Here is a 41668-nt window from a genome sequence, read left to right on the forward strand (position 1 = left end):
ATTCATATTGAGCTTTACGAGGCTATTGTAGCGTTTGACAAGACGCTGATCTAAGCCTTTGATGTTAAATTGAAGAGCATGCTCTTCAATTTAACCTAAAGCATAGGAATTATGTAGATACCTATGCCCTAAAAAGAGGTGGTTTCCACGGAGAGGTTCGATGAAACTGGCCGATGCTGCCGAGGGCTATCGTATTTTTGATCAACGCGAACAGGATTGCCGCAAAATCATTCTCACGCCCTAATCCGTAGTGCCAACAAAAAAGCGCCCGCAGGCGCTTTTTTTAAATAATGCCCTTAGGCATCAATATCGGCATTCAGGGCATTCTCTTCAATAAAGGCACGACGTGGTTCCACATCATCACCCATTAAACATGAGAACATCCGGTCTGCTTCAATCGCATCTTCAATGGTCACCTGCAGCATATGACGGTTTTCCGGGTCCATGGTGGTTTCCCAAAGCTGCTCGGCATTCATTTCACCCAGACCTTTATAGCGCTGGATCATCATGCCGCGACGTGAGTCCTGCAGAATATGCTGCCAGACCTGATGGAAGCTGTTAACCTGAATCTTGCGCTCGCCTTTTTGCAAGTACGCGCCCTCTTCAATCAGGCTAAACCAGCTCTTCGAGTTCTTCAGCAAACGTGCGTACTCACCTGAACCAAGTAAACCGGCATCCAGCAAATAGGCATGTGGCAGGTTATGCACATAAATGGTAATACGTGGCCAGTAAATCGCAGACTTCTGTCCTTCTGCATCTTCTTTGTCAAAGGTTTCGATGCTGAGTTCAGGACGTAAACTGCTTTGAGTGGCCGCGATATAGGCACACAGCTGCTCACCCCAGGCCTGTACATAATCCAGATCATGTGCCTGATCCAGCTTGAACGCTTCTTGTGCTAACAAACCATCTAACAGACTGGCTGGATAACGCAAGGTTAAACGGCTCAGGCTCTTTTGCGAGGTCTGATAATCGGCAATCACCGAAGCCAGTGCTTCACCACGAATCGCCGGTGCATCTGCGCTGACATGCAGGGCCAGTTCATCAATGGCATTGGAAATCAGATAGGTTTCCAGTGCTTCATTGTCTTTAATGTACTGTTCCTGCTTGCCTTTTTTCAGCTTGTACAGCGGTGGCTGGGCAATATAGATATGACCACGTTCCACCAGCTCCGGCATTTGACGGAAGAAGAACGTCAGCAGCAAGGTACGGATGTGCGAACCATCGACGTCGGCATCGGTCATGATGATGATTTTGTGATAACGCAGCTTGTCCGGGTTATATTCTTCACGGCCAATTCCGCAGCCCAGTGCAGTAATCAAGGTGCCGACTTCTGCCGATGAAATCATCTTGTCAAAACGGGCACGTTCCACGTTCAGGATTTTACCTTTTAGCGGTAAAATCGCCTGCATTTTACGGTTACGGCCTTGCTTGGCTGAACCACCCGCAGAGTCACCCTCGACCAGATACAGTTCAGATAAAGCCGGATCTTTTTCCTGACAATCGGCCAGTTTACCCGGTAAACCGGCAATATCCAGCGCGCTCTTACGACGAGTCATTTCACGTGCTTTACGCGCTGCATCACGGGCACGCGCTGCATCAATAATCTTGCCGGCAATCGATTTGGCCGCTTGCGGATTTTCCAGTAAATATTCCGAGAAAGATTTATTCATGGCCTGCTCAACCGCAGGTTTCACTTCACTCGACACCAGTTTTTCTTTGGTCTGTGAAGAGAATTTTGGATCAGGCACTTTCACCGAAATAATTGCAGTCAAACCTTCACGTGCGTCATCCCCGGAAACCACCACCTTCTCTTTTTTGAGCAGGTTTTCGTTTTCCATGTAGCTGTTTAAACCACGGGTCAACGCGGCACGGAAACCGGCTAAATGGGTACCGCCATCTTTTTGCGGAATATTGTTGGTAAAGCAGCGCACATTTTCCTGATAAGAATCATTCCATTGCAACGCAACTTCAACCCCAATGCCATTTTCTGCCTGCACGGTAAAATGGAAAATATCATTCAGATGGTTTTTGCCTTCGTTAATGTATTTCACAAACTCAGACAGACCACCTTCATAGTCATAGATATGTTCCAGGTTAATACGTTCATCTTTCAGGACAATGCGTACACCGGCATTCAGGAACGACAGTTCACGTAAACGGCGCGCCAGAATATCGACATTAAAAATGGTCTGGCTAAAGGTTTCAGCACTTGGCCAGAAACGGATCATGGTTCCGGTCTCTTCTGTTTCACCAACCACGGTTAATGGATATTGCGGATCACCATGACGGTATTCCTGCTGATGAATCTGACCGGCACGTTTAATGGTCAGTTCCAGTTTGCTCGACAGGGCGTTTACCACTGATACCCCGACCCCGTGCAGACCGCCCGACACTTTATAACTGTTGTCGTCGAACTTACCGCCGGCGTGCAGGATGGTCAGAATCACCTCGGCAGCCGATACGCCTTCTTCCGGGTGAATGTCGGTTGGAATACCACGACCATTATCGGCCACAGATACCGATTCATCTTCGTGAATAGTAACTAGAATCTCGTCACAGTGGCCGGCCAGCGCTTCGTCAATCGCGTTATCGACCACCTCGAACACCATGTGGTGCAAACCGGTACCATCATCTGTATCACCGATATACATGCCCGGGCGTTTACGAACAGCATCTAGGCCACGTAATACTTTGATACTAGAGGAATCATAAGCCTTTTCATTGGTTTGTTCTGTTTGAGTGGCAGATTGATCTTCTGAACTCATGGTTTCTCCCTAGTAAAAACTGGTCTATCCAAAGATAAAAAACTATTGCACAACAACTTGAACAGTACCGTTTTCAACATTGAATAATTGATAGGAAATAGACAAATCATGTAAGTGATTCTGCACTGATTCATGGTCTAAGGTGGTAATAAAAACTTGACTACCAAGTTGGCTCAATCGCTCAATTAAACGTCGTTGTGCGGTTAAATCTAATTCTGCTGTCAGATCATCTAATAATACCACAGTTTCCTTATTGCACGCATGCAGCATTGCAATCTGTGACAGTTTTAAAGCCATGATCAATAACTTTTTTTGTCCGCGTGACAGCACTACATCGGCATCGCCCGTCGCTGTTTTTAAACGTAAATCTGCGCGATGCGGTCCATATTCGGTATAACGGCGCTCCACATCTTTCTGATGATGATTGACCAAATCGCTCATTAAACCCGGTTCCGGATGAAATCCAGGATGGTATTCCAGGCGAATATTTAAATCGGGCAACAACTGCTGTAAATCCTGCTGAAAATAGTGCTGCCACTGCTCGATAATACTGTAGCGTTGCAGATGCAGCATTTCACCATACTGGCTCAGCATCTGGTTCCACGGTTCTAGTTCTGCCAGGCTTAAATGACGCCGGGTTTTTAGTAAGCTGTTACGCTGTTTTAAGGCCCGCGAATAGTATTGCCAGGCATGATAAAATTCTGGTTCCACGTGGAACATCATCCAGTCCAGCAACTGCCGGCGCGGTTTGGCGCCGTGGTCGATAATATCAGTACTTTGCGGATCAATCAGTTGTAGCGGCAGCAGTTTGGCCAGCTGCCCCTGGGTGGCAATATGATCACCATTGACCTTAATCAGTTGTTCCCCAGACAGCAGTTTTTGCATGCCGATTTTTTCGGTGGGCGACTGGGCAAATACAATCGCATCTTGGGCATCATGCTGAATATAGTTTTTGGGGATATGGGTACGGAAGGAACGACCGGTGGCTAGTAAATGAATGGCTTCCAGAATCGAGGTTTTACCGGAGCCATTGGCACCATAAAAGACATTAAACGGCTGCAACCCGACGAGTGCAACCGCTTTTAAGTTTCGAACACGTTCTATATTTAAACGCGTAATATGCATAATCGTGTCAGATCACATACAAGCTTAGACACGCATCGGCATCACAACATAGGTTTGATCTTGCTGCGCTGGGTCTTGCACCAGTACCGACTGGTTGGCTTCGGTCATGGTCATCGCCACATCATCACCATCCAGTGCACCTAATACATCCAGCAAATATTGAGCATTGAACGACATTTCCAGCGGTGCATTGTTGTATTGCACAGCCAGGTCTTCAATCGCTTCATCCTGCTCCGGGTTGTTGGCGCGTAATTGTAGTGAATCTGCATTAAAGTTCAGGAATACGCCGCGTAATTTTTCATTACTTAAAATCGCCACACGCTGTAACGACTGCTTGAACACGTCATGTGCAATCATCACCACCTTATCACCACCACGTGGAATCACACGGCGGTAGTCCGGGAATTTACCATCAATTAACTTGGTGGTGAAACGCACGGTAATATCACCCTGCTCTTTGTCACGACTCGGCACGGAAATGGTTACATTTAACAATTCACGACCAATTAACAGGGACAGTTGCTCATCTTCAATACTGAGTAAACGCTGTAATTCGCCCACGGCTTTACGTGGCACAATTGCCTGAATCGGTTGTGTCGCATTTGAAGAGGCACCCGTTTCACATAATGCCAAACGGTGGCCATCGGTAGTCACAGCGCGCAGCTGGTTTTCATCAATTTCCAGCAAGGTGCCGGTCAAATAGAAACGTACATCCTGCACCGCCATGGCAAAGGCAGTTTTTTCAAATAAACGTTTTAATTCACGCTGAGTCACCGCTACCTGTGTGCCTTGAGTATTTTCAGTGGCCAATAACGGATAATCTTCGGCTGGTAAAGTGCCCAACACGAAACGGCTGTTGCCTGATTTTAAAATACAGCGCTGATCTTCAGTAATCTGCAGGTCAATTAAAGCCGCAGTCGGCAAAGATTTACAGATATCCATCAGTTTACGTGCCGGCACTGTGGTCTCACCCGCCTGTAAACATGCACCTTCAGCCAGAACCGTACTGGCCACCAGCTCAACTTCCAGATCGGAACCGGTAATGGTCAGCGCCTGTTCGGTCACCTGAACTTTCACGTTAGATAAAATGTTTAACGTATGGCGACGTTCAACCGCTCCTACAACATGTGATAGAACATTGAGTAAGCTTTCTTTGGCGATTTTTAAACGCACGGTACATTCCTCTAACAACTGAAGATGATGAAGATAAAAATTAATTTTTTAGCAGTGTACTATGCGGCAGAATATGCCGCATTGCAAGAACAGAATTTGACCAAACCGGCCTAACTTTGCAACAGGCGTTGCAGGTTTTTATAGTCCTCGTTGAAGATTGGATCTTCTTCGCGCAGGCTTTGTACTTTCTCGCAGGCATGCATCACGGTACTGTGGTCACGACCACCAAAAGCCATGCCAATTTCAGGGAAACTGTCCCCGGTCAGTTCACGGGCCAGCCCCATCGCCAGCTGCCGCGGACGGGCATAAATCCGGGTACGTTTTGGCCCGACCAATTCTTTGAGTGGGATACGGAAATATTCACTGACCACACGCTGAATATTTTCGGTACTGATGGTACGCGCACGAATCGCCAGCACATCTTTTAGAGATTCACGCACCACATCCAGATCAATCGCGGTGCCTTTAAAACGGGAAATTGCGACCACCTTGTTTAAGGCGCCTTCCAGTTCACGCACGTTGGCGACCACCTGCTGGGCAATAAACAAGGCACAGTTGCGCGGTAAATCGACGCCACTGCTTTCGGCTTTCTTTAATAGAATTTCAATCCGGGTTTCAATATCGGGCGGTTCTACCCCAACTGACAAGCCCCAGGAAAAACGTGACACCAGACGCGGGTCCAGTTCGGTCAGTTCTTTTGGATAACGGTCCGACGTCAGAATAATCTGCTTGGATTCATCCAATAAGGCATTAAAGGTATAGAAAAACTCCACCAGACTGGCTTCTTTACCGGCCAGCAAATGAATGTCATCAACCAAGAGCAGATCAAGTGAACGGCAATTTTTCTTGAATTCTTCAACCTTGCCCTGCTGTAGCGAGCTGACAAAGTCATGTACAAAGCTTTCAGCAGTCATATACATGACCCGGGCATTCGGCTTGGCCTGTAACAAGGCATTCCCCACTGCCTGCATCAAGTGGGTTTTACCCAGACCGGTCGGGCCATATAAAAATAGCGGGTTATGTTGTGAAGCGCCCAGATGGGTCAATACTTTACGGCAGGTTTCTGCCGCCATCTGGTTAGAACGGCCTTCTACAAATAAAGAAAAGGTAAATAAAGGGTTTAACTGACGCTTGCGGCTGTTTTTGCTGCCACTCTCTTCTTTGTCCTTTTTTGGACGGCTGACCGGTGCCGGTGCTGACTCTAAAGCAGCGGTGGTGGTCGCTGGCTGTTCACTGGCCGATAAAATGGCGCCCGGACGGGAATCGACCAGGATTTCAACTTTACGTACCCGTCCTTCAGACAGTTGTTCGGCCAGAATCGTGATCAACTCAAGATGATGTTCCTGAATATAGCGGGTCCAATACGGGTTCGGTGCATATAAACGTAAAGTATCTTCTGATTCTTCTGCAACTAATGGGCGAATCCACATCGTAAAGACATTCCCAGAGAGCTCTTGTCGCAAGCGATTTAAGCAGTCCGTCCAAAGCATGTGAAAACCCCTATTTATTCCATTTTAAATTTAAAACGCATTCGTCCGCTGCAAGCGGGTCGCCATTCTAACCAAGTTATCCACATCTGTCATGAGAAATTGAGCGAATTTAGCCAAAAAACAAACATAAAGATCTAAATTTAAATTTAAAAGCTGGTGTGGATAAGTTTATCCGCAAGCTGTGGATAAAATATAGCATAAAGTTATCCACAATGTATTAAAAATATAAAAACACAGTTATCCACATGCAAAGTCTATGTTTTTTAAATTTAAAAATTGCTTTTCCACATAAAAAAGCCACTCTAATAAGAATAAATTTAAATTTATAAATTTGAATTTATATATTAGAGCATGCTCGGATGTGGATAAACTGAAAATAAATTTAAATTCGAATTTAAACCTGCAGAGAATAAATTTATTCACATGGTCTTGTGGATAATTATGTGAATAATATTGTTTATAACTTATTTTGTATTTTTTAACAATAGGATAGCTTGTGAATAAGCCAGAATATGTACAATTGCCTATTCCTGGATAAACTTAAGGCCTTTTATAAAAATCAGGCTTATTTAAAGGAAAACCGTGTTTTTGATTGACAGCTCAAGCAATGAGCACTAAAATCGCGGACCTTTATAGAAAGATCATTTTTGGAGTTTCGACATGAAACGTACATTCCAACCATCTGAATTAAAGCGTAAACGCGTTCATGGTTTCCGTGCTCGTATGGCTACTAAAGCTGGTCGTCAAGTATTAGCTCGCCGTCGTGCAAAAGGTCGTCACAGCTTAACTGTTTAATCAGTCACGCTGCATCGACTTGGGTGTTATGACATCACTTTATGGCTTCAGCACAGAGCTTCGTATACGCTGTGCTGCCGATTATAAAGATGTGTTTGATGGTGCGCTTTTTAAAGTGCATCAACCCCATTTCTTATTTCTGGCAAAACCGTCCGAACTGCTGAACAGCCGTTTGGGTATTGTTGTTGCCAAGAAAAAAGTGCGTCGTGCACACGAAAGAAATCGAGTAAAACGACTTGCTCGCGAAAGTTTTCGCCTGCATCAACAGCAATTGGCTGTACTGGATATTGTGGTGATGCCCAAAATGGGGATTGAAACAGTGCCAAATGCAGAGTTACATCAGCAATTACAATTTGCTTGGCAGAAATTGCACCGCCTTGCCAAAAAGCATTCTAAAATAGCTCCCTCCCCACATCAGTAGAGATGACCAATGGTACGTTTACTGCATTGGTTGATTCGTTTCTATCAGATTGCGATTAGTCCGCTTCTTGGACCACGTTGTCGCTATATTCCAACCTGTTCTCAATATGCCCTGGAAGCAGTCCAGATCCATGGGGCCGGACGTGGTGTGTGGCTGGCGACTAGACGTATCTGTCGTTGTCATCCGTGGGGTGGTTCGGGCTATGACCCTGTACCGGCCAAAGCAATTCGTTTTATTTCATTTCAGCAAATAGATTCTCAAACGGGTCACATTGCTGTACCCTTTCGTGAACGTTTATTGAACCAAAATCACTCTAACCACTTGGGGTAATAGATATGCAACAATGGGCCAGGATTGCAATTCTCGGGGCCATGTTTGTTGTCGCTTATTTGCTCATTTTGGCTTGGCAAAAAGATTATGGAAATGCTGAAACCCAACCACAGCAACAGGCTGCGGTGGTTTCACATGAAGTGTCTGCAGATTTGCCAAATGGCCAAACCGCTACAGCAGCTTCTGATGTACCGCAGGCAAATATTTCAGCGCAGCAGACTCAAACCACAGATGCCACTGCACCTGTAAGTCAGCAGCTTATTTCAGTACAAACTGACCTTTATCATCTTTGGATCAATCCAAAAGGTGGTGATATTGTTCGTGTTGAATTACTCAATCATGACAAAAATAAAGACAGTGATGCACCGTTTGTAATGCTTGAAAGCGATGACAAACGTACCTATGTCGCTCAGTCAGGCCTGATTGGTCTGAATGGACCAGACAGCAGCCGTAATGGTCGTCCAAACTATGAAGTTGAAAAATTAAGCTATAGCCTGGAAGATGCCAAAGCCGTTCAGAATCAGGACGGTGAAGCGGTGAAAGTGTTAAATGTACCAATGGTGTACAAAACTGCTGACGGTGTAGAAATTATCAAGACCTTCAGCTTCAAGCAAGGCGAATATCCGATTGTGGTCAACCACAAAGTGGTAAACCGCAGTGGCCAGAACTGGCAAGGTCAAATGTTTGGTCAGATCAAACGCGATAACTCGGATGATCCGGGTAAATCGGACCAGGGCATTTTCACTTTGGGTACCTTCCTGGGCGGCGCCTGGGGGACACCGGATGAACACTACAACAAGCTGAAATTCGACAACTTCACTGAAGAAAAACTGAATGTTGAAGCGACTGGCGGCTGGGTTGCGGTGGTACAGCACTACTTCGTGAGTGCATGGGTGCCGGGTAACCTGAAACTGACCCAGGCCGATGGCCAACCGTATAGCGCCAAGCTGGAATCGCGTAAATCAGGCGATAATATGAATATTATCGGCTTTACTTCGCCAACCATTAATGTACCGGCGGGTACAGTGGCAGAAGTCGATGCGACCTTCTATAGCGGTCCAAAAATCCAGTCAGAGCTGAAAGATCTGGCCACTGGTCTGAATCAGACTGTGGATTATGGCTGGTTATGGCCAATTGCCAAACTGCTGTTTGTAGGCTTGGAATTCTTCCACGGCTTAGTGGGTAACTGGGGCTGGGCAATTATTCTGTTGACCATTCTGGTGAAGCTGATTCTGTGGCCATTATCGTCGAAGAGCTACCGTTCTATGGCGAAAATGCGTGTGATTGCACCTGAAATGCAGCGCATGAAAGAAGAGTTCGGTGAAGACCGGATGCGCTTCTCGCAAGAGATGATGGCCCTGTACAAACGTGAACAGGTCAATCCGCTGGCCGGCTGTTTACCGCTGTTACTGCAAATGCCAATCTTCCTGGCCCTGTACTGGGTACTGATGGAATCTGTAGAGCTGCGTCATGCGCCATGGTTACTCTGGATTCAGGATTTATCGGCAATGGACCCTTGGTTTATCTTGCCGCTGATCATGGGTGCGACCATGTATATCCAGCAAATGCTGAACCCGCAGCCGACCGATCCTATGCAGGCTAAAGTCTTCCGCATTATGCCAGTGATCTTTACTGTGTTCCTGCTGTTCTTCCCGGCGGGTCTGGTGTTGTACTGGATTGTCAACAACCTGATCACCATCTTGCAGCAAGGCCTGATCAACAAATCTGTTGAGAAAGACCGTGCCAAACGTGATGAAGCGACCCCAGTCAACTAAGTTGTACTGACGAGCTGAATAAATCCGCTTAAGATGATACTCTTAGGCGGATTTTTTTTGGCCCGACTTTAAGCATTGCGACAGGTGAATTTATGCTGACCCAAACCACAACAATTGCTGCGATTGCCACTCCACCCGGGCGTGGCGGTGTGGGGGTAATTCGCCTGTCTGGTCCCAAATCCTATGCTATTGCTGAAGCCTTAACCCAAAAGCAGCTGCCGAAAGCCCGTTTTGCCGGCTTCCGTCAGTTTTATGAGGCTAGCGGTGAAGTGATGGATGAAGGTTTGGTGATTTGTTTCCCCAATCCGAACTCCTTTACCGGTGAAGATGTGGTGGAACTGCAAGGTCATGGTGGCCCGGTCATTCAAAATGCCCTGCTGGCACGTTTACTGGAACTCGGCGCGACCGCAGCCAAAGCGGGTGAATTTTCCATGCGCGCCTTTGAAAATGGTAAGCTTGATCTGGTACAGGCCGAAGCGATTGCCGACCTGATTGACGCGACCTCGCAGGCTGCAGCACGTTCAGCGGTACGCTCCCTGCAAGGCGCATTTTCAACCAAGGTCAATACGGTTTTAGAAAAACTGATTCATCTGCGTTTGCATGTGGAAGCAGCGATTGATTTTCCGGAAGAAGAAATTGATTTTCTGGCCGATGGTAAAATTCTGGCCCTACTGGATGATGTTGCCAGCTCAGTCACCGCGGTACAGCAATCGGCACGTCAGGGACAATTATTGCGCGAAGGCTTGCAGGTGGTGATTGCCGGTAAACCGAATGCCGGAAAATCATCTTTACTGAATGCTTTAGCCGGGATTGAACGGGCGATTGTGACCGATATTGCTGGTACCACCCGTGATGTGCTGCATGAAAAAATCACCTTAAATGGCTTGCCGATTACCCTGACCGATACCGCCGGTTTACGGGAAACCGGTGATGTGGTGGAAAAAGAAGGCATCCGCCGCGCGATTAAAGAAATTGAACAGGCCGATTTATTGCTGCTGGTGTATGACCTGAGTCAGGGTGAAGATCCGCTGCAATTGGCCCAGGAATATTTTGCCGATCATCTGGAACCCAAACGTCTGATGCTGATTGGTAATAAAGCAGATTTGACTGGTGCTGAAGCCGTTATTGGTGATTATCAGGGTTTTCGTCATATTACCGTGTCGGCCAAGCAGGAAACCGGTGTTCAATCGCTCATAGATGCGATTACAGCCCATGCAGGCTTCCAGCCGGAAGAAGATACCTTCATTGCCCGAACTCGTCATTTAGACGCAATGAAGCGCACCCAGTACTATCTGGCCGAAGCGCGCGAGCAGCTGGTAGATTATCATGCCGGTGAGCTGGTGGCTGAATCCCTGCGTCTGGCGCAAAATGCCCTAGGTGAAATTACCGGAGATTTTAGTGCCGATGATCTGTTGGGTAAAATTTTCGGTTCTTTCTGTATTGGAAAGTAATTTCAGATGGCTTTGTTGCATAAATATGTAAGCATCTGATTTACATAAATTTAATTTTGGATCAAAAAAATCAAAATTTTTAAAATCATATAGTTATGAAATCTTTGTGCAACAAAGCCTTCCAAATTTAAAAAATGATTTCATAGCGTATAAGTAGTGAAGCTTATAAAAAATTCTAAACTTACCTATCATTATGGGCTTTAAAAAAAATTAGAAGAGACTAGAGAAAGTGGACGTTATAAGGAAAATAGTAAGAGAGAATTATTCATTGAATGCTAAAACTTAATACAAATATCTTTTATCTAAATTGTAATCTAAATAATCGTTTGATAATTCTAAAATTAGTATATATTTTACACAGGTGGACTATTGCTATAAATAGGAATTTTTATCTTGAGTAGTATTGAATTGTTTGTAGAGAAAGAACTTGGGAAAAAGGTACTTTCAAACTTAAAGAAAATTCATATTGGGGGAACCAATAATAAAAAAGGGAGAGATTATGAAAATTTCTTTCAATTGTTTAAAGCATTTGAGTTAGCCTCTCAAGACATCGACCATCAAAAACATTTGTTGAGCTGTCAAGAGTTAGCTTTTATTGATGATATTTGTTATTGGGATTTAGAAAATTCAATTAAACATAATTTTCAAGCCAAAAATTCTTCTGGTTCGGCTGCTGATTGGAGTAGTGAAATAACGACCAGATGCAAAAGACAAACTATTTTAGACACTAAATTTCATAATATTGGTGAATCGCGAAATTATTTATTAGTATCTTGTGAGAAGAAAAAAACTAATAATTTAAAAAAAGTGCCAGTAAGATTAAGAAAATTAAATACATGTATTTTCTTTCCTTATTGTAAAACCTTGGTTGAACTTTTAGATCAGACAAAATTAAAGACATATATTGCTGAGTTAATCGAAACTGATGAGCCCTCGCAAGTTGATTACGCTGCAAAGTTGATTTTAGGGGTTTTGCAAGGTACGAGTGCACAGGATATTAAAAGTATATTTGAACAAGCTTGTTCAAATGCATCACCGAATCCATTTGTAAAGTTTCGAAAGACAGATAATTTTCATCGGGAAATACCTGATTGGATTAAACAAATTGTAACAGCATCTTCTAATAAACTAACTTATAGATTACAATCTAATAGGATATATTTATATGCAGCATCAGGCATTGAAGTCTCTGCTTCGTTAGATTTAATCCTACAAGTTTCTGAATCAGTAATTCAGGAAATAACTACTACTAAAGATTTAGCGATGTTATTTATGTCTTTAACCAGTCGTGAGTTAGATGATATGGACACATCTCTAGATTCTTCTCCTTCAGGAGGAGCTTAGAATGGGCATGAACGAACGTACTTACAGCAATATTGCTAATAGTTTAGCAAAAGATCATTTGCAAGGTTTATTGGATTCAAAAAACAATCCAAGTGATTATCGTGTGCATATGGAAGAGTTAGGTAAGTTATTAGCTGAGTCTTTAGTGCCAAAATTAAGACAATCGAACAAATGTCTGGTGATTTCTACAGCTGAAGATGCTGATTTTTTACAAGCTGGTGTTAAATCTGTATTGAATCAAAATCAGATTGCTAACAAACTTGCAGTTTTTTGGAATAATCATTATCAGCTGCCATCTAAAGATAGCGTTGCTCCTATTGTTCACAAATTTATTGAACCTGGATTCGAGCAAGCTGATAATGTAATCATTGTTAAATCTGTAATGTCTGGTAGTTGCGTAGTGCGGACCAATTTAATTGCTATGCTGAACCAAATTAAAAATGCAAAGCAAATTTTTATTGTGTCCCCTGTTATTCATAAAAATTCGGAAAAATCTTTAATTAAAGAGTTTCCATTTGAAATTTCATCAAAATTTCATTTTGTGTATTTTGCAAAAGATTCACAAAAAGATAAAAATAGTGGTGAAGTGATTCCAGGAATTGGTGGACAAGTCTACGAATTATTAGGTTTAGTAAAGCAACCTGCTTTAACAAGCTATATGCCGGAAAGTGTAGAAAGATTAGCATTCAATTTTTAAATTGATATAAAAAAAGGCTTCATTGATTGAAGCCTTTTTTTATAAAAATTCAAATATAGTCACTTATTAGTCACTAAAATAATGTATTTTCAATAAGTATTTGTTTTAATTATTATTTTTAATAATAAATACTTTCTGTATTGGAAAATAAGCGTAGTACGCTCTGAGCTTGCTATGCATTTAAAAGCATCAGGTGTTAGCCACCTGGTGCTTTTTTATTGCTTTTTATCAGGCAATCTCGTCATTTCAGCCTAAAGGGTTTCGTATACTCTAAGGGAACAGCCTGTCACATTGTATGGGCTAGCCTATATCCCACCATCCGCCCTTCTATTGCCCGATATTCAGGCTATGATGAGTGAATAACCTACAAGTTGTTCCAATAAAATCCTGAATGCAGTTCAACAAAAACACTGCCGGAGGTGTGGCATGCTGGAGGTGGTTGATTTACGTGAGTCACTGGTTGCTTTAGTGAGTGTGCTGCAGCTGTTGCTCGAGTTTATCTCGGTGGTCTGTGTGGTGATTGGTCTGGTCAAAACCTTAATGGTGCTGGTTCAGCTAAAATCCGGCCGCAGTGCGCGCTATTGTTTTGGCAATTGGCTGGCCACTGCGCTGGAGTTTCAGCTGGCCGCAGATATTCTGGCCACCACGGTCGATCCGGATATGGACAGCCTGATCAAACTGGCGATTATTGCGGTCATTCGGACCTTTTTAAACTACTTTTTAATGAAAGAGCTGGAACATCAACCCGGTACAGAGAAATAAAACTATTCAATCATCTGGTGGATGTTGATATGGTCAGCATCTGATTGGCAGCGCAGTCTGTCCGCACCCAGGATCAGGCCGAGGGTGCCTGATCATCCCCGACTCAACAGTATTAATTTAAAAGGTTAGCACTTTACGCTGCTGCCAGATCAGGCTGAGGCAAAGCAGCCCAATCAGCATGCAGAAGCTGATAATACCCACACTTAAGCCAAAATGGTCTGATAAATAGCCCACCGCAATAATCGGTACAATGGTGCCCAGATAGGCAATAAACAGATAACTGGACATAATTGCAGCGCGGTTGTGCGGCTGACTCATCTGGTGAATCAGGCCAAAGGCGCCCAATAAGCTCAAGCCATGCCCAATTCCGACCAGCACATCACTGACAAAGAACAGCGGGCTCCATTGCAGCGACATACACAGTCCCAGCAGAAGCAGGCTGCCGAGCAGCGCATAGAGACCCCAGCGCAAGGCCGTGGCAGGCAGTACACTACGGGCAAAAAACTGGACGATGGCTGAAATAATTAAAATCGCAGAAATTGCTACACCACTGACCAGTGGTCCATGCCAAGGCAAAATATCCTGCACAAACGACGGCGACAGCGAAGCAAACAGACTAAAGCCGGCAAAGGCACAAAACGCAGCGAAACTGACCAGAAAAAAAGCAGCCTGATACGGCGCATCCGGGGTTTGTAATTTGGGATAAACCGAAAAGGGCTGCTGTTCAAAGGCAGGCTGTTTTAGCTTGAACAGGCCCAGCCCACAGAAAATGGCACTGACAATCACCGGAAGATAAGGCGTGACCAGCGGTTGCTCGGCAAACTGGGCAATCACACCGCCCAGAAATGGCCCTAAACCAAAGCCAATTGCGGTAATAATCGAGCTGAGCTGCGGCGCCAGCAGTTTATGGCTATCGGGCACTACATTCATCAGCCCCAGCATGGCAGAGGTGGTAATCAGTCCCGAAGCAATCCCAATAATAAAGCGGCCGAGGCCCAAATACAGCGCTGTCGGTGCCCAGGCTGACAGTATCAGTCCAACCGTGACGAGGGCAATACCGACCTGCAAGCTGCGGACAAAACCAAAGCGGTTACTGGTTCGTCCCAGAAACAGTAACGTAGCCAGACAACCGAACATATAGGCCACAAACAGATAGGTAATATGACTCGGCAGCAGCTGCCACAGCTCCTGATACAAGGGATATAAAGGACTGGCCAGTGCGGTTCCAACGGTACCAATACACAGCGCCAGGCTGACCATTAAAAACGGCTGCCACGATTGAGCGTTTGACATGAGAGAATAAAAAAATACCTCAGCTTTTTGGCTCAGGTATCATGATATGAGAAAAGATCGTTTCAGTGTAAAGGCAGGAATTTTGTGGGTCAATCGAAAGATGGGCTTAGGTATAGCGTTTTAACAATTTTAAAAATTCATCCAGTTCGACTTCATTGACCTCGACCTCATCGCCAATGACATGATGGCGCAAATGCGATTCAATCAGCTCATTCATCAGCCCGTTAACCGCGCCTTTAATCGCAGCCACCTGCTGTAATACTTCGATACAGCTTTTTTCCGGATCATGGATGGACTGTTCCACCGCACTGATCTGACCTTGTAAACGCTTGATGCGATTTAAAACTTTTTTATCTGTATGTAAATGGCCCACACTTCACCTTAATTTCAAATATACTATGGGGGAGTATATTGGACGATTCTCCCCATGCAAAATCATGTTTCTCACCGTACCCATCACCATCAGTTTGATGAAGGCAATCCACTGGCCCAGAAGCGTATATTATATGCTGCGATATTAACCGGTGTCATGATGCTTTTAGAGATTATTGGCGGCTGGATTTTTAACTCGATGGCACTTCTGGCCGATGGTTGGCATATGAGCTCGCATATGCTGGCTTTGGGGCTGGCCTATGTGGCTTATCGGGCGGCGCGTCATTATGCCCAGGATGCCCGTTTTAGCTTTGGTACCTGGAAAATTGAGATTCTGGCCGGTTATAGTAGTGCGATTTTATTGCTGGTAGTGGCCGGTTTTATGGCGTTTCATTCGGTAGAACGCTTATTTTTCTCGGTTAATATTCATTATAACGAAGCCATTCCGATTGCGATTTTAGGCCTATTGGTCAACTTGATTTGTGCCTGGTTACTGCATGATGATGGTCACCATCACCATCACCATCACCATCACCATCACCATCACCATCACCATCACCATGAGTCGGGGCATGGACATGCGCATACACATACAGCGGGAGCATATGATTTAAACCAGAAAGCTGCGTTTATGCATGTGGTGGCCGATGCTGTGACCTCCATTTTTGCGATTGTAGCCTTAATTGCCGGCAAGTTCTGGGGCTGGGATTTTCTTGATGCGGTACTGGGTATTGTGGGTTCGATTCTGGTGGCGCGCTGGGCCTGGGGCCTGATTCAGGAAACTGGACGCACCTTGCTGGATGCCGAAATGGATCATCCGGTGGTGGAAGAAATTCGCGAGGTGATTGCCGAGCTGCCAGGAACAGTCAACATCACCGATCTGCATGTCTGGAAAGTTGGCTGTGACAAGTTTTCCTGTATTCTGGCCGTAGAAACTGAAGATGAATTAAATGCCGATCAAATCCGCACGGCCCTGTCAGTGCATGAGGAAATTGTGCATGTCTCAATTGAAATTAACTCGATTCATCCGGTTTATGTTCCACGTGAAACGTCGTTGTCGATGCTGTAGTGATTCGGTAAATTTCTCTGATAAAAGTGGAATCTTTGTCCCGATTTAAGATTAGAATCGGGCAAGGATTGATAAAGACAAGATTTCACTATGTTTAAACATGCATTCTTGCTGGCCGCGCTCGCGATGAGCTCAACGCTGGCACTGGCCAATGTCGACACCGTCAAAGCCAATTTAAAGCAGCAGCATCCAAACTTGGATATCCAGAATATTCAGGCCACTGAAATGCGCGGGATTTATAGCGGTTCGATGCAGGGTCAGGTGGTGTATCTGAATGAAGATGCCAAGCATATTCTGGCCGGTTCCATGATCCGTTTAAGTGACCAGCAGAATTTGACCAAAGCGCTGCTGGTACAACAAAACAGCATCGACTGGAAAAAACTGCCGCTACAAGATGCTTTAAAAACGGTTCGAGGGACGGGTAAACGTCAGCTGGCCATCTTTTCTGACCCAAATTGCCCGTATTGCAAACAGCTGGAAGTAGAGCTGAAAAAACTCAATGATGTCACCATTTACACCTTTATTTTACCGTTAAAGGCACAATCGGTACGCCCTTCGCAGCAGGTGTATTGTGAAGCCAATCCGGCCCAGGCCTGGGAAGACCTGATTGCCAAAGGTCTTAGCCCGCGTGCGAGCCAGCCCTGTGCCAATCCGATTCAGCGTAATCTGAAACTGGCGAAAAGCTTGGGATTAAACGGCACACCGGCCATTATTTTCTCGAATGGTTTTAAGGTGATGGGCGCCTACCCTGCTGCGCAGATCGAGCAGATTTTCAAGGAATTTGGACTCTAAGCTCAGATTGTTAAAAGTCAGATTTTAGACCATAAAAAAGCACCGGCGAATGAACGGTGCTTTTTTATTGATTTAAACGCGATGTGAGCGTTTGGAAATCATGTTATAGATAAACAGAATAATCAGCGCACCAATCACCGAGGCAATAAAGCCGGCAGCTGAGTTTTCATCATACAGACCGAGGAAGCGACCGCCGTAAGTGGCCAACAGTGAACCGGCGATCCCGAGTAAGGTGGTCATAATAAAGCCTGCTTTATCATCACCTGGATGGATGGCACGGGCAATAAGACCTGCAATAAAACCAATCACGATAGCCACAATAAGTGTCCACATCTCCTGTCTCCTTCTTGTTATGGTTTATCAAGTTGAGTTGTTGCTATTTGATTTATTTTTCAGGATTTTTGAGAGGACAAACAGTAGAGTCCTGCTACAGATTGTAGCTTTTTTGTCCGCTTTGTCGTAAAAAAAGTGGCTGAACGCCACTTTCTTTTGCGGTTGCTTACAGACCGATTTCACCAATAAACGGGATATGGCGATATTTCTGGTTATAGTCGAGGCCATAGCCAACAATAAATTTGTCTTCCACTTCAAAGCCCAGGAATTTAACTTCCAGTTCAATTTCACGGCGTGACGGTTTGCTGACCAGCGTGCACAGCTCAATCGAGTTTGGTTCACGGGTTTGTAAAATTTCCAGTACTTTGCTCAGGGTATTGCCAGAGTCGATAATATCTTCTACCACCAGCACATCTTTGCCACGAATTTCGCCGTCGAGGTCTTTCAGGATTTTTACATCACGCGAAGACACAGTACTGCCGCCATAACTTGAAACGGTCATAAAGTCCAGTTCATGCGGTTTTTCAATGGTCCGGCATAAATCGGCCATAAACAGCACAGAACCGCGCAGTAAACCGATTAACACCAGCTCCTTGTCGCTATTGGCATAATGCGCATTAATCTGTTTACCAAGTTCTTGAACTTTCGCATGAATTTCTTCAGCAGAAATCAATACTTTCATATCAACGGTCATGGGTAGATCCCTAAAAGAGCAAAAAATAAAAAAGGTGTTGACCTGCAACACCCCAAAATATGCCTTAATTTTAATACATCTTGCGGTCAGATGCATCCTCTTTGCTGTCTAAAAAAACAGCATTTTTGACCGGGTGGTCTCTTTTCAGCAATAAGGCCAGACCAATCAGCGTGAGCGCCACCCGCCATTTCGGTTGCGCCCGGCGTATAGGTTTAGTCGCGGACATAGGCACATTGTCCATAAATATAGGTGGCCTGAATATTCCGTTCATCGCCCATGGTCATGAGCGCAAATAGGCTGTCTTCCAGGCCTTTGCTGTGCTGCTGGCGCAGGGTCTGCAAGGCGGTGGCGTTTAAATCCAGCACAATAAAGTCCGCTTCTTTACCGATATTGAAATTGCCGAGCTTGTCATCCAGATCCAGTGCTTTGGCACCGCCTAAAGTGGCATGATACAGTGCTTCATAGGCCGACAGGTTTTGCTCAAGTAGCTGCTGGACTTTATAGGCTTCGCTAATGGTGCGCAGCTGGCTAAACGAGGTCCCTGCCCCGATGTCGGTGCCCAGGCCCATTTTGACCTGTTTCTGCCAGGTCTGATGAATCGGGAACAGGCCACTGCCCAGGAACAGGTTGGAGGTCGGACAAAAGGCAATCGCGGAATCGGTCTGGTGCATACAGTCCCACTCCTGCTCTTCCAGATGCACACAATGCGCAAATACCGAACGTGAACCGGTCAGCCCATAATGATGATAGACATCTAAATAGCCTTTTTGCTCCGGGAACAGGCTTTTGACCCAGGCAATTTCATTTTTGTTTTCACTTAAATGGGTATGTAAATACACATCCGGATATTCAGCTTTCAGCTGCTGCGCTTTTTCCAGTTGTGCCGGCGTTGAGGTCGGTGCAAAACGCGGGGTAATCGCATATAAATTACGGCCTTTTCCATGCCACTTTTCAATCAGTGCTTTAGATTCCTGATAGGCGCGTTCTGGCGTGTCACAGAGTTCCTCGGGTGCATGACGGTCCATCAGCACTTTACCAGCAATCAGGCGCATCTGGTGCTGTTCTGCGGCTTCAAAAAGGGCATCGACAGATTCAGGATGCACGGTACAGAACACCAGTGCCGTGGTGGTGCCATTTTTCAGCAGTTCCTGCACAAAAAATGCAGCAATCTTGTCAGCATAGCTTTTATCAGCAAACTGCATTTCGGTTGGAAAGGTATAGGTATTCAGCCATTCCAGCAGCTGGGTGCCATAGGCGCCCACCATTTCGGTTTGTGGGAAATGAATATGGGTATCAATGAAGCCGGGTATAATCAGCTGATCGGGATAATGCTGCACCGAAACACCGGCCGGAATATACGCCCGCCCCTCTTCCCAGGGACCAAACCAGTGAATTTTCCCGTGTTGGGTAATTAATAAACCATCTTCTACATAGCGCACTTGGTCGTGAATATCACGCGCTTGGGCAACTGTATTCTGAATATCGAGGAAGCGGCCGCGAATTGCCGTCGTTGCAATGACAGAAGACATGAAAAACCTGCACTTGTTTAATTTTTTCGGTTGATTGTAGCTGAAAAGCGCTGCCCTGTATGGAAAATCCAACATTCAGTCACAGACATTGGGTGTCATGCAAAACTGTTGCCAGTTTGGGTGAAATACAAGATGTCCACTGGGTCAACTCTAAAATATTCAGTTAAATCGAGTACTTATACGCTGATATTTAAGAGTAATCCCTGAATATGGAAAATAAAAAAAGCCCGTATGCAACGGGCTTTTTGATCAATCAGGCCACTTTAGAGCGTGGTTTCATGATGCTTGCGACTGTGGCGAATCGACAGCCAGGCAGTAATTGCCAGCACAATCACAATAAAGCTTAGGGAAATCCAGATTGGCATATGGAACACATCCAGCATCAGCATCTTGAAGCCAATGAACACCAGAATAATTCCCAGCCCATACGGCAGATAATGCATTTTGGTGGCTGCACCGGCCAGCAGGAAGAACATGGCGCGTAAGCCTAAAATCGCCATCAGGTTGGCGGTCAAGACAATAAAGGGATCACTGGTCACAGCAAAAATCGCAGGAATTGAATCCACCGCAAAAATCACATCGGAGGCTTCAACCAGAATCAGCACCAGAAAGAGTGGCGTGGCCCAGAGTAAGCCCTCTTTACGTACAAAGAAGCGGCTGCCTTCCAGCTGCGGGGTAATCCGCATATGTTTGCGTAACCATTTCAGGATCGCCATATCTTCGATATTGCTGTCTTCATCGTCCTGTCCACGCAGGAATTTAAAGCCGGTATAGACCAGGAAGGCACCGAACAGATACAGAATCCAGGAGAATTCCTGCACAAACCAGGCGCCAATAAAAATAAAGATGGTACGCAGCACAATAGCGCCCAAAACGCCATACAGCAGGATTTTACGTTGTAACGCTGGTGGAATGGCAAAGGCAGCAAAAATCATCAGCCAGACAAAGACGTTATCAATCGCCAGTGATTTTTCCAGTAAATAACCGGCCAGATATTCCATCACCTTGGTATTGGCGACATCCAGTCCGGCGGTCTGTTTCAGATACAGCCATAGGCCACCACCAAACAGCATGGCCACGCTGACCCAGGCGATACTCCAGTAAGCGGCGGTACGCACCTGAACGGTCTGGCCTTCTTTTTGTTTAAAGCCCAGAAAGTCGATGGCGAGCATGACCATAACAATCGCAAAAAAGGCCAGATACAGCCAGATATTGCCGATAGATTCCATACAATCTCCACATCCGACAATTGGCCATAAAAAACCTTGACCCGTTGCCAGATGAAATAAAAACATCCATAACAACGTGATCAAGGTCTTGCCTACATTGCCCTGCCTGTGCAGATTCAATGCTCAGATACCGACTTTTTGCAAAGTGTAATGACGATAGTCTGACACGTTAAAACCAGTGAGTTTCATCTGGGTTTTAACGCTTGGAGGAGGCTACTCCCCTTGTTCAACAATTCTGTGTTGGGGGAATGCCCCAAAGTCGACAGAGAATTGCATATTTTTAAGTAAAGTGCAATTAGGCTTATTTAAACGGATCGCGAGATTTTTCCTTATAGATTGAAATTCCGAGATAAATGGCTAAACCCACCAACAACAAAATAATGATGAAAAAAAGATCCATAGTTAAAAATATTGAAGTGTGTTAATCATGCAATTAATTGTATCCATATTTTAGCTAAAAACCTAGTCATGTTTCACAGATCATAAAAAATGTAAGTCGCACTTTTCTTTTCTGTCTTTTTCTGTGAATAAAGCAGATACTGACTATTCCAGATGGGAGGATATGATAAAAATGATGGTGCAACACGAAAACAATGACAGCAAAGGGGCCTTTTTTGTTGAAGCCAATGGCGAGCGTCTGGCTGAGATGACCTATTCACGTGCTGGCGAAGATAAAATCATTATTGACCATACCACGGTCAGTGAACAGTTACGTGGTCAGGGTGTGGGACGTCACTTAGTTGAAGCTGCGGTCAATTATGCCCGCGAACAGCAGACCAAGATTATACCGCTCTGCCCTTATGCCAAAGCGGCTTTTGAAAAAGACCCATCTATTCAGGATGTACTTCAACCCTAATTCATCAGGTGACACATAAACTTTAAGGCAGGACAGCAATGGATATTCAACATCAAGAGGCAAAACGTGGCGGTGCATTTTTTATTGAACGGGATGGACAGCGGATTGCTGAAATCACCTATCAATGGCAAGACGCGCATAAAATTGTCGCCGACCATACCTGGGTAGATGATTCATTACGTGGCCAAGGTATTGCCCGCCAATTACTGGATGTGCTGGTCGAGTTTGCCCGGGAAAAACAGCTCAAGATTGTACCGGTCTGTTCTTATGTTGAAGTCATGTTTCGACGCGAGCCCAGCTTGGCCGATGTCGCCGCTTAAGTCTGGCGCTTGAACCCGCCGCCGACTTTGGAGGGTCAGCCAATATATAAAAACCACGAGCATGCACTCGTGGTTTTTGATTGCCGATAAAGACCTTAGCTGTAATCAATGATCACTTTCAGGGCTTTTTCATCTGAAGCGTGTTTAAATACCTCATAAGCCTTATGAACTACTCGGAGCTAAAGCAACCGAGTTTCCGTAGTGCAACCTAAGTTGCACACATCTCTTTTGACGCTTCTACGGTACTGCGAAAAGAAGCTTTGACACCTCTAGTCGTCTTACGAACACCTCCACGCCCACTAGATGATAAATAATTACCATCCAACTGTGTTCCACAGTCTAAAACTAATTTAATTGCTCTGTTCTTAATAACAATTGATGCATTGTGATCTGCATTATCAGCATGTCCACAACTCACGCACTTAAACCTGTCTTGGCTTTTGCGATTGTCGGGGTGAGTGTGACCGCATGAAGCGCACTCCTGACTTGTGTAAGAAGCATGAACCGTAAATACAGCCTTACCTAATTTGACTGATTTATACGTTAAGAATTCTGAAATTCTGTGCCATCCTACATTGAGAATAGCTTTGTTTAACCCTGCTTTAGCTTTAGCCTTATTTGGAATAAAACGTCCGAATTTATCTTTCTTAGGGTTAGGCTTTTTGGTCATCTGTTTGGTATTTAGTTTCTCAAAAATAAATACCTGACCGAATCCATTAGCTAAACTACGACTTGTCTTATGAGCAAAGTCCTTGCGAATATTGGCTTTCTTAGAGTGATGCACCGCAATTCGATGTTTGGTCTTAGCTCTTCGGTTTGAGCCTTTGATTTGTCGAGCAAGTTTTCTTTGCAGTCGCTTAATGTAGCGATCTGCTTTACTCATGTGATTCTTTTGTTCTTTAGAAAAATCGAATTCTTCATGACCTGCATGAACAGGGATTGTGACACCACGATCTATACCCACCACTATTTTTTGTAGTTGTGATTCGTCCATGTCTTGCAAATGATCTAATTGTCTTTTGGCATATTTTTTAGCATCGAATTTCTTGCCGTCAAACTCTTGAATCTCAACACCATCTTCATAGCAGAAAGAAACGAAATATTGACCTCGTTCTTTGCTAATGTGGATGGATTTTGGCTCTTTAAACTCAGCATGAGCTTTAAAATTTAAAGCTCCGATATTGAATTTCTTACCGCCAATAAATAATTTACGCTTATTGTTTTCTACTCGAAACTCAAATAAATCAGAGGTTAGGTGAACAGAACCTTTGTCTGATTTTTTTTTGCGTCTTGGTCGTCCACACACACCCTTAATGGATTTTTTGAGCGTATTAAACCAATTTACGGTTGAGTTCTTTTGAATGGTGCTAGGACAGTTTGCAAGCCATGAACTAATCTCATCTGATTTAAAGTGAGCGTATTTTTGATCTTGGGTTTCATAATAGTGATCAAAAGTTGCAAACTTACGGGCAAATCCTCGAAAGTATTTATCCTCATCGCATTTGGCATTCCAAACGAAACGAGCACAACCCATCCACTGACTTAAAATCAGCTTTTGATGTTCAGTTGGATACACCCTTAACCTGATGCCTGTTAGCAATTAAAAAACCTCTAGTGAATACGCTTATTTTAGCTTAAAATAAGATCAATGTAAATCTAGTGTGTGGTTAATATGTACGAGTGGAGAACAGGTAGATCATGTGTTTTTAACAATATTGTTCATCTAGTATTTGTTACGAAATACCGAAGAGATGTATTAACAATGGAAATGCTTACTTCTTTAAATGAGATTATGAAAGAAACTTGCTTGCAAATGAATTGTGAACTCATTGAGTTTAATGGCGAGGATGATCATATTCACATGCTTGTAAGTGTTCACCCTAAACATTCAGTGTCTAATTTAGTGGGTAAACTAAAGGGCAAAAGCTCTTATGTTTTAAGACGATCTTATTGGGATGAAATTAAGGGAAAATTATGGGGCAACCACTTTTGGTCGCCTAGTTATTGCGTTGTATCTTGTGGTGGTGCAAGTTTAGAAGTTGTTAAAAAGTATATCGAAAACCAAAGAACACCAACTTCTGAAAAAAATGCAAAAAAATCCAAGTCACTAAAAAAGAGCTAACTCGCCCTTAAAAGAGTGAGAATGCGCTCTTTATGCTTGTTCAAAACGGATATCATTGGCGCCATGATAAACCATGGCTTGCATTGTCTGGGACATGGTGGTCATCCTCTTGTTGTGCTTATTGTGGGGCTGCCTGCGCCTTTTCACCTCATCAGGAACCGTTATGGCGCAGGATGTGATCGTTCTAACTTAACAGGAGTCGATGACAAGTTCATCTCTAAAAAACCGTTTTTATTCATATATTTGTATATTTATTTTAATCTATTAAATTGTATGAAAATAAAACAGGGCTGCAGTATCTGGACTACAGCCCTGTTGAATGATGTTTCAGGTCAATAAAACGTGCTTAAGCCGATTTTAATGCACTTAATAATTTCTGGTGCAGACCACCAAAACCGCCATTGGACATGATCACCACCGCATCGCCCTCGCCTGCTTCTTGGCTGACGGTATGAATAATGTCATCCAGCGTCCGGGCAATTTTGGCCTTGTTTGGTGCCGCAGCTACTACTGGCTGTAAATCCCAGTCCAGCCCTTCCGGTTGATACCAGATCACTTCATCGGCCAGACGTGCTGAATGTGCCAGTCCATCTTTATGGCTGCCCATACGCATGGTATTGGAACGAGGCTCAATAATCGCCCACAGTTTGCGTTCACCTAAACGTTTGCGCGCGCCTTCCAGAGTGGTGTCAATCGCAGTCGGATGATGGGCAAAGTCATCATAGACCTCAATGCCGCGTACGGTATCGAGCAGTTCCATACGGCGTTTTACCCCGCCGAAATTGGACAAGGCAGCACAGGCCGTTTCAATCGATACACCAACATGCGCCGCCGCGGCAATGGTTGCCAGGGCATTGGCCACTGAATGCTGGCCGGTCATGTTCCAGCAGACTTCGCCCTGAACCACACCATCTTGCAGCACTTTAAAATGTGAGCCATCGGCCTGTAACTGCTCGGCAGATAGCGCGGCCTGGGCATGTGCAGTCAGTGAGGTGCGGACCACCGGTGTCCAGCAGCCCATTTCCAGCACTTCATCAATATGGGTTTCGGTAACCGGTGCAATAATGCAGCCTTCACTTGGAATGGTACGCACCAGATGATGGAACTGTTTTTGAATCGCCGCCAGATCATCAAAGATATCGGCATGGTCAAATTCAAGGTTATTTAAAATGGCAGTTTTCGGATGGTAATGCACGAACTTGGAGCGCTTGTCGAAGAAAGCAGAATCGTATTCATCGGCTTCAACACAGAAGTATTTGCCACCACCTAAACGCGCGCTTTCTTTAAAGCCAAGCGGAACACCGCCAATCAAAAAGCCCGGTTCCAGACCGGCCTGATCCAGCACCCAGGCCAGCATGGTGGTGGTGGTGGTTTTACCATGGGTGCCGGCCACGCCCAGAACATGCTTGCCTTGCAGCACATGATCGGCCAGGAATTGTGGACCTGAAACATAAGGCAGACCGGCATTGAGCATATATTCCACCGCATCAATACCACGTTTCATGGCATTACCGACAATCACCAAGTCCGGATGCGGCTGTAAATGGCTGCGGTCATAGCCCTGCATTAAGGTAATGCCTGCATTTTCCAGTTGGGTCGACATCGGCGGATAAACATTCTGGTCGGAACCGGTCACGGTATGTCCCAGATCACGCGCCAACAAGGCCAGAGAGCCCATAAAAGTGCCACAAATACCCAAAATATGCAGATGCATCCGCTGTTACTCCACTGCGTGTAGGACCGTACCATTCTTGTTGATGGCCTGGTCATGATGTATTGAATTGTCAGCAACGATAGCAAGGCTGTTTCGGAAAAGATAGTCATTCTTGTAGGGATTCGTTGACTGGAATCCGAAAAAATCAGGCATTTTCCAGGCGGATGCTGACCCTGAAAAAAATCCGCATGGCCACACTGCTTTTTTAGCCTGAAACCGTACAATAGGCTGACGTTTTCTGGATGCTGCCGCCTATGTCCTTCCCTTTACTGCTGTTAATTATTTCCAACTGTTTTATGACCCTGGCCTGGTATGGACATCTGAAATTTTTGCATGGCGCACCGCTGTGGCAGGCCATTTTGTTTGGCTGGATGATTGCCCTGCTCGAATACGCCTTTATGATTCCGGCCACGCGCTTGCTGGCCCAGCATGGCTGGTCACTTGGGCAAATGAAAATTACCCAGGAAGTGGTGACCCTGCTGGTCTTTGTGCCGTTTATGCTGTATCTGTTCAAGCAGCCGTTTAAACTGGATTATCTCTGGGCCGGTTTATGCCTGCTCGGTTGTGTTTACTTCGTTTTTCGTAGTAGCTAAAGTTATTCAGGCTGTGGCAGATGCGGAAAAAGTGCGGCGAAATCCGCTTGAATCAGCGCCCGTTCTGGTGCGAAATCAAAGTGATGTAAACAGCGTTGTAGCACCTGCATCGCCATCTGCGTGGCCGCCTGTCTGAGTTCCGGTTCCGGCACATTCTGCGCAATCATCGACAGGCATTTCAGCAGGCGCTGATTTAACTCCAGATTCTGGGCACAATCGCGGGCCAGCGGCATAAAGCTGCCATAAATCAGGTCTTGCAGATCAAAGCACTCAATACTGAGATGCGGATAATCACAGCGCGTCGCCTCCGGGTCCGGGCGACTGTCAATCAGAATCCGGGTCAGCGCATTCAGCGCGCTAATGCCGGACCCGACATCATTAATTGCACTCGACATGGCTTTTTGCCCGACCTCACTCATCACCAGCAGACAAAAACGCGGATCCTGTAGAAAACTGCGATTGGTTTCAATAATCAGATGCTGCAGAATCTGATCGCGGATCTGCTGTTGCTGTTCTTCGGACAGCGCCTGCGGGCTATAGACCTCGACCAGCGCAGTCATCGGATCTAAAAATTTGCCCGGCATAGATGGCAGATGTAAATGCAGTTGCTGCTGCGCGGCAATCTGCTCCAGTCCGGCCAGATCGACATGGTTAAAATAGCCGGTTGTGCTGCTATAGACGCAAAAGCTGGGCGCAAAGGCAGGCTTCTGCCCTGTTGCTCCCAAATCCGGTTGATGCCGGAACTGGCCCAAGGCCTTTTTGGCCGCAGTTTCAATCTTGTCGATGGTGGTGGTTAAATTGCCGAGTTTGGACAGGGTTTGTACCCAGTGAATCAGGGTATAAATCAGGTACATCAGCACCAGAATGGTACTGATAAACAGCACAAAACGTCCGGATGGACCGTAGTACTCCAGCCCCAGGGCAATTTTGGCAATCACTGCATAAATAAAAGCGGAAATAAAACTGGAAATGGCCAGCCGGGTGTTGTCAGCGCTCATCATCAAGCTATAGGCACGTGGTGTGCCGCTGCTTGAAGCCGAAGCAAAAGCTGCCACCATAATCGACAATGAGAAGGTCGTCACTGCCAGCATGCTGGATGCAATAATATCCAGCAAGCTGCCCAAGGTGTCGATGCTGATATTCGGTACCGTACTGGCCGGAATAAAATACTGGCTGGCGATGGCAAATAATGAAAAAAATGTCGCAAAGATGGCACCCAGCGCCGGCATCAGCCATAAGTTTTCTGAAGGGTTTTGTAGCCAGATTTTAAGTTTGAACCACATGGAAACTGCCCTGAAAATATCTTTAATCTAATCTTAAGTTATTCATTACAAAAAGCTTTATCTTGATAGTTATAGCGTTTTTTTCACCGCTGTATGTCCTCTTTTTGTATTTTTGGCCTATTGCCATCATTGTATTTTCTTCAGTTTTACAAACAGATAATTTTAATCTTTATTCTTGCGCCGAACTTTAGCCAGCCGGTTTTTCAGTCTATAATACGGAGCTTATTCATTAAAGCTTGGCTCTCGTCGAGATTTATCTTTTTTCACTTAGTCTCTGGAACATTAGCAATGAATGCGGCCGCAGCACAAGACGCTCCTCTCGTTGGAATTATTATGGGTTCTCAATCTGATTGGGCAACTCTCGAACACACTGCCAATATGCTCAAGCAGCTTGGTGTCCCATTTGAAGCGGAAGTGGTTTCTGCGCACCGTACCCCAGACCGTTTATTCGAATATGCCGAAACTGCGCGTGATCGTGGTATTCAGGTGATTATTGCCGGTGCGGGTGGCGCTGCCCATTTACCGGGCATGTGCGCAGCCAAGACTGATCTTCCAGTGCTGGGTGTGCCGGTTAAATCTTCTATTTTAAATGGTGTCGATTCACTGCTGTCGATTGTACAAATGCCGGCCGGAATTGCGGTGGGTACCTTGGCAATTGGTCCGGCCGGTGCCACCAATGCTGCCATTATGGCTGCCCAGATTCTGGGTTTAACGCGTCCAGAGATTGCGAAAAATGTCGCTGATTTCCGTGCAGCGCAAACCGATAAAGTGGCCAGCAACAATATTCCGGGTCAGGCTTAATACGGGACATTCCTTATGAATAAAACCATTGGTATTTTTGGTGGTGGGCAGCTTGGTCGTATGATGGCGCAAGCCGCGTTACCACTCAATATTCAATGTACTTTCTTTGAAGCCAGTGCAGATTGCCCTTCTGCGGCTTTAGGTACGGTCTATTCAAACGCAGCTGAACACGGTTTGCAGGATTTTATCCAGAGTGCAGATGTGTTTAGCCTGGAATTTGAAAATACCCCGCTGGCTGATGTCGATGTCTTGACCCAAAGTAAAGCGTTGCATCCGCCGCGTCAGGCGCTGGCGATTGCGCAAAACCGTCTGCAGGAAAAAGCCTTATTTGATGCACTGCAGATTCCGGTGGCGCCGTATAAGGCGGTTGATTCGCTGGACAGTTTACAGGCGACGGTGGCTGAATTAGGGCTGCCGATTGTACTGAAAACCGCGACTGGCGGTTATGATGGTAAAGGCCAGTTTGTGCTGCGTAGCGCCGATCAGATTGATCAGGCCTGGGCAGAACTCGGCCCTGCCGGCTTGCTGATTGCAGAAAGTTTTGTCACCTTCTCGCGTGAAGTATCAATTATTGCGGTACGTGGCCAAAATGGCGATGTCAAAACCTGGCCATTGGCTGAAAACCATCACCATCACGGGATTTTGTCGCACTCGATTGTACCGGCACCGAACAGCACTGACTTGCAACCGGTGGCGCAAGACTATATTACACGTTTGCTGAATCATCTGAACTATGTTGGTGTGTTGACACTAGAACTATTTGTCACTGAAAAAGGCCTGTATGCCAATGAAATGGCACCACGCGTGCATAATTCAGGGCACTGGTCGATTGAAGGCGCCGTCTGTTCACAGTTTGAAAACCATGTCCGTGCAGTGGCTGGTTTGCCGCTCGGTTCGACTGAGGTGGTGCGCCCGACAGTGATGGTGAATATTATTGGTCAGCATCCAAAGTCGGAAGATGTGTTGGCGTTAAATGGTGCACATCTGCATTTGTACAATAAAACCGAACGCGAAGGTCGTAAAATCGGGCATATTACCCTAATGCCAAACGACAGCCGTGAACTGACTTCACTGTGCCGTCAGCTGGCGAAAATTCTGCCAAATCCGCTGGCCTTGAGTGAAGATATGAGCATTTAACTGCAGATTCGTTTATGAAAACAGCGGTCCCTCAGCGGGCCGCTTTTTTTATGCCAGAAATTCGGGCAAGATTGCGCTCTTTTTTCGCCAGCTGCCATTGGTCGGCTGGTTCAACAACAGGCTTGATTGCTTCAGTCCAGATCTTTTATAACTATAAATGGCTAAAAAACAAACATAAATACAGAGCATCTGAAAAAATTAAAAATGAATTCAAACACAGATTTTATTTTAAATTTAAATCTGAATATGCAGTTTGAATTTAAAATATCCGCTGAACTTTAAATTCAAAATTATGAATTCAAATCTGTTTGTAGTTTTAAATTTAAAATTTGAATTTAAAACCTGCGAAATAAATTCAAAAACTGCAATTTAAATTTAAAAAGTACAGATTTACGGTCCGGTGGATGGGTTTTGTGGATAAGTTTTCCTGAAATAAATTTAAAAATGATGATTTAAATTTAAAACCAGCGCTGTTTTGCAGGTGTGGATAACTTTTACTGGTTGAAGTCTGAAAAAATGAATTTAAAAGAATGAATTTAAATTTAAAAAATAAGAAAACCGAGATTTGAATTTAAAAATACTCAAGATTAGATCTGTGGATAAAAATTTTTAAATTCAAAACTGAAATATGAATTTAAAATGAAGCAAAATAAATTTAAATTTACGTTTTTACCCTGTCATTTTATGGCTCAGCTGTTATGGTAAAACCAGTTTTAAATTCAAATGACATAAGGGATAGTATGCATCGCTTTGCTTTTGTTTTCGGATCTTTGGCATTGGCTGCATCTCAGCTACATGCAGAACTGATTATTAACGGTCAGCCGGTCACCACCACGGCGCCGGTGCCAAGCACCATCCAGCCTCAAAATAATTTCCAGGCCTGTCTGGCCAATTTACGCGGTCAGGCCATGGCCAAGGGCGTCAGTGGCAGTACTTATGACCGCTATACCCAAAATTTAACGCCAGATTATTCCGTGATTGAACGCCTGAATTATCAGCCGGAATTTTCGACGCCAATCTGGGATTATCTGTCTGGTCTGGTCGATGAAGAACGCGTACAACTGGGCCAGCAAAAACTGGCCGAGCACCGTGAGGTGCTGAACCGGGTTGCAGCAGCTTATGGTGTACCGCCAGAAACCGTGGTCGCGGTATGGGGTGTAGAAAGTAATTTTGGTGATATTTCTGGCCGTTATCCGTTATTGCAGGCTTTAGGTACTTTAAGCTGTGAAGGCCGTCGTCAGAGTTATTTCCGCGGCGAATTCTTTGCCGCCATGCGTATTTTACAACGCGGCGATGTGCGTGAAGATCAGCTCAGAGGCTCATGGGCCGGGGCATTTGGTCATACCCAGTTTATGCCATCGACCTATGAAGAACTGGCAGTGGATTTTGATGGTGATGGCCGCCGTGATCTGGTCTCAAGCACCACTGATGCCTTGGCATCAACCGCCAATTTCCTGAAAAAACGTGGCTGGCAAAGCGGACAACCGTGGGGCTTTGAAGTGAAATTGCCCGCAGGCATGTCGGTCAGTGGAGAAGGGCGCCGCAATAAAAAATCCTTAAGCAGCTGGGTCAATCGTGGGCTAGTACGAGCCGATGGCAGTGCCTTGATTCAGGGCAATCTTTCAGGCAGCAGTCAGGCCGGTTTGCTGACACCGGCAGGCGGCAATGGCCCGGCTTTCCTGGTGTTTAAAAACTTTGATGCCATTTACAGTTATAACGCCGCGGAAAGTTATGCCTTGGCCATTGCGCATTTATCCGACCGTTTACAGGGCAAAGGCCCGTTTGTGACGGCATGGCCTACCGATGATCCGGGCACTTCACGCGCAGAACGTCGTGAAATCCAGCAGTTTTTATTAAATCGCGGTCATGATATTGGTGCGGTAGATGGCCTGATTGGTGATAAAACCCGTCAGGCGATTCGTCAGGAACAGATCCGCCTGGGCTTAAGTCCCACCGGGCGTGCCGGACAGCAGGTGTTACGCGCTTTTCGTAATGAAAATGCCAAACTGATGATGCTGCAATAAATAAATATGCAATAAAAAGGGCGCCTTATGGCGCCCTGATGTTTATTCAATATCTGAGGTATCAATCTTCACGGCTTCTAAAATATCAAAAATCACCGTGGTTACATCCTGACTCAAATCACGGTTGTTAAACACCTCATAGGCCGTAATGGTGACATCGGTGTCGCTTGGCAGCAGTTTTTGTTCTTCTTCAATCAGGTGATTGACCGGCAACAGGGTCTGTTTAATTTCTAAATGCAGGATATCTTCAAACTCGACATTTTCTTCTTCGAGTTCAATCATCTGCTCATTAAAATATGGCAATAGAATAGAGTAGAGATACGGCTGAATATCGACGATATCAAACAGTTCAATATCACGCGTTTGTTCAATCGTGCTGATGTGGTCATTTACTTCAATCAAAATATGGTAGTAACTCACATTAATCTCCACAAACATTCCTGTTGAAATTGCGGCTTTCACAATAACATGAAATAGCCAGAGAGGGCAGTGCTGTTGGCGATAAAGCCCCGGTTTTCTAGATTAACTTGTAATGAAAAGCATCAAATGTATTTAACGCTGCTGCAAAAGTGCCAAATCGGCGGCAGTTAGTTGAAAATGATCCAGATTTTGCTCTTGCATGAGAGGATGCATCAGGGCATGTGGATCATGGGTATGCCCCAATCCCAAGGCGTGACCGAATTCATGTGCCAAGGTTAAACGCAGGTCGGCGGCTGACTGAAACTCATAGATGAGAATAGTTTTGCCATCAAAACTGCCTTTATCAAATAAACGCGGCTGAAAGCGCTGGTTAAATTGCTGCACCGAAGCATCAATTGACTGATTTAGCTGGTTGAGGGCATCGATCTGTTGGTTCAAGCCTGCAATACGCACATTAAACTGTTGAATTTCAGCCTGTAAACTGGCGGTTTGCTGTTCGAGTTGCTGACGCTGCAGGTTTAAAGAGCTGCGCTGTATGGCTGATGCACCGCCTTGCTGGTTCAGCTGCTGCACCTGCTGGTTATAGGCATTCAGCTGTTGCTGTAACTGGGCATTTTTAAAAGCCAGCTGCTGGTTCAGTTGCTGAATCTGCTGTTTGACTGCCTGCACTTGGGTCTGTTGGCGTTCCCAATGCTGCTGCTGTTGCTCAATCTGGCCCATCTGCAGGCGACGCTGTTCCGATTCATATTGGCGTTCATCATAAATCAGGCGGATTGCCAGTCGTGCTTGTGGATCATAGACAAAATAGTCCTGACCAGTACCCTCTGTCCAGATTTGTGTGGCCTGTTGGGCCAGTTGCACTACCTCGGCATGACTTAAACCAAAGCGCGGGTCCACTTCGGCAATCCGGTAACGCAGCCGGGTATCCAAAGGTGCCTGAATCCGGGTCAGCAGGCTGTTGTGCTGCAGCTGCGGATGTTGCTGGTTCTGATACCACAGCATGGCGGCAAACAGCAGTAACACAATCAGGATTAAGGGACGCATCACGCAGATTGGGTTTCCTGTAGAGAGGGGGCAATTAACTGCACATCCGCATCTGTGTGATCGATTTTCTTTCCTTTATATAGCAGGAGAAAAGGATCAAAAGCAGAGTAGGCCAGATGGGGTGTCTAACTAGCTTAAAAAAGCCGCAGAGATGAAACAAGTCTTTTTTGCTTTCAAGCAGATATAAAAAAAACCGCGCTTACGCGCGGTCTTTTTGTTTAAAGTGACAAATTATTTTTTGTCATCTTTCACTTCAGTGAACTCAGCATCTACAACGCCATCGTCCGCTTTTTGCTGTTGGCCAGCATCACCACCGAAGGCATTCGGGTCAAAACCTTGCGCAGCGCCTTGGCCTTGAGCTGCTTCATATGCACGTTGCGTAATTGGCATGATGATGTTTTGCAGTGCTTCAGTTTTCGCTTTGATCGCGTCAACGTCATTTTCTTTGGTTGCTGCTTCAAGTTCTGAAACTGCTGTTTCTACCGCAGTTTTTTCATCAGCAGTCACTTGTTCGCCAAGATCTTTTACTGCTTTTTGAGCAGAAGAAACCAGGGCATCTGCTTCGTTACGTGCTTTTGCCAGTTCTTCAAACTTACGGTCTTCTTCAGCATTCGCTTCAGCGTCTTTGATCATCGCTTCGATTTCAGCATCAGACAAACCTGAGTTTGCTTTAATCTGGATCGATTGCTCTTTACCCGTGCTCTTGTCTTTCGCAGACACTTTCAAGATACCATCCGCGTTGATGTCGAACGATACTTCAATTTGTGGCACACCACGTGGTGCAGGTGGGATATCACCCAACTGGAAGTTACCCAACAATTTGTTTTGTTGAGCCATTTTACGTTCACCTTGGTAAACTGAAATGTCTACTGCAGGTTGGTTATCTGCCGCTGTAGAGAACACTTGTGATTTTTTCGCAGGGATTGTGGTGTTTTTCTCGATGATTGGAGTTAACACGCCACCCATTGTTTCAATACCAAGTGTAAGCGGTGTTACGTCAAGTAAAAGAACGTCGTTCTTGTCACCCGAAAGTACAGCACCTTGAATCGCCGCACCCATTGCCACAGCTTCGTCAGGGTTCACGTCTTTACGTGGCTCTTTACCGAAGAACTCTTGTACTTTTTGTTGTACAAGTGGCATACGAGACTGACCACCAACCAAGATTACGTCAGAGATGTCAGAAGTCGAAAGACCTGCATCTTTAAGCGCAATACGGCAAGGCTCGATGGTACGCGCTACTAGGTCAGCAACCAAACCTTCTAATTTCGCACGTGTTACGTTGATCACCAAGTGTTTAGGACCAGTCGCATCAGCCGTGATGTATGGCAGGTTGATTTCAGTTGCATTTGAAGAAGAAAGCTCGATTTTTGCTTTTTCAGCCGCTTCTTTCAAACGTTGTAACGCCAGTGGATCGTTTTTCAGGTTGACGTTTTGTTCTTTCTTGAACTCTTCAACCAGGTAATCGATCAACGCGTTATCGAAGTCTTCACCACCTAAGAAGGTATCACCGTTAGTCGACAATACTTCGATTTGCTGGTCGCCATCAAGATCCGCAATTTCAATGATGGATACGTCGAAAGTACCACCACCCAAGTCATAGACTGCAACTTTACGGTCGCCTTCTTTCTTGTCCATACCGAACGCTAACGCCGCAGCAGTAGGTTCGTTGATGATACGTTTAACGTCTAAACCAGCAATTTTACCGGCATCTTTAGTCGCTTGACGCTGTGCATCGTTGAAGTATGCAGGAACGGTTACAACTGCTTCAGTAACAGTTTCACCGAGGTAATCTTCCGCAGTTTTCTTCATTTTTTTCAGAACTTCTGCAGAGATTTGCTGTGGTGCTAATTTTTTGTCGTTAACTTCAACCCAAGCATCACCATTGTCTGCTTTGATGATTTTGTATGGCACCAGACCGATATCTTTTTGTACCGCTTGGTCTTCATAACGACGACCGATCAGACGTTTGATTGCGAACAATGTGTTTTTCGGGTTAGTTACTGCTTGACGTTTCGCAGACTGACCGACCAGGATTTCGCCATCTTTATACGCAATAATAGATGGAGTTGTACGCGCGCCTTCAGCGTTTTCAATTACTTTAACTTTATCGCCTTCAAGTACCGCAACACATGAGTTGGTTGTACCTAAGTCAATACCAATGATTTTAGCCATTTGGATGTTTCCTCAAAAATTTTATTGTGCTTTACACTTGTTATCCGATATGAGAGCCGTTCAATTTTTTTCAAGTTAAAAATATGAAAAAATTTCACCAACTCCCGAATTTATGAGGCTTAAGCGCCGACCATAACCATTGCAGGACGCAATAAACGGCCATTTAAGCTATAACCTTTTTGCAGTACGTTGCCAATTTCGTTGGCTTTGGCTGTTGGATCAATGCCCACCGCCTGATGTAAATCTGCATTGAAACCGTTCGCGGTATCTACCGCCACAATGCCGAATTTCTCTAAAGTCGTCAGCAGTGATTTCAGCGTCAGTTCCACCCCTTCAGACAGCGGGGTTTTTTCTTCGCCAGCTGCGGCAATAGCACGTTCCAGGTTATCTACGCTATCGAGCAGTTCTTTGGCAAATTTCTCCAGCACTGCTTCTTTATGCTTTTCAGATTCACGCTGAATACGCTCGACACTCTTTTGCGCTTCATACACTGCATTGGCGGTACGCGCTTTTTCAAGTTTTAAATCGCCTTCGAGCTGCGCAATCTGTTCTTGTAAAGACTCAACGGAAACGTCTGCCTGCTCGGTTTCAGCTTGAGTTTGGGTAGTATCTTGTTCTACTTGCTCTTGTTGCAGATCTTGAGCGTCTTGGTTGTGCTCGGTTGCCATTGATTTACTCCGTTTAAATGGGTTCTTAAACATGTACAGTCCTTCTGGCATCAGTATTGACTGGTTCATTCTGAACTGCCATGAGTGATGAATTTCGTAATTATTAAAGAAGTCGGGGCAGGGGATAAAAATTCAAGCGGTGCCAGTCATTAAATCTGCAGAAATTTGCTGAAAAAACATACATTCTTTTAATTTTTGATCTTTTTAGCAGGAAGGGTGCAGGAAGATACTACGAGGCTGAAACCCCAATTTATGGGAAAATGATTTTAATTTTAAGTCCGGATAAATTCTGTAGATGCTGTTGAGTTGTCTATACAAAATTTTTAAGTTGATTATTCTTTATACATAAAAACGATCAGAATGAGTGAAAAATACTATTTTACAGGGCAAGGTCAACTTTGTATGATTGCGCCCAGATTCTATCGCTGTAGTTTCTTTTGATATTTTCTTGAAATGTGTTTTCTGGCTTATCCGCCCTCTGGATAAGCCTTTTTTTTGCCCTAAAGATTTTAAAAGTGCCGCATTTACACTGTTATCTTTTCGCAAAACTAGCCGTATGTTGTGTAGAGCACGCTGTTTTCTTCCTCTAAAATAATTCTGCACTTTCGTTCTTTTTTATTGCTGTAATCTATAACAAAAACAGCAGATTAATCCTGCTGATTCCTTCCATTGGCTGTAAAAATAGCTGCATCTTCATGTTTATAAAAAACTGCATAACTCGTACCGGTGGATATAAAAATTTAACTTTTTATCTGCCCAGCCAGTGCTGAAATTTTGAAAGTATAGCCAGCGCAAAGTTGGACTTTGTATTTTTCAATGAATGAGGATCGAATGATGAAAAAAATGGGTGTATTGGCTGTGGCCTTGTTTGCTGGACTGGCGGTGGTAGGTTGTAGCAGTCATGAAACGGCACAGGCACCAGAAGTGGCACAAAATCCGGAGCAACCTGAAACGGTACAGGTGACTACCATGCCGGTAGAAGCGGGGGCTGAAGTGGGCGTAGCCGCAGAAGTCACTGCCCCGGCCGCTGCTGCACCAGCAGGGCCGGAAGCACCGGCGGTTGAGGCACAGCCACAGCCCTAAATTCAACGCTGTCTATTTCAAATGAAACAGGACTATCAATTTAAATCAGGGAGGAAAATTTAACTTCTCAACAGGGAGATCAAACTAATAGGCCAGGGAAGGTCATGCTATTTTCACTATTATTATGGAAGGTCGTTATTTTTCTGTTACAGCGCTTTCAATCAAAGCACCTGGCAAAAATAAAAACCCGAAAGCCAGTTTTCGGGTTTTTAAACTGTGCATCGTACGCTGTCAAATACAGGATTAATCACGACGGTCACGTTGCCGTTTGCGATATTCTTCCATCCGTTTACGCTGTTCTTCGACCCGTTTTTTACGCTGCTCTTGCTGTTTGCGTTCGACTTGCTGGCGTTTACGGTTCAGTTCGGCGCGTCGTTCGCGTTCCCGTTGTAACTGCTGACGGCTTTGTTCGGCACGTTTACGTTCCAGTTCACGTTTTTGTCGATCCCACTGCGCTTCGCGTTGGCGTTGTTGCTGTAAGCGTTTTTGACGTTGTTCATATTCCCAACGCTGACGTTCTGTCATGCGGCGATAATCATAGTTACGGTCGTAATCCCGGTCATAACGGTGATCATAGCGGCCATTGTAGTGGCCATCTTCAGGGAACGCGACACAACCGACCGCTAAAAATACGGTCGCACAGGAAACCAAGAGGAGTTTTCTAGACATGGTGAGCGTCCTTTTTCTATCCGGATTAGCAAAATCAATCCCTCTGTATCATCAAAATTGTCAATGACACCTTATAGAAATAAGATTAGCGTATATAAATTCTGAATATGTAGGTCGATGACTGGACTTCTATAACGAAATAGTTACTAAACTACTGATCATGTAGAAAATGTGAAGAATGAATAAAAAAGGAAGATGATAGATGAGTGCGTATCAACAGAAACTGCAAAAAATCATTGATAACAGTCAGGGTACGGTGGTGCGAACACTCGATCATTTACCGTGTGTGGCGCAGGAATCACTGGCGCGCGCCTTGGGCTATCCTTATCAGTATCCGCAACTTGATCCCCTCATTAAATGCATGATGGCGGCCCAAATCAAGCAGGGGCGTATCGGTTTTATTGGCGAAAATCCGGCGCAATCGCGTCAGGCTTTTGATACTCAGATGAAGGCGATCCGTAAACAGCCGACCTATGTCAAACGGGTCGAAGATTTACGTTTAAGCCTGCAAAGTGGCACCATTTCAGCCCGTTATTATCATCCTGCACCGCATAAAAAACTGCCGTTGATTGTGTTTTATCATGGTGGTGGTTTTGTGGTGGGCAATCTCGATACCCATGATGAAGTTTGCCGGCTATTGGCGCATGCCGCTCAGGCGCAGGTGGTCAGTGTCGATTATCCACTGACCCCCGAGGTTTCACCGACACAGCTGATTCAGTGCTGTGAAGATGCTTTGGCTTGGGTGTATCAGCATCGCCGTCAATTTAATATTCTGAAAAACCGTATTGCCGTGGCGGGTGACAGTGCTGGTGCCAATATTGCTACCGTGGTGTCACAGCGTAGTAAAAATACCGCCTATGCACCGCATGCCCAGTTACTGATTTATCCAGTGGTGGATTTTAAAAGCCGTCATCCGTCGTTCTTTGCCTATAAAGATGGTCTGGTGCTGACTGAGCAGGATATTGATTTCGTCACCGAGTATTATGCGTTACAGCACAATATGGCACTGGATGATGCCCTGATTTCACCAACCTACGGCAATTTAAGAAAACTGCCGCCGACCTTTATTGTGACGGCCGGGCATGATGTGCTGCACGATGAAGCGGAAATTTATGCGCACAAGCTGCGTCAGCAAGGGGTCAAAGTCCAATATAAGGAATATACCGACCAGACCCATGGTTTTATTAATTTAACCCCGGTTTCGCGGCGTGCTAAAAAACTCACGCTCGAGCTGGGCAAGAATTTCAGAAAATTTTGGGATCGACCACGCTTCTTTTAAAAGGGGTAACTTAAAAAGGCCGACTCAGATTTTTTCTGGTTTCACGTGGAACAGCGGTTTTGGTTTTAATCTGCGCTTCGGGGAATAACAGATCAAACTCCGGTACATAAAAACTTTGTAATAGTCGGGCCTGGGAAAAATCAGGAAAAATATCCTGGGTATTTTGCCATTCCACCGTTTTGAGTTTAGATAAACGGCCGCGAAACTTCGGACTAAACTGGTAGCGCTGGCCTTGCCAGGCCTGCTGAATGGATAAAAATGAAGCCGGAATATGGTGGCTATTGATATAAAACGAGGTGCTGTTTTTCGGCCGCTCCAGACAAATTGACATCTCTTGCTGCTGATGACGCACAATACAATAGGTGCGACCTTCTTTTTCCAGCCATTCAAATTCGGCCAGCTCTTTCGGAATGCCCCATAACTGCTGGCCATGCACTAAAGAGGCCTGAGTCGAGACATAAATCTTGGGGATGGTCGACAAGCGATGTTTATACAATAAAGGATGATCCATAATTAACAGTTCATCATACGGACCCACTGGTGAATCCTGATAACGGATCAGCATCACATTGACCATGCGTCCTAAAGGAGACGGGGCCAGCCGAAAACGCTTGGCTGTTTTCAGGAAAAAAGGGTTCAGCCAATAATTCAAAATAAAAGCATCGCCGTGTAAGCGCCAAGGCGGATGCGCAAAAATCTGCTTCTGGATATTGTTATTCATCTTATTCTCAGGATTTGAAAGGAACAGCTAATGTTTTCTTCATACTGAACAATTAATATAAGTGAAGCAAAACATCAAACCACGGATTCGTAAAGAAATGTTAAAACGTAGCGTTCTTATGGCCGCCAGCCTTGCCTTTAGTGCCTCTGCATGGGCTGCCAATTCAATGATTGAAATGAAAACTTCCATGGGCAATATTGAAATTGAACTTTTTAACGACAAAGCGCCATTGTCAGCAGCCAATTTTGAAAAATATGTCAGCAGCAGTTTTTATACAGGTACCATTTTCCATCGCGTCATTCCGGGCTTTATGATTCAGGGCGGCGGTATGGATGCAGCCATGGTGGAACGTCCGAATACCCGTCCACCGGTCAGAAATGAATCCTATAATGGCCTGAGCAATCAGCGTGGTACTTTGGCGATGGCACGGACCAATCATCCTGATTCAGCCAAAAGCCAGTTTTTTATTAATCTGGTCGATAACGACTTCCTGAATAAAAGTCCACGTAATGCGGGTTATGCCGTGTTTGGCCGTGTTACCAAGGGGATGGATGTGGTCGATAAAATTGCCAAAGTACCGACCCGCAATGTTGGTGTGCACCAGAATGTTCCGGCTCAACCGGTGAAAATCCTGAGTGTGAAGATAAAACCGGCAACGGCAAAAAATTAACGAAAATAAAAAGCAGAAATATAAATTAAATATTTCTGCTTTAAAATTAGAAGTTTATTTCAAAGATCGGGTAAAAATGCTCCATATTGGTGCATAAAAAAGAAACACTCGATAAAACAAGATGCTAAAAGCACTTGCGTGTGTAAGAAATTGTCCTATAATGCACCCCATACCGACGAGATACACGGTGATGAACGAGGCGGATCGCTGAGTTGTCGAGTGTTTTGAGTCCAGCTTCTGGCACTGACGAGGTGTTGGAAAGATCATTAAGAGATTATGAAGAACAACTTGTGTGGATTTTTACTGGTTGATTGATCGAATATATTTTCATTAATTGATTGGTTTAAATTACTCGAAGTTTATTTGAGCGAATTTAAGTCAGTAATTGATGAGCCAAGTTTAAGAACTTTACTTATAAAGTTCGAAATGATTTTAACTGAAGAGTTTGATCATGGCTCAGATTGAACGCTGGCGGCAGGCTTAACACATGCAAGTCGAGCGGAGCGAGGGTGCTTGCACCTTAGCTTAGCGGCGGACGGGTGAGTAATGCTTAGGAATCTGCCTATTAGTGGGGGACAACATTCCGAAAGGGATGCTAATACCGCATACGCCCTACGGGGGAAAGCAGGGGATCTTTGGACCTTGCGCTAATA

The 41668-nt window shown here is 45.0% G+C and carries 42 protein-coding genes, 1 rRNA gene and 1 pseudogene; 24 read left to right on the forward strand and 20 right to left on the reverse strand.

The features are described 5' to 3' along the window. Positions 1-160 precede the first annotated feature (160 nt). Positions 161-244, forward strand: a pseudogene (locus FTT63_RS09750) (glutathione-dependent formaldehyde dehydrogenase); the annotation flags it as partial. Positions 245-296: 52 nt separating this feature from the next. Here FTT63_RS09750 and gyrB read toward each other — a convergent pair. The 4 genes from gyrB to dnaA form a co-directional block, all read right to left on the reverse strand. Further along, a complete protein-coding gene (gene gyrB / locus FTT63_RS09755) occupies positions 297-2765 on the reverse strand; it encodes a DNA topoisomerase (ATP-hydrolyzing) subunit B (RefSeq protein ID WP_127798989.1) in 2469 nt (822 codons plus the stop codon). 42 nt (positions 2766-2807) lie between these two features. Beyond that, on the reverse strand, positions 2808-3890 hold the full coding sequence (gene recF, locus FTT63_RS09760) for a DNA replication/repair protein RecF (protein WP_005181126.1): 1083 nt from the start codon (positions 3888-3890) through the stop codon (positions 2808-2810). Between the two features lie 24 nt (positions 3891-3914). Continuing rightward, the gene (dnaN, locus tag FTT63_RS09765; RefSeq protein ID WP_016659767.1) at positions 3915-5063 is read right to left on the reverse strand and encodes a DNA polymerase III subunit beta; all 1149 of its coding nucleotides are present in this window, start codon (positions 5061-5063) and stop codon (positions 3915-3917) included. 110 nt (positions 5064-5173) lie between these two features. Then, positions 5174-6553 carry a chromosomal replication initiator protein DnaA gene (gene dnaA, locus FTT63_RS09770; RefSeq protein ID WP_005181121.1) on the reverse strand — a complete coding sequence of 460 codons (1380 nt, stop codon included), beginning with the start codon at positions 6551-6553 and terminating at the stop codon, positions 5174-5176. Positions 6554-7213: 660 nt separating this feature from the next. Between dnaA and rpmH the strand changes: the two genes are divergently transcribed. From rpmH to FTT63_RS09810, 8 genes are all read left to right on the forward strand, one after another. Next, complete coding sequence (gene rpmH, locus FTT63_RS09775; RefSeq protein WP_000831329.1) at positions 7214-7348, forward strand: 50S ribosomal protein L34; 135 nt, start codon at positions 7214-7216, stop codon at positions 7346-7348. 28 nt (positions 7349-7376) lie between these two features. Next, entirely contained in the window at positions 7377-7769 is a 393-nt protein-coding gene (gene rnpA / locus FTT63_RS09780) for a ribonuclease P protein component (RefSeq protein WP_005181120.1), read from the forward strand. A 9-nt stretch (positions 7770-7778) separates the two neighbouring features. Further along, positions 7779-8099, forward strand: coding sequence for a membrane protein insertion efficiency factor YidD (gene yidD, locus FTT63_RS09785; RefSeq protein ID WP_045795963.1), 321 nt, complete (start codon positions 7779-7781; stop codon positions 8097-8099). Between the two features lie 5 nt (positions 8100-8104). Next, positions 8105-9874 carry a membrane protein insertase YidC gene (gene yidC / locus FTT63_RS09790; RefSeq protein ID WP_075168111.1) on the forward strand — a complete coding sequence of 590 codons (1770 nt, stop codon included), beginning with the start codon at positions 8105-8107 and terminating at the stop codon, positions 9872-9874. Between the two features lie 95 nt (positions 9875-9969). Beyond that, positions 9970-11325, forward strand: coding sequence for a tRNA uridine-5-carboxymethylaminomethyl(34) synthesis GTPase MnmE (gene mnmE, locus FTT63_RS09795; protein WP_168382786.1), 1356 nt, complete (start codon positions 9970-9972; stop codon positions 11323-11325). Positions 11326-11718: 393 nt separating this feature from the next. Continuing rightward, positions 11719-12669 (forward strand): hypothetical protein, encoded by a 951-nt coding sequence (locus FTT63_RS09800; protein ID WP_104488185.1) that lies wholly within the window; start codon positions 11719-11721, stop codon positions 12667-12669. A gap of 7 nt (positions 12670-12676) precedes the next feature. Next, entirely contained in the window at positions 12677-13366 is a 690-nt protein-coding gene (locus FTT63_RS09805) for a hypothetical protein (RefSeq protein WP_225876392.1), read from the forward strand. A 426-nt stretch (positions 13367-13792) separates the two neighbouring features. Continuing rightward, positions 13793-14128: a DUF1622 domain-containing protein gene (locus tag FTT63_RS09810; RefSeq protein WP_005181102.1), complete on the forward strand. Its 336-nt coding sequence runs from the start codon at positions 13793-13795 to the stop codon at positions 14126-14128. A 117-nt stretch (positions 14129-14245) separates the two neighbouring features. Here FTT63_RS09810 and FTT63_RS09815 read toward each other — a convergent pair whose 3' ends face one another. Both FTT63_RS09815 and FTT63_RS09820 read right to left on the reverse strand, forming a co-directional pair. After that, positions 14246-15388: an MFS transporter gene (locus FTT63_RS09815; RefSeq protein ID WP_104484548.1), complete on the reverse strand. Its 1143-nt coding sequence runs from the start codon at positions 15386-15388 to the stop codon at positions 14246-14248. 139 nt (positions 15389-15527) lie between these two features. Then, the gene (locus tag FTT63_RS09820) at positions 15528-15794 is read right to left on the reverse strand and encodes a metal/formaldehyde-sensitive transcriptional repressor (RefSeq protein ID WP_005181098.1); all 267 of its coding nucleotides are present in this window, start codon (positions 15792-15794) and stop codon (positions 15528-15530) included. Between the two features lie 54 nt (positions 15795-15848). Here FTT63_RS09820 and dmeF point away from each other — a divergent pair, with 54 nt between their 5' ends. Next, complete coding sequence (gene dmeF, locus FTT63_RS09825; protein WP_180192217.1) at positions 15849-16862, forward strand: CDF family Co(II)/Ni(II) efflux transporter DmeF; 1014 nt, start codon at positions 15849-15851, stop codon at positions 16860-16862. A 90-nt stretch (positions 16863-16952) separates the two neighbouring features. Beyond that, entirely contained in the window at positions 16953-17654 is a 702-nt protein-coding gene (locus FTT63_RS09830) for a DsbC family protein (protein WP_168370826.1), read from the forward strand. A gap of 72 nt (positions 17655-17726) precedes the next feature. Here FTT63_RS09830 and FTT63_RS09835 read toward each other — a convergent pair whose 3' ends face one another. From FTT63_RS09835 to FTT63_RS09855, 5 genes are all read right to left on the reverse strand, one after another. Then, positions 17727-17987, reverse strand: coding sequence for a GlsB/YeaQ/YmgE family stress response membrane protein (locus tag FTT63_RS09835; RefSeq protein ID WP_005181091.1), 261 nt, complete (start codon positions 17985-17987; stop codon positions 17727-17729). Positions 17988-18153: 166 nt separating this feature from the next. Continuing rightward, the gene (gene hpt, locus FTT63_RS09840) at positions 18154-18681 is read right to left on the reverse strand and encodes a hypoxanthine phosphoribosyltransferase (RefSeq protein WP_168370825.1); all 528 of its coding nucleotides are present in this window, start codon (positions 18679-18681) and stop codon (positions 18154-18156) included. Between the two features lie 70 nt (positions 18682-18751). After that, positions 18752-18907, reverse strand: a complete 156-nt coding sequence (locus FTT63_RS09845; protein ID WP_005181085.1) for a hypothetical protein — start codon at positions 18905-18907, stop codon at positions 18752-18754. After that, positions 18894-20210, reverse strand: a complete 1317-nt coding sequence (guaD, locus tag FTT63_RS09850; RefSeq protein WP_180192218.1) for a guanine deaminase — start codon at positions 20208-20210, stop codon at positions 18894-18896. Before guaD ends, FTT63_RS09845 begins: the two co-directional genes overlap by 14 nt. 263 nt (positions 20211-20473) lie before the next feature. Next, the gene (locus FTT63_RS09855) at positions 20474-21439 is read right to left on the reverse strand and encodes a TerC family protein (RefSeq protein ID WP_075168119.1); all 966 of its coding nucleotides are present in this window, start codon (positions 21437-21439) and stop codon (positions 20474-20476) included. A gap of 523 nt (positions 21440-21962) precedes the next feature. Here FTT63_RS09855 and FTT63_RS09860 point away from each other — a divergent pair. Together FTT63_RS09860 and FTT63_RS09865 are read left to right on the forward strand one after the other, a co-directional pair. Then, positions 21963-22295, forward strand: coding sequence for a GNAT family N-acetyltransferase (locus FTT63_RS09860; RefSeq protein WP_323126860.1), 333 nt, complete (start codon positions 21963-21965; stop codon positions 22293-22295). A 38-nt stretch (positions 22296-22333) separates the two neighbouring features. Then, positions 22334-22615, forward strand: coding sequence for a GNAT family N-acetyltransferase (locus FTT63_RS09865; protein ID WP_005181076.1), 282 nt, complete (start codon positions 22334-22336; stop codon positions 22613-22615). 208 nt (positions 22616-22823) lie between these two features. On the opposite strand, the gene FTT63_RS09870 is transcribed toward FTT63_RS09865, so the two are convergent. Further along, positions 22824-24215: an RNA-guided endonuclease TnpB family protein gene (locus tag FTT63_RS09870; RefSeq protein WP_180069753.1), complete on the reverse strand. Its 1392-nt coding sequence runs from the start codon at positions 24213-24215 to the stop codon at positions 22824-22826. Positions 24216-24287: 72 nt separating this feature from the next. Here FTT63_RS09870 and tnpA point away from each other — a divergent pair, with 72 nt between their 5' ends. After that, positions 24288-24737 carry an IS200/IS605 family transposase gene (gene tnpA, locus FTT63_RS09875; RefSeq protein ID WP_171294843.1) on the forward strand — a complete coding sequence of 150 codons (450 nt, stop codon included), beginning with the start codon at positions 24288-24290 and terminating at the stop codon, positions 24735-24737. A gap of 21 nt (positions 24738-24758) precedes the next feature. Next, a complete protein-coding gene (locus FTT63_RS09880) occupies positions 24759-25076 on the forward strand; it encodes a hypothetical protein (RefSeq protein WP_180192219.1) in 318 nt (105 codons plus the stop codon). 7 nt (positions 25077-25083) lie between these two features. On the opposite strand, the gene mpl is transcribed toward FTT63_RS09880, so the two are convergent. Then, positions 25084-26451, reverse strand: coding sequence for a UDP-N-acetylmuramate:L-alanyl-gamma-D-glutamyl-meso-diaminopimelate ligase (mpl, locus tag FTT63_RS09885; protein WP_005181071.1), 1368 nt, complete (start codon positions 26449-26451; stop codon positions 25084-25086). A gap of 254 nt (positions 26452-26705) precedes the next feature. Here mpl and FTT63_RS09890 point away from each other — a divergent pair, with 254 nt between their 5' ends. Continuing rightward, positions 26706-27044: a DMT family protein gene (locus tag FTT63_RS09890; protein WP_005181069.1), complete on the forward strand. Its 339-nt coding sequence runs from the start codon at positions 26706-26708 to the stop codon at positions 27042-27044. A gap of 2 nt (positions 27045-27046) precedes the next feature. On the opposite strand, the gene FTT63_RS09895 is transcribed toward FTT63_RS09890, so the two are convergent. Then, entirely contained in the window at positions 27047-28327 is a 1281-nt protein-coding gene (locus FTT63_RS09895) for a DUF2254 domain-containing protein (protein WP_180192220.1), read from the reverse strand. Between the two features lie 288 nt (positions 28328-28615). Here FTT63_RS09895 and purE point away from each other — a divergent pair, with 288 nt between their 5' ends. From purE to FTT63_RS09915, 4 genes are all read left to right on the forward strand, one after another. Beyond that, complete coding sequence (gene purE, locus FTT63_RS09900; RefSeq protein ID WP_005181065.1) at positions 28616-29128, forward strand: 5-(carboxyamino)imidazole ribonucleotide mutase; 513 nt, start codon at positions 28616-28618, stop codon at positions 29126-29128. Positions 29129-29143: 15 nt separating this feature from the next. After that, the gene (locus FTT63_RS09905; RefSeq protein WP_180192221.1) at positions 29144-30265 is read left to right on the forward strand and encodes a 5-(carboxyamino)imidazole ribonucleotide synthase; all 1122 of its coding nucleotides are present in this window, start codon (positions 29144-29146) and stop codon (positions 30263-30265) included. A 14-nt stretch (positions 30266-30279) separates the two neighbouring features. After that, a complete protein-coding gene (locus FTT63_RS09910) occupies positions 30280-30522 on the forward strand; it encodes a hypothetical protein (protein WP_104470775.1) in 243 nt (80 codons plus the stop codon). 483 nt (positions 30523-31005) lie between these two features. Continuing rightward, on the forward strand, positions 31006-32289 hold the full coding sequence (locus tag FTT63_RS09915) for a lytic murein transglycosylase (RefSeq protein WP_075175487.1): 1284 nt from the start codon (positions 31006-31008) through the stop codon (positions 32287-32289). 42 nt (positions 32290-32331) lie between these two features. Here FTT63_RS09915 and FTT63_RS09920 read toward each other — a convergent pair whose 3' ends face one another. The 4 genes from FTT63_RS09920 to grpE form a co-directional block, all read right to left on the reverse strand. Beyond that, complete coding sequence (locus FTT63_RS09920) at positions 32332-32721, reverse strand: hypothetical protein (RefSeq protein WP_162182855.1); 390 nt, start codon at positions 32719-32721, stop codon at positions 32332-32334. A gap of 120 nt (positions 32722-32841) precedes the next feature. Continuing rightward, on the reverse strand, positions 32842-33753 hold the full coding sequence (locus FTT63_RS09925) for a matrixin family metalloprotease (RefSeq protein WP_180192222.1): 912 nt from the start codon (positions 33751-33753) through the stop codon (positions 32842-32844). Positions 33754-33984: 231 nt separating this feature from the next. Further along, positions 33985-35925: a molecular chaperone DnaK gene (gene dnaK, locus FTT63_RS09930; RefSeq protein WP_168369891.1), complete on the reverse strand. Its 1941-nt coding sequence runs from the start codon at positions 35923-35925 to the stop codon at positions 33985-33987. Positions 35926-36044: 119 nt separating this feature from the next. Further along, complete coding sequence (grpE, locus tag FTT63_RS09935) at positions 36045-36593, reverse strand: nucleotide exchange factor GrpE (protein WP_005181051.1); 549 nt, start codon at positions 36591-36593, stop codon at positions 36045-36047. 831 nt (positions 36594-37424) lie between these two features. Here grpE and FTT63_RS09940 point away from each other — a divergent pair. Beyond that, positions 37425-37676, forward strand: a complete 252-nt coding sequence (locus FTT63_RS09940) for a hypothetical protein (RefSeq protein ID WP_087662369.1) — start codon at positions 37425-37427, stop codon at positions 37674-37676. Between the two features lie 243 nt (positions 37677-37919). Here the strand turns inward: FTT63_RS09940 and FTT63_RS09945 are convergent, their stop codons facing one another. Continuing rightward, the gene (locus FTT63_RS09945; protein WP_005181048.1) at positions 37920-38345 is read right to left on the reverse strand and encodes a hypothetical protein; all 426 of its coding nucleotides are present in this window, start codon (positions 38343-38345) and stop codon (positions 37920-37922) included. A gap of 202 nt (positions 38346-38547) precedes the next feature. Between FTT63_RS09945 and FTT63_RS09950 the strand changes: the two genes are divergently transcribed. Further along, entirely contained in the window at positions 38548-39624 is a 1077-nt protein-coding gene (locus FTT63_RS09950; protein WP_005181046.1) for an alpha/beta hydrolase, read from the forward strand. A gap of 10 nt (positions 39625-39634) precedes the next feature. Here the strand turns inward: FTT63_RS09950 and FTT63_RS09955 are convergent, their stop codons facing one another. Next, positions 39635-40345: an acetoacetate decarboxylase family protein gene (locus FTT63_RS09955; RefSeq protein WP_104470771.1), complete on the reverse strand. Its 711-nt coding sequence runs from the start codon at positions 40343-40345 to the stop codon at positions 39635-39637. A 97-nt stretch (positions 40346-40442) separates the two neighbouring features. Between FTT63_RS09955 and FTT63_RS09960 the strand changes: the two genes are divergently transcribed. Together FTT63_RS09960 and FTT63_RS09965 are read left to right on the forward strand one after the other, a co-directional pair. Continuing rightward, a complete protein-coding gene (locus FTT63_RS09960; protein ID WP_005181044.1) occupies positions 40443-41015 on the forward strand; it encodes a peptidylprolyl isomerase in 573 nt (190 codons plus the stop codon). 433 nt (positions 41016-41448) lie between these two features. Continuing rightward, positions 41449-41668: ribosomal RNA gene (locus FTT63_RS09965) — 16S ribosomal RNA — on the forward strand; the annotation flags it as partial.

Origin of the sequence: Acinetobacter sp. C15 (genome assembly GCF_013420645.1) — a bacterium.
Lineage (GTDB): Bacteria > Pseudomonadota > Gammaproteobacteria > Pseudomonadales > Moraxellaceae > Acinetobacter > Acinetobacter indicus.

Coding starts and splice junctions, on each gene's coding strand:
- gyrB (WP_127798989.1), bottom strand. CDS start 2,765: ATGAGTTCAGAAGATCAATCTGCCACTCAAACAGAACAAACCAATGAA.
- recF (WP_005181126.1), bottom strand. CDS start 3,890: ATGCATATTACGCGTTTAAATATAGAACGTGTTCGAAACTTAAAAGCG.
- dnaA (WP_005181121.1), bottom strand. CDS start 6,553: ATGCTTTGGACGGACTGCTTAAATCGCTTGCGACAAGAGCTCTCTGGG.
- rpmH (WP_000831329.1), top strand. CDS start 7,214: ATGAAACGTACATTCCAACCATCTGAATTAAAGCGTAAACGCGTTCAT.
- rnpA (WP_005181120.1), top strand. CDS start 7,377: ATGACATCACTTTATGGCTTCAGCACAGAGCTTCGTATACGCTGTGCT.
- yidD (WP_045795963.1), top strand. CDS start 7,779: ATGGTACGTTTACTGCATTGGTTGATTCGTTTCTATCAGATTGCGATT.
- yidC (WP_075168111.1), top strand. CDS start 8,105: ATGCAACAATGGGCCAGGATTGCAATTCTCGGGGCCATGTTTGTTGTC.
- FTT63_RS09805 (WP_225876392.1), top strand. CDS start 12,677: ATGAACGAACGTACTTACAGCAATATTGCTAATAGTTTAGCAAAAGAT.
- FTT63_RS09810 (WP_005181102.1), top strand. CDS start 13,793: ATGCTGGAGGTGGTTGATTTACGTGAGTCACTGGTTGCTTTAGTGAGT.
- FTT63_RS09815 (WP_104484548.1), bottom strand. CDS start 15,388: ATGGTCAGCCTGGCGCTGTGTATTGGTACCGTTGGAACCGCACTGGCC.
- dmeF (WP_180192217.1), top strand. CDS start 15,849: ATGCAAAATCATGTTTCTCACCGTACCCATCACCATCAGTTTGATGAA.
- FTT63_RS09830 (WP_168370826.1), top strand. CDS start 16,953: ATGTTTAAACATGCATTCTTGCTGGCCGCGCTCGCGATGAGCTCAACG.
- FTT63_RS09835 (WP_005181091.1), bottom strand. CDS start 17,987: ATGTGGACACTTATTGTGGCTATCGTGATTGGTTTTATTGCAGGTCTT.
- hpt (WP_168370825.1), bottom strand. CDS start 18,681: ATGACCGTTGATATGAAAGTATTGATTTCTGCTGAAGAAATTCATGCG.
- FTT63_RS09845 (WP_005181085.1), bottom strand. CDS start 18,907: ATGTCCGCGACTAAACCTATACGCCGGGCGCAACCGAAATGGCGGGTG.
- guaD (WP_180192218.1), bottom strand. CDS start 20,210: ATGTCTTCTGTCATTGCAACGACGGCAATTCGCGGCCGCTTCCTCGAT.
- FTT63_RS09855 (WP_075168119.1), bottom strand. CDS start 21,439: ATGGAATCTATCGGCAATATCTGGCTGTATCTGGCCTTTTTTGCGATT.
- FTT63_RS09865 (WP_005181076.1), top strand. CDS start 22,334: ATGGATATTCAACATCAAGAGGCAAAACGTGGCGGTGCATTTTTTATT.
- tnpA (WP_171294843.1), top strand. CDS start 24,288: ATGTACGAGTGGAGAACAGGTAGATCATGTGTTTTTAACAATATTGTT.
- FTT63_RS09880 (WP_180192219.1), top strand. CDS start 24,759: ATGCGCTCTTTATGCTTGTTCAAAACGGATATCATTGGCGCCATGATA.
- mpl (WP_005181071.1), bottom strand. CDS start 26,451: ATGCATCTGCATATTTTGGGTATTTGTGGCACTTTTATGGGCTCTCTG.
- FTT63_RS09890 (WP_005181069.1), top strand. CDS start 26,706: ATGTCCTTCCCTTTACTGCTGTTAATTATTTCCAACTGTTTTATGACC.
- FTT63_RS09895 (WP_180192220.1), bottom strand. CDS start 28,327: ATGTGGTTCAAACTTAAAATCTGGCTACAAAACCCTTCAGAAAACTTA.
- purE (WP_005181065.1), top strand. CDS start 28,616: ATGAATGCGGCCGCAGCACAAGACGCTCCTCTCGTTGGAATTATTATG.
- FTT63_RS09905 (WP_180192221.1), top strand. CDS start 29,144: ATGAATAAAACCATTGGTATTTTTGGTGGTGGGCAGCTTGGTCGTATG.
- FTT63_RS09910 (WP_104470775.1), top strand. CDS start 30,280: ATGAAAACAGCGGTCCCTCAGCGGGCCGCTTTTTTTATGCCAGAAATT.
- FTT63_RS09915 (WP_075175487.1), top strand. CDS start 31,006: ATGCATCGCTTTGCTTTTGTTTTCGGATCTTTGGCATTGGCTGCATCT.
- FTT63_RS09925 (WP_180192222.1), bottom strand. CDS start 33,753: ATGCGTCCCTTAATCCTGATTGTGTTACTGCTGTTTGCCGCCATGCTG.
- dnaK (WP_168369891.1), bottom strand. CDS start 35,925: ATGGCTAAAATCATTGGTATTGACTTAGGTACAACCAACTCATGTGTT.
- grpE (WP_005181051.1), bottom strand. CDS start 36,593: ATGGCAACCGAGCACAACCAAGACGCTCAAGATCTGCAACAAGAGCAA.
- FTT63_RS09940 (WP_087662369.1), top strand. CDS start 37,425: ATGATGAAAAAAATGGGTGTATTGGCTGTGGCCTTGTTTGCTGGACTG.
- FTT63_RS09945 (WP_005181048.1), bottom strand. CDS start 38,345: ATGTCTAGAAAACTCCTCTTGGTTTCCTGTGCGACCGTATTTTTAGCG.
- FTT63_RS09950 (WP_005181046.1), top strand. CDS start 38,548: ATGAGTGCGTATCAACAGAAACTGCAAAAAATCATTGATAACAGTCAG.
- FTT63_RS09955 (WP_104470771.1), bottom strand. CDS start 40,345: ATGAATAACAATATCCAGAAGCAGATTTTTGCGCATCCGCCTTGGCGC.
- FTT63_RS09960 (WP_005181044.1), top strand. CDS start 40,443: ATGTTAAAACGTAGCGTTCTTATGGCCGCCAGCCTTGCCTTTAGTGCC.